Below are 57,671 nucleotides of genomic sequence, written 5' to 3' on the forward strand. Positions count from 1 at the left end.
TGCCTCGCGCTCCTAGCCACCTTTTGAGTGAGCAAAAGGTGGCCCAAAACTCAGCCCGGACCCGTCGCTCGCGCTTTAAAAAGCGCGACCACTTCGTTCCGGCTGGGCCGTACGGGGCACCCACTACGCTTCGCTCCGTTAAGACCCGCGCCGGCCCGACGCCTCCACTCGTTGCGCCGCGTACGGGCCCCGTAGGGAGACGAAAAGAAGGCTCGCCGATAAGCGGAAGAGAATTGTTGGCTTATCGGCTCGAAGGTAATTTGTTTACAAGTATCAGAAACCGTGTTGGTCGCTTATCGCGAGGCGAAAGGCGAAAAACGATTATGGAATTGTCGGCTTTCGTGCCTCAAGCCGACCTACACGGCTGCTGCGACGTTCGCACATCCTTTAAAACGATAAGGCCCGCAAATGCGGGCCTTATCGTTTTTCTATTGGTGGGCGGAATCCACCCTACGCGACTAAATTGGTTGTCGGTATAACATAATACAATTATTTAGCTGTACAATCTCAGCTTATTTAATATTAGTTCTCTGTGTAAATTTGAATACATAACGCTTGCATTACATGTAAGTATCCCTGTCTGCTGCGCCTTCCTTGATGTCGGCAAATCAGTTGTCTCTTTCTTATATGCAAGATACTGGCGTTTTATTTCATCGGGGGCACAATCATTAGTGGTGATTTTTTTTGATGTGATTGCCTTGTGCAGATAGTCGATATTTCTACTTAAATTTTTAATTTCCATCATTAAATTGATATAGTTGTCGTCGTTTGGCTGCTTCACATAATCATGGTATTTTTGATAAGACCTTTCAAGGCTAGTAGCAGCAAGGTCAAATAAGCTTGATACCATGTCTTTGTTTTTAAAATTATTATTTACAGATGTAACTATAAAAAGAGCGATGTATACCATAAAAAATGTTCTGCTAATTAAATCCAAAATTCCGAATAATTTTATATCATAAAAATTCTGGTACGATGATATCGGAGCCGTAAATATTTGTCCGAAAGCAAAACCAAATATAAAGATTAAAATACTAATTAAACTAGCGTGCATCTTTTATATACTGCGTAATCTCTTCAACTAATAAAGGATCTTCGCTGGACTTGAAAATAAACCTATCCAAACAACGCTTAGCACCGTAATCTCTTGCGATGCCACCAAAGGCTTCTTCCAAAAACGAAGTTGGGAACCCTGCGCACCCATCAAGGTCAATCACTATTTTGGAATTATCGTTTTCGTCTCTAAAAAGAGGTACTAGTATACTAAGCCGGAATTCTTCACCGGAAAACGGGCCATCGTCAACAAAGCGTGCACCAGGTGTCCGCGAAAAATCGGTGGCAATATTTATCCTGTTCATATCAAGATGCCTCTTTAAAATCAGAATAACTAAATTCCCACGCGAGCAGTGTACCCTTAAACCTATGCTTTAATTCGATAGTTTCACCCATCGCACATCGATACATCCCCCTATTAGATATAACTATCAAATCACTAATATTCTTAGTATTGTATGTTTCTTTCATGCTTGGCAACCCCTTACCGCGATGATGCTGCCTAGTGCTTGTCCTAAACTCCCCATCAAGTGCAGATTTAATCAAAGCACCATCTCTCAATTTTTTTAATTTAAGTTTTTTTGCTAGAGCGCCAACCATATCACCAAAATTCTTTGCGACCGTTGTAGGAATGCCCTTACCTGTGTCAAAAAAATAAAATCTGACTCGCTTTTTATCTTTTTCGTTTGATGCAATCATCCACCATTGATTTGTTTTATGCGAACTATCGTAAGCATGATGCCAAGTATTAACCATACACTCTATAATAATGTTATAAATTCTTCTTGATTTTAGATCACGCTCTTGCCCTGTGTGCCTATACACAAAATCCAAGACATCATTGGCTAAAGGAGAATCTGATTTTTCTCCATTTCTGACCGTAAAATAATCTGATGAAGTAATAGTTGCGGATTTAGAAACAACAAAATCATAAAATCCAGACTTTCCAATCGTCTCTTTGCATTTTCTATCAAGCGGCAGGTTTCCGGATATGTTTAGAATATACTTTGCTTTTTTGGCCCTGTCAAGCAACGCAAGAAGGTATAGAACCGCATCAAGCGTTATTGTTTTTATTTTGGTCATATTGAAGAATACTTTTTTATTGTTATAAATTAATTCTTCTACCTTTGCGAAAGTGGAGACCATTTCATTTGGATTATCAACTACGCTAAATGCAGGAGGGCAATTTATGACATAACGATCATGCTGATCTTTTCCATAATATATTATTTTACTTATTCTTACTGACCTGCGAAATTTTCGCCTTATAAATATCAACTGCCTTTTACGTGGCTCGCTGGGGCCAAAAATCTTTTTCATATCATTAAGCCTTGCAGGTCGTATTTAGAAAAACGCCGATCTGACAATTAGACCACATATTTTGTTTCTTTCGGTTTGTCTCTTTCATTATTAAATAACAGAGAATTACAAGTACATTGTTTTTTTGCGTTTCACACAAACCGCCTACAGCTTCTTACGACAACCGTTTCTAATTCTGCCCCTTTTTCTTTTTTCTGGCAACGGGATTGTTGTTTCCGTTTAAAAATGCACCTTCCCCTTTACGTAAAACTACCTTCGAGCCCATAAGCTGGTTACGACCCGCTTATGGGCGAGCCCGGAGCGTAGCGACCCTGCGGCGTCCCCCAAGGGGCCCGTACGCGGCGCAACGAGTGGAGGCGTCGGGCCGGCGCGGGGTCTTAGCGAGCATAGCGAGCGGGTGCCCCGTACGGCCCAGCCGGAACGAAGTGGTCGCTCGTAGAGCGAGCGACGGGTCCGGGCTGAGTTTTGGGTCACCTTTTGCTCACTCAAAAGGTGACTGGGGGCGCGGGGCGAAGCCTCGCAAGGTGTAGAAAAGGTTTTCACGAAATGGTTTTGTCGCCTTTCGCTACGCTCAAAGCGACCTACATAACTGTTGCTGGATTTCCGTTTCACTGGAATGACGAAAGTCTCTGGATTCCCGCAGGCGCGGGAATGACGTAAATTTTCGCGAAATTGCTTTCACCGTTTTTAGTTGCCGCAAACCGGGTTTTCCCGCTATAAGCGCCAAGCGTATAATTATCAGCCAGACCGTGAGGCAACAAGATAGATGAAAACTCCCCTTAACGACGAGATGGTAAAGCAGGGTCACACCCTCTTCCGTTACCGAAGCTTCATTCCCCTGCTTTTTATCCTCCCCGGCTATCTGGCGCTGCGGGAGACTCCCGCCATAGCCGCGAAGATCGGCCTTGCGGCGGCAAACCTCTGGGCGCTTTTCAGCTTTTTCGTCTCCCTCTCGGGGCTAGTCATCCGCGCGGTGACGGTGGGCTACAGCCAGGCGGCCACCTCCGGCAGAAACACCAAAAAACAGCTCGCCAACTCGCTGAACTCCACAGGCATCTACTCTCTGGTGCGAAACCCCCTCTACCTCGGCAATTACCTTATGCTTCTCGGCGTCTCCCTTTCGCTGATGGTCTGGTGGTTCCCCCTCCTCGTCACCCTCTCCTACTGGCTTTACATGGAGAGGATCATCGCCACGGAGGAGCGATTTCTTATCGAAAAGTTCGGCGATTCCTACCGCCGCTGGGCGCTTGAGACCCCCGCCTTTATCCCCCGTCTCTTTGGCTGGCAGACGCCGCGCAATCCCTTTTCGATGAAAAAGGTCCTCCGCCGCGAGTTTTACGGCTTCACCGCCCTCTGCCTCGCCTTTTTCGTCACAAAGCTCACCGCCGACGTGCATTTCGGCAAGATGGAGTTTGGGTCGTGGCTTTGCGCGGCCTGGCCCTGGAGCTACACCTTTTTCGCTTCCCTCCTCCTCTTCGCCGTCCTCTACGCGCTGAAAAAGACCACTCGCCTGCTGCGCTGACCTGCGGGTTTCGCCTGTCTCATAAACGCAAAAACCTCCTCTTGCGAGGACAATATTGTAAATTCCGGGAATAATTATGCCAATTTTGTAGGGCAAAAATTCTTTCGCGCCATGATAAACATTACCGTAAGGTTGCGTACTCATTATCGTTTGGTATTCTTTTAAAACGTTGGCACGGGTCTTGTAATAATCCCGTTCCGATGCCGTTCTTTTAACCGCCGTCTTACGGCTTATCAACGAACCATTTGGAAAGGAATCAAGATGAAAAGAACCGCCAAAGCCCTTTTGACTGCGTTCTCCCTCTTCGCCCTCGCCGCGCCCGCGCTGTCCACCCCCAGCACCCAGATCTGGATACCCTCCACCGACATTCAGGCCTACGGCGTCACTCACCTGACCGTCGACAGCTACATCAGGACCTCGCAGGACGACCCCTACTTTCCCCCTGTCTTCGTCTTCGGGCCGACCATCGGCGTCCTGCCCTACGAGAAGATCCAGATGGAAGTCGGCTTCGACCTCATCTACAACGGCGTTCCCGAATATGATTCCCACCCGATCTACGGCCACCTGAAGATCGGCACCCCGGAAGGCTCCATGTTCGAGTCCTCCCCCGCCCTCGCCGTCGGCGGTTACAATTTCGGCACCGAGAAGGATCTGACCAACCAGAACATAATCTACGGCCTCGTCGCCAAGAACATCCCTGTTCTCGGCCGCCTCTCAGTCGGATACTACCAGGGCAACGAAGACGTCCTCGGCGACGACGACAGCGGCATTCTGGCCTCCTGGGACCGCTCGCTTCCCGAAATCTCCGACAAGCTCTGGGCCGCCATCGACTACCAGGGCGGAGACAACGCCCTCGGCGCGCTCAGCTTCGGCTTTTCCTACGCCTTCGCGCCCAACGCCAGCGTGATCTTCGGCTACGACATGTACAACGACAACGACATCGCCGGTGAAGATACCTACACCGTTCAGGTCGATCTCAACTTCTAAAGAAATCAACAGCGTAAATCCCCCTCCTTGACAGGCTTGACACGGCCTGCACCTTCGGCGGGACCCAAATGGGTCCCGCTTTTTTTTATTTTCATCAAAAAAAGTTTATTTCCCCGTTGACTCTCCGGTCCAACTATTATATTTAACGCTAGCTAAACAACACCACCCGGAGAGTTCCCTTTATGACAGCGAAAACAAGCCAGCCCGAGCAGGACAGGGAGATGCGGCAGAAGATATTGAAGAGCGCAACGAGGCTCTTCGCCGCGAAAGGCTACGCCGCCACCTCCGTGCGCGAGATAGTCTCGGAGGCGGGGGCGACCGCCCCGGTTCTCTACTACTACTTCCAGAGCAAGGAAGGGGTCTATCTCGAAATAATGCGCGAGGCGCTCTCCCAGTTTGAAAGCGCCCTCACCGAATGCGCAAAAAAAGAAGGCTCCGCCGAAGAGAAGCTGAGATATCTGGCGGTGCGGCTCCACAACCTCCATTGCAAGAACCTGGATACGGTTAGCCTCATCCATTCCGTCTACCACGGCCCGCCGCAGGGCGCGCCGGAGTTTGATTTCGACACCTTTCACAAGTGGCTGCTCGCCACAATCGCCTCCCTCGTCGGCGAAGGCATTTCGCGCGGGGATTTCGCGGGGGAAAGCCCGGAGGCGATGACTATGGCGCTGCTCGGAGCGGTGCGCTTCGCCATGGACGCCGAGCTTTGCCACCCGGAGGACTCTCCCGGCGAGGAAGGTCTGTCAAAGGTTCTCGACATTATTTTTCTGGGGATGAGACCCCGGAATAGCTGAATCAGGGGATTGTTCATGAGGAAAATTCGTCTGGCTTTAATTACGTCAACGCTGGCCCTGGCCCTCCTTTCCGGGTGCTCTTCAAAAGACTCCGGCAAGGATTCTCCCGCCAAAACCGAAGGGAAACCGCCGGTGGCCGTGGAGATACTGAAGGTTTCGGGGGAAAACACCTCTTCGGGAATCGACGTTGTCGGAACTCTCGAACAGAAATTCTCCGCCGACGTAAAGTCGGAGGTGCGGGGAAGGATAACCGCCCTGCACGTAACCCAGTGGGTCAACGTCAGGAAGGGCCAGCCCCTCGCCGAGATCGACGCGAGCGAGCCCAGGCTTGCCCTCGAAAGGGCCAAGGCGGCCATCGAGGGCGCAAAGGCGCAGGAGGCGGTAGCCAGGGCGCAGGCCGAGGTTGCGAAGTCTCAGGCCATCGGCTCCAGATCCCTGGAGGAGACCGCCAGAGCGGGACTGATGGGCGCGGAAGTGGACGCCGAAAGGAGTGAGAGGGAATACCAGCGCCTTAAAAACCTCAGGGAATCCGGGCTGGCGACGCAGCAGAGCCTCGACGAGGGGCTTTCCGCCCTCGACGCCGCAAAGGCGCGGGTGAGGGCCGCCAAATCGCAGATAGAATCGACGGTCTCGCAGATAGCTTCCGCGCAGGCGCAGGTGGCCGCCGCTGAGGCTCAGGCCCGCGCCGCCTCCGCGCAGGTCGCGGCTTCCCTGGAAGATATGAAGCAGCTTGAGACCCAGATCGCAAAGGCGACAATCGTCTCCCCCCTTGACGGAACCGTCTCCGAGCGCTTCATGAACGTCGGGGACCTCCCCGGCGACGCCGTGATAATGCGCGTGGTGGACAACTCCCTCCTCAACCTGACGGTAAACGTCCCCTCGCAGGCGATCTCGTCGGTAAAGGCCGGACAAACCCTTTCATTTTCGACCGATTCTCTCCCCGGCGAGACCTTCGAGGGCAAGGTGATGTTCATAAACCCCTCCGCCGACCCCGCCGACCGCTCGCTGCGGGTGACCGCCGAGGTCAGGAACTCCCCGCCCAGGCTTCGCGGTGGCCTCTTCGTCAAGGGAAGGATAGTCACCGGCGCGAAGGAGAACGTGATCCTTCTGCCGCGCGGCGCCCTCGTCTACTGGGACGTTCCCTCCAAAAAGGGCGAGGTTTTCGTGGTCACCGGAACTACGGCTAAAAAACGGTCCGTCACCACCGGGGCCGCCGGCGGCGATACGGTCGAAATCGTCACCGGCCTCTTCGCGGGTGAAGCCGTGGTCCTTCGCGGAGGCTTCAACCTCGTCGACGGCGATGTCGTGAGCGTCTCCGAAGCCAGGGGAGCGAAGTAAAATGTTTTTATCCGACCTTTCAATAAAACGGCCCGTCTTCGCGGCGGTGATGATGCTGGCTCTGGTCACCCTCGGCGTCTTCTCCTACCGGCGGCTGGCTCTCGACCTCTACCCGAACGTAGACGTGCCGGTTCTCATCGTCACGACGCAGTACCCCGGTGGTTCGCCGGAATCGGTCGAGCGCGAGGTGACGAAGAAGATCGAGGAGGCGATAAACCCCATCGCCGGAGTCAAGCACGTCGTCTCCAACTCCCTTGAGGGCGTCTCGATTGTCGTCGTCCAGTTCCAGCTGGAGATAAAGATAAACGAGGCCCTGCAGGAAGCCCAGGCCAAGGTGCAGGCTATCCGCGGCAGCCTTCCGCTTACCATCGAAGAGCCGGTGATACAGAAATTCGACTTCTCCGCCATGCCCGTCGTCTCGATGGCGGTTAAATCGGAAACCCTCTCCCCCCGCGAGCTTTCGACCGTGGTGGAAAAGCTGGTCAAGCCGAGGCTGGAGAACATCTCCGGCGTAGGCAAGGTCGATCTGGTCGGTCTTTCCAAGCGGGAGGTCAACGTAAACGTGGACCCGCTACGCCTCGACTCCTTCTCAATGGGAGTTGACGAACTTATCGGCGGTCTTCGGTCCGAGAACGTCAACACCCCCCTCGGCAGGATAAAGAGCGGCCTCACCGAGGCCCCCCTGCGCGTCTCCGGCAAACCCGGCCTGGTCGCCGGGTTCAACCGAATCGCCATAGCGGGCAGAAACGGGCGGACAGTCGAGCTGGGGCAGGTTGCGGATATAGTGGACGGCATCGAGGAGCAGCGCACCCTCGCCTTCGTCAACGGCGTTCCCGCGATTGGCATAGACATCCAGAAGCAGTCGGGGGCGAACACCGTGGAGGTGGTCGACGCCGCGATGAAGTCTCTCGCGAAACTGAAGGGGGAACTGCCCCCCGGAACCAGCATAGAGGTGGTGCGCGACGCCTCCGTCTTTATTCGCGAATCGGTGGAGGACGTTGAAAACTCCCTCGTCCTCGGCGGCCTTCTGACGATACTGATCGTCTTTTGCTTCCTGAACTCGTGGCGCTCGACGGTAATCACCGGCCTTACCCTCCCCATCTCCGTCGTCGCCTCCTTCATCGTCATGAATTTCATGGGGATGACGCTGAACATGATGACCCTGATGGCGCTTTCCCTCGCCATCGGCCTTCTCATCGACGACGCCATAGTCGTGCGCGAAAACATCGTCCGCCACCTCGAAATGGGCAAAGACCACTTTACCGCCGCCAGGGAGGGCACCGCCGAGATAGGTCTCGCCGTGCTCGCGACCAGCTTTTCGATTATCGCCGTCTTCGTGCCGGTCGCCTTCATGAAGGGCATCGTCGGCCGCTTCTTCTTCTCCTTCGGCATAACGGTAGCCTTCGCGGTGCTTGTCTCCCTCTTCGTCTCCTTCACTCTCGACCCGATGCTCTCCTCGCGCTGGCACGACCCGGACATCGAGCGGAAGGGTAAGCGCCACCTCGTCGCCCGCCTCCTCGATTCCTTCAACGACTGGTTCGACCGGGCGGCGGACCGCTACAAGGTCCTCATCGGCTGGGCTCTCGACCACCGTAAGACTACGATGGCCGCCGCGCTCGCAGCCTTTGTGGGCGGAATAATGATCTTCGGCTCGCTCGAATCCAGCTTCATGGTCGGCTTCGACAAGGGGGAGTTCTCCGTCGGCCTCAAATCCTCCCCCGACGCCTCGATTAACGAGACCGAGAACAGGCTTGAGGCGGTGCTGGGCGAGATACGGTCGCTGCCCGAGGTGCAGCACACCTACGCCACCATCGGCGCTAACAACTCAACCGTTCGCGACGCCCTCATCTACGTGAAACTGAAGGATAAAAATGAGCGCGTCCGCTCGCAGGACGAGGTACAGCGCGACCTCCGCTCACGGCTGGTGAAGGTTCCCGGCATAGTAAGCTCGATCATGGAAGCCGACAGCTTTCAGGGCCAGAAGGCCCTTCAGGTAAACCTCCGTGGCGAAGACCTTGGACTTCTGAAGAAGTACGGACAGCAACTGAAAGCCGAGATATACAAGATTCCCGGCATAGTCGATCTCGAAGTGACCCTCGAACACGATGTGCCGGAATTCCAGCTCACCGTGGACAGGGAGCGCGCCGCCGACGCCGGCCTCTCCACGGGCAGCATCGCCGGCACCCTCGGGGCGCTGGTGGGCGGGCAGGCGGTCACCACCTACGAGGACGAGGACGGAGACGCCGTTGACGTGCGGGTGCGGTTGCCGGAAAACCTCCGGGGCGACATGGAGACAATAGGCAGGCTGCGGATCGCGGCTCCGGGGCAGGGGACCGGCGGCTCTACCGCTCTCGTTCCCCTCGGCGGCCTGATCAGCTACAACATGGAAAAGACCCCCTCGCAGATCGACAGGCAGGATCTCTCCCGCCAGGTGGTCATCTCCGCCAACCTCGACGGCCTCCCCATCGGCACCGCCGTCCAGAAGGTCGCCGAGGCCGCCAAAAACGTCCCGATGGAGCCCGGCTACAGGGTGGTCTTCTCCGGCGAGGCGGAGGACATGGCCGAATCCTTCGGCTACATGGCGGAAGCCCTCCTCATGGCGATAATCTTCGTCTACCTGATACTCGCCGCGCAGTTTGAATCCTTCATCGACCCCCTCTCCATCATGCTCTCTTTGCCCCTCTCCCTCGTGGGCATGGCGGGGATGCTGAAGATGACCGGCGATACCATCAGCATAATGAGCCTCATCGGCCTCATAATGCTGATGGGGCTCGTCACCAAAAACGCGATTCTGCTTGTCGATTACGCGAAGATTCTGGGGAAGGGCGGTATGGAGAAGCGCGAGGCGCTGATTACGGCGGGCCGCACCAGGCTTCGCCCGATAATGATGACCACCCTTGCGATGATCTTCGGCATGCTTCCCCTCGCGCTCGCCCTGGGAGCGGGCGCGGAGATGAGAGCCCCGATGGCGAGGGCGGTCATAGGCGGCCTCATAACCTCCACCATCCTCACCCTCCTCGTCGTCCCCGTCGTCTACTCCGTCCTCGACGATTTCGGCGGCTGGATAAAGAGGAAGTGGAGAAGCGGCATACCCGTGGACGAAACGACTCCTGAGAGCGGAGTAAAGAAACTGCTGGTTTCTCTCCTCATCGGCCTTTTCCTCACCGCCGCCGGAGCCCCCCTCGCTTACACGGAAGAAGGCGGAAAGACAAGTATGACCGTCCTCACCCTCGAAGAGGCGCTGAAACTCTCCTCGGAGCAGAGCAAGGACATAAAAAAGGCCCGGGAGCTTAAAAACCAGTATTACGGCATTTACGTGCAGGAGAGGGCTTCCGTCTACCCGCAGGTAACCGCAACCGCCAACCTTCTCCGGCAGGAGGACGACAGCCAGTCGAGGCTCGGCGTTCCCGGAACCGCGACTAATATAGCGGGAGCAGGCGTCAACGTCTCTCAGGTGCTCTACACCTGGGGGCAGCTCGACGCAGCGGTCCGCGCCGCCGAGATCGGAATGCAGACGGCGGACGACGAACTTAGGGTTGCCCGGCAGGAAGCGGCGCTTACCGTAACTTCAACCTTTTACGACCTTCTCCTCGTCAAGGAGCTAAACGCGCTCGCGGTCCAGAACCTCCAGCAGCGGGAAAAGCACCTCGAAGAAGCGAAAAAGAAGCTGGCTGCGGGGGTTGCGACCGATTACGACCTCCTCTCCGCCGAAGTGGCCGTCAAAAACGCGAAACCCGAAGTCTCGAAGACCCAAAACCAGATACGGCTCCTCCGCGACAGACTGCGCTTCCAGCTCGGGATAGAGGAGGGGGAGGTAGACGTAAAGGGCTCCCTAGAAGTCGTCCCCTCGCCCGCCCCCGGCTACGAAGTCGCCCTGAAGTCCGCGAAGGAGAACCGGCCCGAACTGGCGGCGCTCCAAAAGAGGCTCGAAGTCTACGGCGAACTGGTCACCATAGCAAAGGCGGGAGACAAGCCGCGCCTCGACTTCCGGGGCTCCTACGGCTACTCCTCAATAAATCCCGACGGCAGCGCCGAAAGCGACGGAACCAATTGGAGCGCGGGTATTTTCGCCACTTGGCCGATCTTCGACGGGAAGAGGACACAGGGCAGGACAGCCCAGCTCGCGAGCGAAGCCGCGGGGCTCCGTATCGACGAGCAAAAGCTCCTCGACGGGCTGGCCCTCGGGGTGCGCGACGCCCAAAACAACGTCCGCGAGGCCGAAGAGGTGTTGGCCGGGCTTGAGGGAACGGTGGCGCAGGCCGAAAAGCTCCTCTCAATGGCGCAGAAGGGTTACGAATTCGGCGTGAAGACCAAGCTCGACGTGGACGACGCCCTCCTGAACCTCACACTGGCAAAGAGCAACCTCGCTGGCGCGAGGCGCAACTACCTCGTCGCCCGCGCCACGCTCGAATTCGCGATGGGAGTGCTGGGAGATAAAATTTAACAAAACTGCTGCGAGCCTGCCCCGCCTTCGTCGTCGCGATTCGCTTCCGGGCTCACCGTAGCGCTGCCGTTGCCTCGCCTTTCGCTACGCGGCTCCTTGAATCCGGGGCTCTCGCGACGTTTTTGGACAGTCCTCAAAACTACAAAGGCCCGCATTTTGCGGGCCTCGTTCATGAATAAAGTTATTTTTTCTTTTGAACTTTAAGGATTATCGGGCCGGTCGAAGGCGAGTCCTGCGGCGCCTCTCCGTCAACGTAGACTTCATTCTCATAAAGAGGCCCGCCGAGGGTCGCGCGCCCCCGAAGATATCTGGCGTTGGGCGGCAAATTGAAAAAAACCTCCCCGTTTTGGTCGGTCAGGGCCGAGGTCGCGGCGGGAGGGCCGTTTCTGTCGGGATTCGGGTAGGCCAGCACATAGTAGGAGGCCAGCGGCTTCCCGGTCGGGTCGAGCAATTTTATTTTCTGGCCCTTGCCGGCGCTTTCATCCTCTTCCAGAGAACTCAGCCGCTCGGCCATCGCAATTTCCAGATTCACCTCTTCTCCTTCGCGGATGACGACCGGGTTTCCCGCGTAGAAGTTGAGCCTGTCTCCCAGTTCTATGGGGCCGTAGGCTCCGCCCTTGACCCGCTTTCGCGCGACCAGGTAGTAGGTTCCCGCCGGAACCGACACCGTGAAGTCGCCCCTGGCCACGGGCTGCAGAAAGTCGGCGGGGCCGTGAAAATATCCGGCGACGGACTTGTAGCCGTAGAGATAGGCCTTCTCAAGCGGTTCGCCCTTGAAGGTAAGTCTGCCCTTTATTCTGGTGGCTTCCGACGGGCCGCGCTTTTCGGCTGAAACCGGCGTGAGATAGAGCCCGACGGTCGTCCACCGGTTTTTGGCTACGGTGACGGGAGAACCCGAGTACACGCAGTAGATGTCTCCGGCCTCGGGCTTTTCACCCTTGTTTTTAGGCCCTTTTTTTATCGCCTCGACTACGTATCTGCCTTCCGGAAGGTCTACGGAATATCTCCCGTCTATCGCGGTCTTCGTCCTGGCGGCGGGCGCGTCCCCCGTGAAGGGGCCGAACCCTCCAGCTCTAAGTGCGTAGATATTTATGTCCACGGATTCGACCAGAGTCCCGCCCAGAGACGCCCTCCCTTTTATTCCTTCCGCGCAATATGCCCCGGAACAGGAAAGGAGCAGCATTACAAACGAAATAAAATGAATCTTTCTCACCAGACTTCCTCCACGAGTACCCGAAGGCCGGTGACCTTCTGGCCCGCCTTGACGTTTATCCCCGATCCCTTTTCGCCCCTGTGCTGGCCGACCTTTTCGCCGGGAGAGGAAGGGCCGCCGATTTTCGAGCGCGCCCCCAGATAATAATTGCCGTCCTCCCGGGACAAGGGCAATACGAACTTGCCGTCCTTGCCCGAGGGAGGGCTGACGAAGGCTGGCTTGCCCGTCATCCTGCCGTCCCGGAAAGCCAGAATCCGCACTCCCTCGACGGGCTTCGAGCCGGAATCCACCACGACGCCCTCTATGGAGGTGGTCGAACTCCCCATCGTTGCGGTTACCTTGCTCCACTGCTTTTCGTCGATCTGCGCGAGAGCTATCTCTCCTGTGTCCGCGTAAGAGCCTTCCGAAACCTCCAGACGGCGGACGGCGACGAGGTCAGAGCTTTCCGGGGGGCCGTAGTCTTTGCCGCTCTTCCTTTGCCGCACGGCCAGAGTGTAAGCGCCGTGAAGAAGGCTTATCCGGAACTCCCTGTTGTCCGCGACCTCCACCGCAACGAGAAATCCCGGACCTATGGGTTTTTCCACCATCCCCTTGTAAACGTATATCGTCGCGCCGTCCCTGCTTTCGGGCAAAACTACTCTTCCCCTGATCCCGGTTCCCTCCGGCCCCGTGGAAGCGGAAAAACCGCTTGGATCGGCCAGCTCGATATTGACGAAAACCTTCTCCCCCGGCTTGGGCTCCACGGGATTGGGCACGGCTTCCCCGATAAGCCTGATCTCCCTGCTGCCTTCGGTCAGGGTGGCTTTCGCCCACACCCAGTAGCGGCCGGGGCCGATGTCGAGGGTGAACGAACCGTCCGCCGCGCTGGGAACTTCCGCTACGGGAGGAGTCGAACGGTCCTGATCGGCCCTGGGGTAGAACTGCACCATCGCCATCGGCACGCCCTGACCGTGCCGAAGAACCTTTCCCGCTACATGCGCCGGTTCCTTCGGTTTCTGGGCGCAGGAGGCGGCAAGAAAAAGGGCGAGGCAAAGTAACGGGAGGGTCTTTGCTGAAATTTTCAATCCGTCATACCCTCATCGGAAGAAAGACCCGTTCCCAGGCCCGCGAGGCTGACAAACGCCAGAAGGTAACAGGCCGCGCCCATGTCCAGAGTGGCGGAATAACCGAAATTCATCGCCAGCAGCAAGACTCCGAGCGAGGCGCAAACGCTGGCGAAGCCGTTGACCGACCAGATCCACGGCAGCAGATTGCCGCTGCTTTCGCCCAATTGGGATATAGCCGCGGGGAAAGGCATGCCCATCGCGAAAGCCAGAGGCAGGGTCACCAGAAGCGCAATCGCGAACCTCGCGGCGAAGGGGTAGTTCATCACCGCCGACAGCAGGTGGGGCGTAAAGTGCGCCTGCACCGCGCCCAGAACGGCAATCACCAGAAGCCACAGGCCGAGTTTTTTGCGGCTCGGCGCCATCCTTTCGGAAAGAAGACACCCCGCGCCGCTTCCAAGCAGGAAGGCCAGCAGCGTAACCGTCACAGCGTACACGGGGTGGCCAAGCACCAGAAGCAGCCTCTTCATGGTGCCGATCTCAAGCACCATGTAGCCGAAACCTATGGCGAAAAAGTAGGAGAGAACCCAGAAGGACTTCCTGCCCACCCTGGGCAGGCCGCGCAGATAAAGCACGGGCAGCAGCAGCGAAGCCGTGGAAATTACAATCATGATGATAAAGGAGAGGCGCAGGATTTCCGCCCCGCGGTCGTCAAACCCCGCGCGGCCGGGAATGGAACCGGAGATAAAATCGCCGGGCCGCACCGTGTAATAGAAGAAAGGCCTGTCGTCGGTCGGAGCGGAAACGTCAAAAGGGATGTCCTTTAGCGCCTCTTCCACATTCTTTGAGTCGACGATACGGGAAAGCTGACTCTCGCCCGCGCCCTGATAGGGGTAAAGGAGGTCGAAGCCATAGCGGTCGAGCACCTCTCTGATCTTTTCGTCGTCCTTCGCCTCGAAGGGCTTTTTGGAGACCATCACGTTGGCGAGACCCCGGTCCGATACCACCCTTATATGGCGGCCGGGCTCGGCGATCCCCTTGCGCTCGAGCAGATCCCTCGCGAGGGCGGTGAGGCGCAGCGCCCTTTGTTCGTAGGCGAAGCGGGTCACCGAGAGGATGCCGTCGCCGGTCAACCGGTCCCAGTAATCCTCAAAGGCCTCGGCGGTGTGAAGAAGGTCTTCCGAAAGAGTGAAGGCCCCGGCAGAAGGGGGAAGGCGGCCGAAAACCGCCGAAGCCCCGATTACGTCGTATTTTTCACTGTCCTGACGGGCGTATCTTCTGGCGTCGGCGACGGCCAGCTTCACGCGCCCGTCGCTGTACGGCTTGCCGGTAAAGGCTCCGAAGGTCTCCTCAACCATCTCCACGACCTGGGGATTTATCTCCACAGCCTGAACCGTTACGCCGGGAAAGGAGAGGGCTATCCAGACATCCTTCCCTCCGCCGGGCCCGAAAAGAAGTGCTTTCGCACCGGGGCGGAGGTGATACGGCATCGCGACGAGATTGGCCCGGAAAAATTCGGGGTTCGCGGCGGACTGCGCCCCGTCGTAAAGGTTGGTGTACCCGGAATCGTCCACCACCAGACCGATCTGGCGGGGCTGCTCTCCCTTGTACTTCACCGACTGGCCCTGAGGACGGAGCATGTCGTCCGGCGGCAGGGAAAAAGCGGCCACCCTGCTCATCGAATTCCACCTGACCGCGAGGATGTCGGGATCGTACCTTCCTCTGGCGAAGGGAATTTCAGCCGAACCCGAGACCTCGGCCCAGACGCAAAGCGCAACGAAACAAGCCGCTACGGCCGTTCCGGTCCACTTCATGGATTTTGAACGGTTCCACAGCGGCGCGGAAAGAGCGGCGAAAGCGCCTGCCACACCCAGCGCGGCGGGAGCTGAAACGTAGGAGAGCAGAAGCGGGAACAAGGCGCAGCCCAGGGCGGACCCCAGAAAGGTGGCCGCGTAATGCTTCTTTATGTCGGGCGCCCGCTCGCGCAAAACCCCCGCCGTAACGACTCCGGTGAAGAAAAAAGGCCACCCAACTCCCACGGACAGCACTGTGAGGCGCACCGCAAGCTCAACGTCAAGGTCCGTTGTCTGCGCTCTTTCAAAGGGTTTGTAGAAAGGCTGGTGAAAGGGTGCGAGCGTAAGGCGCGAAAGCTCGGGAAGGCTGTGCATCAGGGCGAGGTACAGAAGGACCGAAACCACTCCGAAGGCGAAGACAAGCGTAAAGCGCGCGCGGTATGCGGCCGATCCGAGCGAGGGTTTGAGGCCGACGGCCAGCCCTCCTGCGCCCAGCCCCAGCAAGGCCAGGCCGATTGAGAGGGACGCGAAGTGATACCACATCAGAACCGAAAAAATCCTGATAAGGACAAGCTCGTAAAGCAGCATCCCCGCGCTGAGCAGGGCAAGGGCAAGAAGTTCGCCCCTTCTGACCTCGCCCGCCGTCATACGGATTTTTCTTCGTCTTTAAAGCCGCGTTGCCGAAATGACACTTTGAAACTCCGCAAAACCTGCTAAGTTCGTGAATTATCAATCATACTATACCGGCTTTCGAGCCAGCAAGGGAATGGAGCTTTTACGAACCCCGCGCGGGCAAGTTACCACGGTCGAGAGAGAAATTCGCCTCGCAGGAATGAAAAACAAAAAGGGACTTAACCGGTTAAGGCTAAGTCCCTGAATTTGCTGGTAGCGGGGGCCGGACTTGAACCGACAACCTTCGGGTTATGAGCCCGACGAGCTACCAAGTTGCTCCACCCCGCGACGCGAAGCGCGGATTATCGCCTCACCCCCGATTGCTGTCAAGGGTATTCTTGACTATTGCCGGTCCCCCCTGTAAATTCTCTCTTCCCCCTGGAAGGATATATTTTCATGAGCAGCGAAGAAAACATACAAAAACAGATAAGGCTTCTCGCCCGAGAGCGAAACGCCGTGATTTTGGCCCACAATTACCAGCGCGGCGAGGTGCAGGACGTGGCCGACCACACCGGCGACAGCCTCGGCCTCTCCATAATCGCCTCGAAGACAGACGCGAAAGTCATCGTCTTTTGCGGCGTCCACTTCATGGCGGAGAGCGCCTCCATCCTCTCGCCGGAAAAGACGGTCCTCCTCCCCCGGCTCGACGCGGGGTGCCCTATGGCCGACATGATAACCGCCGAAGACCTCATAAAAGTGCGCGAGGAGCACCCCGGCGTTCCGATAGTGACCTACGTCAACTCCTCCGCGAAAGTGAAGGCGGTCAGCGACATCTGCTGCACCTCGGCCAACGCGGTGAAGGTGACCAATTCCCTCCCGGAGAAGACCGTCTACCTCGCGCCGGACAGAAACCTCGCGCGGTGGGTGGCGCGCAACACCGACAAGAACGTCCTCTACTGGAACGGCTGCTGCCCCTCCCACGAGCGGCTCACGGCCAGGGACGTGCTGGCGGCGAAAGCCGAGAACCCCGGCGCTCCCTTCATCGCCCACCCCGAGTGCAGGCCCGAGGTGATAGACCTCGCCGACGCGGTCCGTTCTACCTCCGGCATGCTGGAGTGGTGCAAGAATTCCTCCGCGAAGACGATAATAGTCGGCACGGAGACGGGTCTCTTCCACCAGCTCAGGAAAAACAGCCCCGACAAAACCTTCGTCGCGCCGACGGAAAAGCTCTTTTGCCCCAACATGAAGCTGACCTCCCTCGAAGACCTCCTCGTCTCCCTCGAAAAGATGGAAAACGTGATCGAGGTCGAGGAGAGCGTCCGCATTCCGGCGGCGAGGGCGCTGCAGAGGATGGTTGATGCCGGGCGAGACTAAGAGGATGCTGAAAAACTGTTGTGAGCCCCGTTTTCGGCGTCGCGTGCTCGCTCGAATCTCGCCTAACACCCGGTTATGTCTCGCTTCTCGCTGTGCGTCTCCTTGAAACCGGGGCTTCTCACGACGTTTTTCAGCAACCTCTTAACTCTTAACTCCGGTCTTTTGAAATGGGCGCTGACAAGCTGATTGAACTGCTCGAATCCCTCGACGGAAAGGGAAGGCGCATCCGCGCCCAAGGGCTCCGCTCGTCCAGCAGGGCCTATCTCCTCGCGCGGGTGGTGGGGAAGCTCAAAAAGCCCATCCTCGTCCTTACCGCTACCGTGCCGGAGGCTAAAGCCTTCGCCGACGAGCTTAAGTTCTTCCTCGGGGCGGATTCGGAAAAGCACCCCCTGCCCTGGGACCCCCCGGTTGTCTACCTTCCCCCGTGGGACACCCTCACCTTCGAGAACCTGCCCCCTCACCCGGAGATTTCGGCCCAGAGGATAGCGGCGCTCTTTCGGGCGACCAACGGCGGCCCCTTCATACTGGTCGCCCCGGTGGAATCAGTCCTCCAGCGCCTGCCCGCGCCCAGGACCGTAGAGAACGGCTCGATACCTATATCGGTGGGCGAGGAGTTCTCCCGCGAGCGCTTTTTGCTTAAGCTGGCGCAGTCGGGGTACCAGCGGGTCGGGCAGGTGGAGGAGCGCGGCGAGGTGAGCGTGCGCGGCGGCCTCGTGGACCTCTTCGCCCCCCATTACGAGCGCCCTCTGCGCCTGGAGTTCTTCGGCGACGACCTCGAATCCATCAGAACCTTCGACCCCTCCACCCAGCGCTCTCTGGACAAGATCGAGGAGGCGGTGATTCTACCGGCGAGGGAGGTCGTCGCGAGCGAGGAGGCGGCCGAGGCGGCTTTCACAACCCTTCGGCTGCGCTGCCACAAGCTGGGGATGAACCGCTCCGAGACAGCGGAAGCCCTGGAAGCCTTCAAGACGGACCCCTTCGGCCCCCACCGCGAGCCCTTCCTCCCCTACTTCGGCGACACCGCGACCCTCTGGGACTATATCCCCGAAAGCGCCGCCGTCGCGGTGGACATGCCGGGGGATTTCGCCGAAAAGGTGGCGGAGTTCTCAAGGGAGATCGGCGAGGGGAGCCAGAGGGCGGAAAAATCCGGGAGGCTCTTTCCCGCGCTTGAAGAGTCCTATATCTCTCCCGAGGAGTGGAACGCGCATCTGGGGAGTCGCCAGGTAATCGAGCTTGAATCCCTCGACATGGAGGTTCCCGGCGCCGTCTCCTTCGACACCCGCGACAACTCCGATCTCGTAACCGCCCTTCGCAACAACAGGGGCACGGAACGCCTCCTTACCCCGCTGGTGGACGAGATTAAAAAGGCGAAGGACAGGGGCCACCACACCTGCATCGTCGCCCGCACCGCTCCGATGGCCCTGAAACTCCGGGAGTTCCTCCGGGAGTACTCTATTACCGTAGAGCCGGAGAAGTCCTTCACCCTCTCGACACCCGAAAACCGGGCGAGCGTCAGCCTCTGCATCGGAGGCCTCGCGAGGGGGTTTCGCTTCCCCGGCGAGAAGCTGACCCTCATCACGCAGGCCGAAATCTTCGGCATGAAGGGGAAGCGCCCTCCTCCGAGGCGCGGCCTTACCCGGACCTCGCTGGCGGAACTTAAAGACAACGACCTTATCGTCCACGCCGATTTCGGCATCGGGCGCTACAGGGGCATGGCCCGCATAGCTGTAGAGGGAATCGAGGGGGATTATCTCCACCTCGAATACGCGGACGGCGACAAACTCTACCTCCCCGTCACCCGCCTGGCCATAATCCAGCGCTACACCGCTCCCGGCGGGGGCGAAAACGTCTCCCTCGACAAGATAGGCGGCAAGCGCTGGGAGAAGGCGTGCAAGAAGGCCCGCGAAGGCATCGAGGAGATGGCGCACGAGCTTCTGGATCTCTACGCCAAGAGGACGCTGGCCGAAAGGCCGCCCTACAACGTCCCCGACCTCGCCTACCGCGAGTTCGCCGCCACCTTCCCCTACGAGGAGACAAGGGACCAGTTCGCCGCCATAGACGACGTCCTCGGGGACATGACCGGGAAGAGGCCGATGGACCGCCTGATCTGCGGCGACGTGGGTTACGGAAAGACCGAGGTCGCCATCCGCGCGGCCTTCCAGTCCGTCCACGGAGGAAAGCAGGTCGCGGTGCTTACTCCCACCACCGTACTCGCCGCCCAGCACTTCCAGAATTTCAAGAAACGCTTCGAGGGGTACCCGATAACGGTCGAAATGCTCTCCCGCTTCGTCTCGAAAGAGGAACAGGACGCGGTGTCCAGGCGGCTGGCTGAGGGGAAGACCGATATAGTCGTCGGAACCCACCGGCTGATACAGTCCGACGTAAAGTTCAAGAACCTCGGGCTGGTGGTCATCGACGAGGAGCACCGTTTCGGCGTCGCCCAGAAGGAAAAGCTGAAGAAGATGCGCGGCGAGGTGGACATGCTCTGCCTCTCGGCCACGCCGATACCGCGCACCCTTCAGATGTCCTTCACCGGCATCCGCGACCTCTCCGTCATTGAGACTCCTCCCGCCGACCGCCTCTCGGTGCGCACGAAGGTGGCGCGCTTCGACGACGACGTAATAAAAGAGGCGATCAAGAGGGAACTGGGGCGCGGCGGTCAGGTATACTTTGTCCACAACCGGGTGCAATCCATCGAGGAAGTAGCCCACCACCTGCGGGAGCTTTTCCCCGGAGTGAGGTTCGCCGTCGGTCACGGCCAGATGAAGGAGAACTCGCTCCAGGAGGTGATGGAGCAGTTCACCACCGGCGAGGTCCAGGTTCTGGTCTGCACGGCGATAATCGAATCCGGGCTGGATATCCCGAGGGCCAACACCATACTCATAAACCGCGCCGACCTTTTCGGCCTCGCCGACCTCTACCAGCTTCGGGGAAGGGTCGGCCGGTCGAACGTTCAGGCTTACTGCTATCTCCTCCTCCCCGCCGAGGAACAGGGGGTGACCGCCGACGCCCAGAAGCGCCTTCAGGCGATGCAGCAGTACTCCGATCTCGGGGCCGGGTTCAAGGTCGCCCTCCACGATCTGGAGATACGCGGGGCCGGCGAGCTTCTCGGCAAGAACCAGTCGGGGCAGATAGCCGCCATAGGCTTCGACCTTTACGCCGAGCTGCTGGAGGAAGCGGTCCACCGGCTTAAGGGCGAGCCGTACAGGAAAGCGCCGGAGCCGGAGATTCGGCTTAGAGTTCCCGCTCACTTCCCCGAGGCCTACGTACCCGACCCGCGCCAGAGGCTCGCCCTTTACGAGAGGCTCGCGAGGATCGAGGCGGAGGAAGAGGCCGAGGATCTGCGCTACGAGTTCATCGACAGGTTCGGCCCGCTGCCGAAGCCGGTAGAGAATCTCCTCGAAGTGATGAAGCTTCGCCACCATCTCATAATGCTGCGCATACTCGCCCTCGACTACACAGGGGAGGAATTGGTCCTCTCCTTCGGGGAAGACCCCGGGGTCGATACCGCGAGGATCGTGGAGCTGGCGGGCAAGGAGCCGAACCTCTTTCGCCTCACCCCGGACAGCCGCCTGAAGTGGAAGATCGGGAAGGGGCGGGAGGCGGGCGAGATATTTTCCTTGGCCAGGGAACTTCTCGACAGGTTAAGATGATATGAGGTTGCTGAAAAACTGCTGCGAGCCCCTTTTACGGCGTCGCGTGCTCGCTCGCCGCTCGCCGTATTGACGCACACTGTCTCGCGACTCGCTGTGCGGCTCCTTGTAAACGTGGCTCTCGCGACGTTTTTAAGCAACCTCGGCTATACTGGTTTTGCTGAAAACCACTTAAACGCTGCCCGGTCAGCCGGGAGAAAACCCCCTATGCGCAAGAATTCTTTTATTTTAGCCCTCTTCCTCTCGGTTTCGGCGCTGCTGGCCGTCTGCCTCGCCTCGCCGCGCGTTTACTGCGCCGAGATAGTGGACGAGATCGAAGCGGTGGTGGACGGCAAGCCCATAGCCCGCTCCGAGGTCGATTCGATAGCGAGGCAGGCCGGGAACCCCGAGGACCCGGCGATACGCGAGGCCGCTTTCGGTATCGTCGTCAACCAGACCCTCATCCTCCTGGAAGCGCAGAAGAGAAAGATCTCCGTGACCGGCGATGAGGTCGATTCCGCCATAGAATCCTTCCGCCGGAGAACCGGGCTGGACATCCTTTCCCTCCGGGGGGAGGTGGAGGCCAGCGGCAAGAACTGGCGCGATTTTCGCGAAGAGTTCCGGACGCAGATTACCGTCTCCCGCCTCGGCATGGACATCATCCGCCAGGAATACAAGAGCGAAGAGGCGGCCCAGAGGGAATATTTCATCCGGCATTACGACGAGTTCAAAAAGGGGGATTGGGTTCGCCTCCTGCACCTCTCCCTTCCGGGCGAAAGCGCCGAAACGGCTGAGAAGGTGCGCGCCGCCGCGCTCGCCGGCGGCGATTTCGCCAAAGAGGCCGTTTCCCTCTCCGGGTGGGAGGCGGTGGACACCGGCAAGCTGGAGGTGAAGGACCTTACTCCCGCGCTGAAAGACGCCGTGGCCCAGCTTGCAGCCGGAGGAGTGACCCCGGTTCTGACGCTCGGCGGCGAGGCGCATCTTTTTTATCTGGCGGAAAAAGAGAACGGCAAGGTCGCTTTCGAGGACGTGAAGGAAGAGGTCGCCGCGAAGTTCCGCGAAAGGGGCCTCGAAGAAGTGATAAACAACTGGCTCATGATCCGCAGGGACGATGCGCGGATCGTCAGGATGCGCTAGGAGCGGCATGAACGGGCATCCGAGGGTCGCAATAACCTGCGGCGAACCTACCGGGGTGGGGCCGGAGGTGACGCTGGGGGCGCTTTCGTCCATGGACCTCGAAGGAGCCGGGGTTATTCTCGTCGGCCCCGCCGGGGTATGGCGCAAAGCGGGCGAAACGCAAGGCAAGGTTCAACCGGACTTCCGCCGTATCGTCGAGCCGGAGGGAGTCCCTTTTTCGGACTACACCTTCGGCAAAATGACCGCCAAAACGGCGAAGATGGCCACCCTCTCCCTCGAAAAGGCCATCGGGATGGTTCTTTCGGGGGAAGCGGACGCGCTCGTCACCGCGCCGCTCTCGAAGGAGGGGCTGAAACTCTCCGGGAGGGAGTTCCCCGGCCACACCGAGCTTCTCGGCGCGGCCTGCGGCGTGAAGAGCCCCACCATGCTGTTCGCGGGTGGTTCTTTTTTCGTCTCCCTGGTCACAACGCACTTTCCCCTTCGCGAGGTTCCGGGGCATATCACCGCTGAAAACATTCTTTCGACGGTCAGAAACACTTACGGCTTTCTCGCGGGGCTGGGCATGGAAAGACCGCGAATCGCCGTCTGCGGCCTCAACCCCCACGCGGGAGAGAACGGCCTTCTGGGGGACGAGGAGCTGCGGGTAATCGGACCCGCCGTCGAAGCTGCGAGAGGCGAGGGAATGGACGTTACCGGCCCCTTTCCCGCCGACGCCCTCTTTTACAGGGCCTCGAAGGGGGGGTGCGACGCGGTGGTCGCGATGTATCACGATCAGGGGCTCGCGCCCTTCAAGCTTCTGCACTTTCACGACGGGGTCAACGTCACCCTGGGCCTGCCCATCATCCGGACGAGCCCGGACCACGGCACCGCCCCCGACATCGCTGGAAAGGGTATCGCCGACCCTTCCTCGATGCGCGAAGCGATTAAACTGGCGATAAGAATGGCTCAATCAAGGAACAGGCAACAGGCTAAATGAAGATAAAATTCGGAACCGAAGGGTGGCGGGGCGTCATCTCCCGCGATTTCACCTTCGACGGCGTGAGAAGGGTCTCGGGGGCTCTCGCCGACTGCCTCGTTGAAGAAAATTCCGCCGGGAAGGGCGTGGCGATCGGCTACGACCGGCGCTTCTTGTCCGCCGAGTACGCGGCGGAGTGCGCGGGCGTCCTCGCCGCGCGGTCCATACCCGTGCGCCTCGCCGAAGAATACCTGCCCACCCCCGTCCTCTCCTTCGCCATACGCGACGAAAACCTCGCCGCCGGGCTGATGATAACCGCCTCCCACAACCCGCCGGAGTGGAACGGGATAAAGATTAAGGGCCCTCACGGCGGACCCGCCTCGACGGAACTGGTGAGCAGGGTGGAGAAGATTCTCGGCGATTCCTTCGGGCCGGAGCGGGATGTCGAGTGCCTTTCCCTCGAAGAGGGCAAAAGCCGAGAGCTTATTACGTCGCTGGACCCGAGGAAGAGCTATCTCGAAGCGGTCTCAAGGATAATCGACTTCGAGGCCATTAAAAAAGCCCGCCTCCGGGTCGCGGTGGACGCGATGCACGGGTGCGGAGCCGGTTGGACCGCAGATATCCTCCGGGACCTCGGCTGCGAGGTGACGGAGCTTAACGGTTCCGGCGACCCCCTTTTCGGAGGCATCCCCCCCGAGCCCACCGAAGAGCGAGTGACGGCTCTTCTGTCTCTCGTGAAGAGGGACGGATTCCACTTCGGCGTGGCGAACGACGGCGACGCCGACAGGCTCTCGGCGGTGGACGAGCGGGGCGATTACTTTTCGCCCCAGAGGATAATCGCCATCTTCGCGAAATACCTCAAAACCGTGCGGAAGATGGAGGGCGGGGCGGTAAAGGCCGTCTCGGCAACCTCGATGCTCGACCGGCTCGGGGAAAGATACGGCTTCGAGGTGCTGACGACCCCGGTAGGATTCAAGCACATGAGCCCCTACCTGCTCCCCGGCAGCGGCTACTTCATGGCCGGCGAGGAGAGCGGTGCGATAGGCGTCACCAGCCACCTTCCCGAGCGCGACGGGGTCTTCAACTCCCTTCTGCTGGCGGAAATAGCCGCCGTGACGGGACTTGGCCCGAGGGGATATCTGGAAGAGATTTTCAGGGAGATAGGCCCTTTCGACTACGGAAGGCTCGATCTGCGCTTTCCCCGCGAGGAGATGAAAGTTGTCCGTGAAAGGGTGTCTTCGATAAAGCCGGAGGGGACTCTCGCCGGAAAGAAAATAGCCTCCATCGACAACCTCGACGGCCGAAAGATATTCCGCGAGGACAATTCCTGGCTCCTGATAAGGGTCTCCGGGACCGAGCCGCTCCTTAGAATCTACGCCGAGGCGGGCGACAGGGACGAAGTTAATAATCTCCTCCGGGCGGGCAAAGAACTTGCGGGGATTCGATGAACCAGGAATTCATCGAGATTCGCGGCGCGCGCGAGCACAACCTCAAGAACCTGAGCCTTAGCATCCCGCGGGGGAAGATCGTCGTAATCACCGGTCTTTCCGGCTCCGGCAAATCCAGCCTCGCCTTCGACACCCTCTACGCCGAAGGACAGCGCCGCTACGTGGAATCACTTTCCGCCTACGCCCGCCAGTTTCTGGAATTGATGGACAAGCCCGACGTGGATTCGATCGAGGGGCTTTCACCCGCCATCTCCATCGAACAGAAGACCACCAGCAAAAACCCCCGCTCCACCGTCGGCACCGTCACCGAGATCTACGACTACCTGCGCGTGCTCTACGCGAGGGCGGGAACCCCGCACTGCACCTCCTGCGCCAAGGAGATTACGACGCAGACGGTAACCCAGATGACCGACAGGCTGCTGGCGCTCCCCGAGGGGACGAGGGTCGAGATTCTTTCCCCCGTGGTGCGGGGCCGCAAGGGCCACTACAAAAAGCTCTTCGAGGACCTGCGCAAGGCGGGTTTCGTAAGGGTGGTGGTGGACGGCGAGCCGCTCGAACTGGAAACGGAGATCGAGCTGGACAAGAACCGCGCCCACGACATCGACGTGGTGGTTGACAGAATCGCGGTGAAGGCGGAAGCCCGCCCGAGGATTGCGGAAGGGCTGGAGCTCGCCCTCGCCAAGGCCGAGGGACTCGCGGCCGTCAAAATTCACGGCGGAGAAAAGCTCCTCTTCTCCGAGCGCTTCGCCTGCCCCGAGTGCGGAATCTCCCTCCCGGAGATGAGCCCGAGGGCTTTTTCCTTCAATTCCCCCCACGGCGCGTGCCCGGAGTGCGACGGCCTCGGCTCCCGGGTCGCGATAGACCCGGAGCGGGTAATCCCCGACCCTGGGAAATCAATCCGCGAGGGCGCGGTCGCCCCCTGGCACAGCCCCACCGGCATGTACTACCAGCAGCTTCTCGAAGCGGTGCTGCGCACCTTCGGGGAATCCCCCTCGACTCCGTGGAAGGACCTTCCGCAGGAGGTGCGGGACGCGATTCTCTTCGGCACGAAGCGCAAGGTAGAGTTCGTCTTCCAGTCCAAGAGGATGACCCACCGTTCCTTCAAGCCCTTCGAGGGGGTGGTCAAGCGCCTCGAAAAAAAGATAAAGGAATCGAGCGGCGACGACCTCGAAGATCTCGCCCCCTACCTCGAAACCCGCCCCTGCCCCGCCTGCAGGGGCGCGCGCCTTCGCCCGGAATCCCTGGCGGTGACGATAGCGGGTAAATCCATCAGCGACATAACCGCGATACCGGTGGACGCGCTCGGGAAGTTCTTTTTGTCCCTCGAACTCGACCCGAGGCGGGCCTCGATAGCGGAGCGGATTTTAAAGGAGATTCGCGACCGGCTGGGGTTTCTCTTCGACGTGGGGCTGGGCTACCTCACCCTCGACCGCTCCTCGGGAACCCTCTCCGGCGGCGAGAGCCAACGCATACGGCTGGCGACGCAGGTCGGCTCGCGGCTCACCGGCGTACTCTACATCCTAGACGAGCCGACGATAGGTCTCCACCCGAGAGACAACCTAAAGCTCCTCGAAACCCTGAAAGAGCTTCGGGAGCTCGGCAACTCGGTGATCCTCGTCGAGCACGACGAGGAGACTATACGGATGGCCGATTACGTCATCGACATGGGTCCCGGAGCGGGGGAAAACGGCGGGAGAATCGTCGCCGAGGGAACCCCCGAAGAGATAATGAAAAACCCCGAGAGCGTCACCGGGGCCTACCTTTCCGGCGCAAGGACGATAGAGCCGCCGCTCTTTCGGCGCACCGGGAGCGGCAAGGTACTCTCCCTCAGGGGGGCGACCGGCCACAATCTGAAGGGGATAAACCTCGAAATACCGCTCGGGCGCTTCACCTGCGTCACCGGCGTTTCCGGCTCGGGCAAATCTTCCCTCATAGTTGACACCCTCTTCCCGGCGCTGATGGGCGAGCTTCACAACGCTTCCGAACGCCCTCTCCCCTTCGCTTCCCTGAGGGGCATCGAGCACATCGACAAGGTGGTGGACGTAAACCAGGCCCCCATCGGCAGGACGCCGCGCTCGAACCCCGCCACCTACACCGGGCTTTTCGCGCACATCCGCGATATCTTCGCCCGGGTGCCCGATTCGCAGGTGCGCGGGTACCAGAAGGGGCGCTTTTCCTTCAACGTGAAGGGCGGGCGGTGCGAGGCGTGCAAGGGCGACGGCCTTATGAAGATCGAGATGCACTTTTTGCCCGACGTCTACGTCACCTGCGACGAATGTCACGGCAAGAGGTACAACCGGGAAACCCTTGAAGTCCACTACAAGGGGGTCTCGATCGCCGAAGCTCTGGACATGACCGTCTCTCAGGGGCTGGAGTTCTTCAAAAACGTCCCCTCGATACGGAACACCCTCGAAGTGCTCAACATGGTCGGCCTCGGCTACATCCGCCTCGGCCAACCCTCGACGACCCTCTCGGGCGGCGAGGCGCAGCGCATCAAGCTCGCCAAGGAGCTCTCGCGCAGGGCCACGGGAAGAACCCTTTACATCCTCGACGAACCCACCACCGGCCTTCACTTCGAGGACATCAGAAAACTCCTCGAAGTCCTCGGCAAGCTGGCCGACACCGGCAACACCGTCCTCGTCATAGAGCACAACGTAGACGTGATAAAGACCGCCGACCACGTTATCGACCTGGGGCCTGAGGGCGGCGGGGGCGGCGGAAGGATTGTCGCCGAGGGCACTCCCGAGGAGATCATGGCGGTGAAATCCTCCTACACCGGGGAGGCCCTGCGCCACCACATGCGCTACGGCGGAAAAGCCGATGGCTGACGTTTACTGCGAGCTCTGCCGCAAGGTGCTGGCCGCCGGAGCCCTAAAGTTTCTCGTTACGATTAACGTGGCCGCCGATTTCGACGGCGCCCTCCCCGCGGACTGCGGGATAGAGGATCTCGAAGCCTTCATGCGGTCCATCGACAGGGCCGACCCGCGAAAACTCGAACATGACGTTTACCAGTCGAAAGGATACCTCCTTTGTCCCGAGTGCAAGAAGAAGTTCATGGATAACCCCCTCGGCGTCGCCGCGAAAAAGAGTTCAACCGAGCCGGAGGGAAGGGTTCACTGATGCGATACGGACTCGAACTTCTGGACGTTGAAAAACCGGGCAGGTACGAGGGCATAGAGGCCGGGGTGGAGATCCGCGACTGGGACGCGGCCCGCCTCCGCGTGGCCCTTCTCTTTCCCGACGTCTACGAGATCGGCATGAGCCATCTCGGGATTCCCATCCTCTACCGCATACTGAATTCGCTGGAGGGAGTGCTCGCCGAGCGCGCCTACGCGCCCTGGATGGACATGGAAGCGTTTCTTCGCCGGGAAAAGCTGCCTCTCATAACGAGGGAGTCGGGGCGTCCTCTGAGCGATTTCGACCTTCTGGGGTTCACCCTCCAGTACGAGCTTTCGATCACCAACGTCCTGGCCATGCTGGAGCTCGGCGGAGTGCCCCTAACGGCGGCCGAGAGAGGCGAGGACGACCCCATCGTCATAGGCGGCGGCCCGGTGGCGGCGAACCCCGAGGTCTTCGCGGATTTCTTCGACGCCCTCTTCATCGGCGACGGCGAGGAGGGAGTCAGGGAGATCGCGTCAGCGCTCGTAAAGGCTAAGGAGGCGGGCCTCGACCGCGCGGGGAAGCTGGAGGCGCTCGGAAAGGTTGAGGGGGTCTACCTCCCCTCGAAAGCTACTCCAATTTTCGACGGCGAGAAGTTCGCGGGTTTTTCCTCCGGCAAAAAGGTGAAGCGAAGGATCGTCGCCGACCTCGAAAAGAGCGCCCCGGTCCCGAAACCCATAGTGCCCTTCGGCTCCTCCGTCCACGACAGGATGGCGCTGGAGGTGGCGCGCGGCTGCACGAGGGGGTGCCGGTTCTGCCAGGCGGGCTTTCTCTACCGCCCGGTGCGCGAGAGGGAGGCGTCGTCGATTCTCGGGGCGGCCTGCGAGGGGCTCGCAGCCACGGGTTTCGAGGAGGTCAGCCTTCTTTCCCTTTCCACCGGCGATTACTCCTCCATCGGGCCGCTTCTGGTGAACCTCATGGAAAACCACTCGAAGGAGAGGGTCTCGGTGAGCCTTCCGAGCCTTCGGGTGGACAGCTTCGACGAAAGGCTCCTCACCGAGGTCTCGCGGGTGAGGAAGACCGGCTTCACCCTCGCCCCCGAAGCTGGTTCCCAGACCCTTCGCGACAGGATAAACAAGCACTTCACCGACGAGGAGATTATCGCCTCGGTGGAAAAAATCTTCCGCGCCGGGTGGAAGGGAGTGAAGCTCTACTTTATGATCGGGCTCCCCTTCGAGACGGAAGAAGACCGGCTGGCGATAGTCACCCTAGCTGAGAAAATCGCCCGGTTCGCCCCTCCCGGCAAGTCCAGGGTGACCATCTCGGTCTCCAATTTCGTCCCCAAGCCCCACACTCCCTTCCAGTGGGCCGGGCAGATGGACAAAGAGGAAACCGAGAGGATTCACCGCGAGCTTTCCAAAGCCCTTTCGCGGAACAAGAAGATCGACTTCAAGCGCCACGACGCCGCGACGAGCGCTCTTGAGGGCGTAATAGCCAGGGGTGACCGCAGGGTGGGCAAGGCGATACTAGGAGCTTACCGTCTCGGGTGCCGGATGGACGGCTGGTCCAGCGAAGTCCGCCCCGCCCTCTGGGAGCAGGCTTTCCGGGAGGCGGGAGTGGAACCCGCGTGGTATCTTCGCGAGCGTTCCACCGGCGAGCATCTGCCCTGGGAGCTTGTGGACACCGGCGTAACTTCCGATTTTCTGCTTGGAGAGCTCGAAAAGGCCAAGAGCGGGGAGCGCACCCCCGACTGCCGGAAGGAAGAATGCTCCCTCTGCGGCGTCTGCGACCACAAGATGCTGCGCCCCAGGGATTCGGCTCCCCTACCCTACCCGGAGAAATCCGCGGAGCCCCTCATCCCTGCCGAGGAGTCCGACCAGTCGAACGCCCCGAAAATCCGCTTTCGCTACTCTAAGACCGGCCCGGCGGCGCTGCTCTCCCATCTGGACGCGAGTTCCTCCCTCCAGCGGGCTTTCCGCGCCGCGGGGGTCGATATACTCTACTCGCAGGGGTTCAACCCCCAGCCGAAGCTGCGCCTCGGGCCCGCGCTCTCTCTGGGCACCGAGAGCTTCTGCGAGCTTGGAGAATTGAAGGTAGGCGAGGTGCCGGAGCTGGAGGAAGCGCAGGAAAAGGTCAACTCCCGCCTTCCCGAAGGGCTGCGGATCGAGATAATGTGGGTCATGGAGCCCTTGAGCGCGGGTCTCCCCTCCGGCTCGACCCTTGAGGAATACCTGCTGGAGCCTTCCGCCAGGGCCCAAAGCGCCGCCGGGGCGGTGGGCGGCTGGGAAGAGATTTTCAGAAGGTTCTGGGAGAAAGACTCGTTTTTGGTTATAAAAAGGAGAGTGGGGAAACCGGACAGGGTCATGGAGTCAAAAGACTACGTACGCGGACTCTGGGTGAGGCCCGACGGCGCTCTTGGCTTTTTGATGAGGCGCTCCGGCGACGGGGGGCTGGTGGCCCCGGAACTCCTTTTTCACGCCCTCGCGGATCTTCCCGAGGGAGACAGGGCCCTGAAAAGGGTTTTGAAGATACGGATGGAAATTCCGAGGGAAGAGTAATGGGCTCCGATCAAAGCCAGCCACTTATCGAAAAAGAGATAATCATAAGCGCCACCCGGCAGGAAACCCGCGTCGCGCTGATGGAGAACAAGCTCCTCTCGGAGTTCTACCACGAGAGCGTGCGCGACAGAAGAATAGCCGGGTCGGTCTACAAGGGCAGGGTCAGCCGCGTCCTTCCGGGGATGCAGGCCGCCTTCGTCGATATCGGCCTTGAAAAGGCCGCCTTCCTCTACGTCTCCGACGTGGAGGGGCAGGGCAGGGAGTACTCGGAGATAGAATTCGAGGACGAGAGGGAACCCGAAACGGAGGTTCCCTTTAAAAAGCGCGCCTCGGCCCCCATCGAGACCCTCCTCACCGAGAGCCAGCTCATCACGGCGCAGGTCGCCAAGGAGCCCCTGGGGAGGAAGGGGGCGCGCATCACCCAGCACATCAGCCTCCCCGGCAGGAACATCGTCTACCTGCCCAACGTCGATCACGTCGGCGTATCGAGGAGGATAGAGGACGAAAAGGAGCGCCAGCGGCTCAAGGAGCTGGTGGAAAAGCTCAAGGGCGAAAACCCCGGCGGCTACATAGTCCGCACCGTCTCGGCGGGATGCAAGGAGGAAGAGCTTCGCCCGGAGATGGACTTCCTCCGGAGGCTCTGGGAAGAGATATCCAAAAAATCCGCCTTTCAGGCCGCCCCCTCGCTCCTCCACAGCGACCTCGATCTCATCTCCCGCTCCATCCGCGACCTTTACACCCCTTCCGTCAGGAGGATAGTTGTCGATTCCCCCGACGAGTACCGGGAGATTCTCGATTTCGTCAACACCTTCGTTCCGCAGGCGGCCTCCGCCGTCGAGCTTTACACGCGCCCCGAGCCGATCTTCGACTTCTACGGGATAGAGATAGAGCTTTCGAGGGCGATGGAAAAGCGGGTGTGGCTAAAGAGCGGCGGTTACATAGTAATCGAGATGACCGAGGCGCTTACCGCGATAGACGTGAACACCGGCTCCTTCGTCGGCAAGCGAAACCTCGAAGAGACCATTCTCAAGACCAACCTCGAAGCCGCGAAAGAGATAGCCTACCAGCTTCGGCTCCGCAACATCGGCGGCATCATCATCATCGACTTCATCGACATGGAGCACGAGGAGAACAGGCTGAAAGTCTTCGAGACCTTCCGCACCGAGTTCGAGAAGGACAGGGCCAAAACCAACCTTCTCCAGATTTCGAGCCTCGGCCTCGTTGAAATGACGCGAAAGAGGGTGGGCGAGAACCTTGGCAGGTCTCTCTCGGAAGCCTGCCCCTATTGCGACGGCACAGGGATGGTGCGCTCCAAGTCCACGGTGGCTGCGGAGATCTTCCGCGACCTTCGGCGCAAGCGCAACCTCATCACCGGCGAAGACGTGGTGGTCGAAGCGAACAAGGACGTGGTCCAGTTCATCTTCGAGGAGGAGCGGGCCGATCTGGAAATGCTGGAGCAGGCCCTCGGCGTGCACATAACCCTGAAAGCCAGGAAAGACTTCCACCGCGAGGAGTACGAGATAGCGGGGGTCTGAGGCTGGTTGCAGAGAACTTCCGGGTTCTTGCAGAGTTGTTCAAAAATTTAGCAAAGCGGCGAGAAAGATTCTCTTTCAACTTCCGGCAAACTATTTCGGCGAAGGGCAAGGAGTCCGCAGGGCGCGCGGTCGCAGGCAGTATCAGGAATACGCCAAGACCCGCGCCCGAGAAACGACGCAGACCTTCGCCGAAAGAGGAAGCCGGACGCCCAGCGTTTATTCGGTCGTGATCCCCGTTTCCTGCATCCTCGCCCGTATCTCGTCGGCCATCCTCGAAGCTTCCCCCGCCGCTTTTGAATCGTGGTAGTCGCGAAGTACGTTCGTAACCCTGCCCAGCGCCGCCTTGTACTCTTCCTTCCGGAGGTAAAACCGGGCTACGTAGAGCTCGTGGCCCGCGAGCAGCTCCTTCCCCTCCTTTGTCTTCTCACCGGCGTCCGCGGCGTATTCCGAAGAGGGATAGGCCGAAATTAATCTCGTGAAGAGCTCCACCATCGTCTTGGCGGGCGTCTGGTCGCGGCCTTCCGTCTCAAGCTGGCCGTAGTAGGAAAGTCCCCTCTTGTAAATCGCGTAGGGAACCCTGGCGTGTGCGGGGTGGTTTTCCTCGAAGGCGCGGTAGGAGGCCGCCGACTCGGCGAAATTCTCCCGGAGATAAAGCACGTCCGCCGAAAGCAGCTCGGCCTCGATGGCGAGGGGCGAAAAGGGATATTCCTCCCTCATCGTCATGATCAGCTCGTCCGCCTCCTCGAAGTTCTCATGTTCCACGGCGTTTTTCGCCTGATTGAAGAGCGCCTCGGCGGGGGGAACGTCGCGCTTCTCGGCCCCGGCGCACCCCCAGAGGAGGGAAACCGCGAAAAGAAGCGCAAGCGTGTATATTAAGGATTTCATTACAAACCTTTCTTTAGAACTTTACTTCATCTTCCGGCAAACTATTCAGGAAGCCGATCCTTTACGAGGGATTTTAAGGATTCCGTAAAGGGCGGGCGGGCGACTCCTTTTTCGGTGATTATCGCGGCGATATACTCCGCAGGGGTCACGTCGAAGGCGGGATTCCAGACCTTCACGCCTCCCGGAGCCACCTGTCTGCCGCCGAGGCAGGTAACCTCGACCGGCGAGCGCTCCTCTATCGGTATCTTGTCTCCGGTGTCCAGCGAAAGGTCCACCGTGGATAGCGGGGCGGCTATGTACATCGGGATACCGTGCTCTTTGGCGAGTATCGAGACGGAGTAGGTGCCGATCTTGTTGGCGGTGTCGCCGTTGGCGGCTATCCTGTCCGCGCCCACTATGACCGCGTCCACCTTGCGGGTCTTCATGAGATATCCGGCCATGTTGTCGCAGATGAGGGTGACGGGGATGTCGTCCTTCATCAGCTCCCACGCGGTGAGCCTCGCTCCCTGCAGGAAGGGGCGGGTCTCGTCGGCGTAGACGCTGACCTTCTTTCCCGCCTCCACCGCGCCGCGTATCACGCCGAGGGCGGTCCCGTAGTCGGCGGTGGCGAGCGCACCGGCGTTGCAGTGGGTGAGGACGACGCACTCGTCGGGCAGAAGGGCAGCGCCGAAGCGCCCCATCGCGCGGTTCGCCTCGACGTCTTCCTCGTGTATCAGGATCGCTTCCTTCACGAGCCCTTCGGCGATTTCGGAGGGAGAAAGAGCCTTCGGCTCCGCTTCCTTCCCCTTCATCCGCTCGATCGCCCAGAAGAGGTTCACCGCCGTCGGGCGCGTCGCCGCGAAGACCCTGTAGGCCTCTTCCATATAGCCGCTAAAATCCGCGCCTTTGGCCCCCTCGCGGGCGGCCAGCGCCAGACCGTAGGCGGCGGTGACGCCGATTGCGGGCGCTCCCCGGACTATCATGTCCGTTATCGCCTTCGCCACCTCCCGCCAGTCGGAGTACTCGATATAGACTTCCTCGCAGGGAAGTTTCGTCTGGTCTATGAGGAGGAGGGTTTCGCCCGTCCACTTAAGAGTATAGAAACTCATCTAGCTATCCATCTTCTTTTTGAGTAGTTCGTTGACGAGGCCGGGGTTCGCCTTGCCCTTCGATTCGCGCATTATCTGGCCGACGAAAAAGCCGGTCAGCTTTGCGTCGCCGCCTTTCAGCCTCTCGAACTCGGAGGGGTTTTTGGCGATTATGGCGTCCACTATCGCCTCTATCTCGGAGGTGTCGGAGATCTGGGTCAGCCCCTTCTCCTTCACTATCGCTTCGGCGGACTTTTTGCTCGTCCACATCTCCTCGAAAACCTCCTTAGCGATCTTGGAGGAGATTGCCCCGTTTTTTACCAGATCCAGCATCCCCGCGAGCATCGCCGGGGTGACGGGTGAGAAGGCGACCGAGTCGAAGCCGTCGCGGTTGAGGTTCTTGAGGACAGAGCCCATCACCCAGTTGGAGACGGCTTTGGCGTCGGAGTGGAGCTTTACCGCCTCCTCGAAGAAATCCGCCAGTTCCCGCGCGGAGCAGAGCACGTCGGCGTCGAGAGCCGGGAGACCGTAGCTTGTCCTGAACCGCTCGCGCTTGGGGTCGGGAAGTTCGGGAAGCAGTTCTTTCGCCTTCTCGACCTCTTCGGAACTTATGACTATCGGCAAAAGGTCGGGGTCGGGGAAGTAGCGGTAGTCGTGGGCCTCTTCCTTGGAGCGCATGCCGAGGGTTACCCCCTTCGCCGCGTCGAAGAGGCGGGTCTCCTGAATCACCGTGCCGCCCTCCTCTATAAGCTCAATCTGCCGCTCGCGCTCGTAATTTATCGCCTGTTCGAGGAACTTGAAGGAGTTGACGTTCTTTATCTCGGCGCGGGTGCCGAATTTTTCGCGCCCCCTCGGGCGCACGGAGACGTTGGCGTCCACCCGGAGGCTCCCCTCGTTCATGTTCCCGTCGCAGACGCCGAGGTAGACGAGTATCTCCCGCAGCTTCTTGACGTAGCGCACCGCCTCCCCCGCCGAGCGAATGTCCGGCTCGCTGACGATCTCCAGCAGCGGCACGCAGGCGCGGTTGAGGTCCACGAGGCTGTAGTCCGCGCCGGGAACGTCGGGGTGGAGGAGCTTTCCGGCGTCCTCCTCCATGTGGATTCTGGTTATGCCGATGCGCTTGGGGGCTCCCTTGTCGTCCTCGATGTCCAGATGGCCGAATTCGAGAATCGGAAGCTCGTACTGGCTTATCTGATAGCCCTTGGGCAGGTCGGGGTAGAAGTAGTTCTTGCGGGCGAAGCGGCTTACCGGGGCCACCGTGCAGCCCGTCGCCAGCCCCACCTTTATCGCGAACTCGACCACCCTCTTGTTCAGCACCGGAAGGGCTCCGGGAAGGCCGAGGCAGACAGGGCAGACCTGGGTATTGGGGCTCGCGCCGAACCGGGTCGAGCAGCCGCAGAATATCTTTGTCTTCGTGAGAAGCTGCGAGTGGACCTCTAGGCCCACGACCATTTCCCAATCCATCACTTCACCTCCCCGAGCGCCGGAATCCTGCGCCAGTCGTTCGCCTGCTCGTAGGCGTAAGCCGCCCGAAAGAGCGTCTCTTCCTGTAGAAAACCGGCCATCATCTGGAGGCCGATCGGCATCCCCTCCTTCGTGAAACCGCAGGGGAGGGAAAGCCCCGGAAGCCCGGCGAGATTCAGGGGTATGGTGAAGATGTCGGAAAGGTACATCTGCAGGGGGTCGGCTATCTTCTCTCCATGCCTGAAAGCTACCGAAGGAACGACCGGCGTGCAGATGACGTCAACTTCCCTGAAAGCCTCCGCGAAATCGCGGGCGATGAGGGTGCGCACGCGCTGGGCCTTGCGGTAGTAGGCGTCGTAATAACCCGCCGAAAGGGCGTAGGTGCCCAGCATGATGCGCCGCTTGACCTCCATGCCGAACCCCGCCGCGCGGGTCTCCCGGTAAGTGTCTATCAGGTCTTTGCCGTCTACGCGCATGCCGAAGCGCACCGAATCGAAGCGGGCGAGGTTGGAGGAGGCTTCGGCGGTGGCGATGATGTAGTAGACAGCCACGGCGTACTCGGTGTGGGGAAGGGAGACCTCCTTTACCTCCGCCCCCATCTCTTTGAGCTGTGCTATCGCCTTTCTGACGGCGCTTTCGACTTCCGGGTCCATGCCCTCTACGAAATATTCCTTCGGCACTCCGATGCGGAGTCCCTTTACGTCGGGATTAAGGGCCTTCTTGAGGTCGAAAGCGGGCGGGTTCAGCGAGGTCGAGTCCCTCGGGTCGAAACCCGAGATGGCCTTAAAAAGGATCGCGGCGTCCTCGACGTCCCGCGCCATCGGTCCGATCTGGTCGAGGCTCGAAGCGAAGGCGATAAGGCCGTAGCGGCTGACCCTGCCGTAGGAGGGCTTCATGCCGACGATGCCGCAGAAGGCGGCGGGCTCGCGGATGGAGCCGCCGGTATCGCTGCCGAGCGACATGGGGACTTCGCAGGCCGCCACGGAGGCGGCGCTGCCGCCGCTGGAGCCGCCGGGTACGCGGGTGAGGTCCCAGGGGTTCTTTACCGGCCCGAAGGCGGAGTTCTCGTTGGAGGAGCCCATCGCGAACTCGTCCATGTTGAGCTTTCCGGGGAAGATCGCCCCCGCCTCGCGGAGTTTCGCAACCGCCGTCCCGTCGTAAGGGGGGATGAAGTTTTCGAGTATCTTCGAGGCGCAGGTCGTCCGAACGCCCTTCGTCACGAGAAGGTCTTTCAGCCCCACCGGGATGCCGGTGAGCGGCCCCGCCTTGCCGGAAGTTATCCGTTCGTCCGCCGCCTTCGCCTGTTCGAGGGCGAGGTCCGCGGTGACGGTCAAAAAGCAGTTAAGCTCGCCGTCGATCTCTTCAATGCGCCCGAGAAAGGCCTTGGCGACCTCGACGCTGGTGACCTCTTTTTTATCGAGAAGCCCGCGCAGCTCGTGGCCGGTCTTTTTTACAAGTTCCTTCATGCGCCCGCCCCCTCGTCGATGACCTTGGCCACGCGGTAGCAGCCCTCCTCCGGGTAGGGCGCGTTGGAGAGCGCCTCGTCGTTGGAGAGTCCGGGGCGGACCTCGTCCTCCCTCTCCCTTCGGGTTTCCATGACACCGAAAACGTGGGACATCGGCTCGACCCCTTCGAGGTCGAGTTCCCCGAGCTTCTCCACGTAATCGAGGATGTTCGACATCTCGGAGGCAAGCGTCTCGAGCTCTTCGGGGGAGAATTTCAATCTTCCCAGCTCGGCGACGCGGCCTGCTTCTTTGGCGGTTATCTTCATCTTTTGCTCCACGGGGTTTGCTGCATTCCCCTTGCGACTTTAACGGAAAGAGCGAAAAGTAGCATACACTATCCGGAGGTTCAAGGTGATGTGGACTTGCTTTCCATATAGATACGTTCTAACGTCTTTGCAAGGCTGTTGAAAAACTGTTGCGAGCCGCGTTTTTAAGTGTCGCCGTGCTCGCTCAGGGGCTCTCCGTAGCGCTGCTACTGTCTCGCCCCATCGCTACGCGGCTCCTTGAAACCGCGGCTTCTCCCGACGTTTTTCAGCAGCCTTTGAAAGCGTTTCCTTCTCATTCATCCAGAAAGCAGGGCCGGATTGCTGAATATTCGCCACATCGCGGTAACGGAGGGGGTGAACGGGCCGGGAGCGCGCCTGACCGTCTGGGCGCAGGGCTGCCCCTTCGTCTGCGAGGGGTGCTTCAACCCCGAGCTTCGCCCCTTTGAGAACAAGCGGCTTCTTTCGCCTGAAAAACTGCTGGAGGAAGCGCTGAGCCTCGATTTTTCAGGGGTCACTCTCTCCGGGGGAGAGCCCTTCGCGCAGGCGGACGAGCTGGCCGATTTTCTCCGGCTGCTGAAGGCGAAGCGACCCAAAACCGGCGTCATCGCCTTCACCGGTTACACCCTCGCCGAGCTTAAAAACGGTCCCTGGGAACTCAAAAAGCTCCTTTGCGAAATCGACCTTCTGATCGACGGCAGATACGAGGTTCAAAGCCCTTCCGCCGGAAGCCTTCGGGGCTCCTCGAACCAGAGACTCGTTCCCCTTACCGAGACCGGCCTCGACCTTCTCGAAGAGATCGTCATGAACAGCCGCGCCGAGACCGCGCTGACGATAACCGGAGAGGGAGAGGTCATAGTCTCCGGCTTCCCCACGGCTGAATTCGTCCGCAACCTGCGAAACAAGCTCTCGGGATGAGTTTTTTTAGCTGTAAACAAAAAACCTTCGAGCCGATAAGTTCATATAATTTACTTATCGGCGAGCCTTCTTTTCGTCCTACTCGTGGCCCGTACGCGGCGCAACGAGTGGAGGCGTCGGGCCGGCGCGGGGTCTTAGCGAAGCGATAGCGGAGCGAGTGCCCCGTACGGCCCAGCCGGAACGAAGTGGTCGCGCTTTTTTAAAGCGCGAGCGACGGGTCCGGGCCGATTTTTTGGGCACTTTTTTCTAAAAAAAGTGCCATGGGTGCGGGGCGAAGCCCGGCAAGTTGTAAATTCCCGAGTTCGTCCAATGCCTTCGCCGAAAACTCTCGGGGTAAGCGTGGTTACTTAACCGCTCTCAGAACCCCCTTCCCCAAGGGCATGAACCTCTCGACGATCTCGACTTCGGCCTCCCGGAAACCGGCCCCGAGACACAGTGCTTCCCATTCCCCCGGCGAAACCGCGCCACCTACGCAAAACGCCCACGCCTCCGGGTCTTTTCTCAGCTCTTCCCCAAGCTCGCCCAGCGCCATTACGTCGGCGAGGAGCCACCTCCCGCCGGGTTTCAGTATCCTGAAGACCTCTTTCGCCAGCAATTGCTTGTCGAAGACGAGATTGGCCGCCCCGTTGGTCAGGACGTGGGTGAAAGAATCGCTCTTGAGGGGGATATCGGGGAGGAACCCCTCCACCGCCTCGCACTCCCCCGAAGCCGCGGCAAGGTTCCGCAGCATCCCCCGGCTCGCGTCGAGGGAGACGACCCTCGCGCCCGCTCCAGCGAGCCAGAGGGTGTCGAGCCCTGAGCCGCAGCCTAGATCGGCGACGGTCAACTCTCCTCCCTCTTTCATAATTTCCCCCGCGAGGGGAAAAGCCCCGACGAAGCCGTCCAGAGTCTCCCTTCCGGCCTTCGCGACGATGTCCGGAGGATACCCGAGCGAAAGCGCGAGCGCCTCGCCGGTGGGAAAAGCCAGTCCTCCGGGAGCGCGCGAGCCCTCGGCGGCTATCCGCTCGTAAGCGGCTTCCACGGCCTTTTTTATCGCTTCCTTTTCCATTCAGGAAAAATCCCTATAATTAACTTAATCGAAACCGGCAAACTTTCAGGGGTAACAATGGCGGCAGAAGAAAAAACTCTCTATGTATCGAGCGAAACAATACATCCCTTGCACTGGGAGCGCCTTACGGCGCAAAATCCCGAGGAAGTGGCGGAAAGGTCTCTCGCCCGGTGGGACGGCGAAAAATTCACCCTCTCCCTTCTCGGCAAAGAACTGGTCATCTCGCCCGCCGACAGAAGAATTTTCTTCACGGCCGCGCCCAACGTTCCGGCGGGGTTTCATCAGGGGCTTACGGCTATTTCCTACCTCTGGGGGGCGACCGGCTCGCAGCCCTCCGGTGAGTTCGTCTCCCTGCTGGAGCTTCCGGGCGGCGCGACCTTCTTTCACGGCCACCACGCCCCCGCAACCCGGAAAATCTCGGAGCGCTTCGGCGCTTCACCCGCAGAGTTCAGGAAAAGGACGCTTGAGCGCGGGTGGAGCGAGGTGGCTATCGGCGACGGTTCCGCCAGCATCCTTGCGCTGCCGAAGATTCCCCTCCAACTCGTCCTCTGGGCGGCGGACGAGGGGTTCGCCTCCTCCGCTATCTTCCTCATAGATTCCCGCGCGGGACAATATATGCAACTGGATGCGATCTGGGCGCTTACGAACTGCGCCGTGGAACAATTGCTTAGGGATTGATCAGGATATCTTCCGTAACAAAAGTGCGCTCCACGGCCCCATATCCTGTCTGTCCATCGTTTCAAACCCCAGCCCCTCGAAGTAGCTCCTTGCGCCCTCGCACTCCTCGACCAGAAAACCTGAGATGATGAGCCTGCCGCCGGGGGCGGTGTGCTTCGCCAGCAGCGGGGCGAGGCCGAGGACTATCTGGTAGAGGATGTTTGCGACGACCAGCGGCCACTCCCCCTTTATCGCCCGCAGTTCCCCGCAGTAGACCTCGATACCCTCCTCGACGCGGTTCAGCAGGGCGTTGTCGCGGGTGGCTTTGGCGGCGAGGATGTCCATGTCGAGCGCGCCGACCTTTTTCACCCCGAGAAGCCGCGCCGCGATGGACAAAATCCCCGAGCCGCAGCCGACGTCGAGCATCGCGACCACCGGCTCGGCCAGGAGGCACTCGTCTATCATGTCGAGGCAAAGGCGCGTTGTCTCGTGGCCCCCGGTGCCGAAGGCGCGGCCCGGATCGATGAGCAAGGTCGCCATGCCCTCTTCGGGCGGCGGAACGTTTTCCCAGGTAGGGCAGATCCAGAGCCTTTTGGAGGCCTTGAGGGGATGGAAATACTTCTTCCACGACTCCCACCAGTCCTCGGAGGCGATCTCCTCCCACCGAATCTTTACAACTTCGGCTTCGTGGAGGGCCGCGAAGCGTCCGAGAGCGGCCTCTACCTTCTCTTTGTCGCCGGGTTTGTAGTAGGCTGCCAGTTCCTCGCCGGATTCCTCTATCCCGCCCGCGCCCAGCTCCATCAGTTCGAGAGCGGCCAACTCGCGAAGGGCCTCCGGCGCGTTTACCATGCATTTAAGCCATACGGCTGCTTCTTCCATTTCTCACTCCGGTATTATTTTTGGTTATCTTATCACAGGCGGCTTGAGTAAATCCGCTTTGTCGCCTATTTTTGTCCGGTCAAAACCTAACACTGGGAATTTAAATGGCCTACAAAGTTCTCGACATTTTAAAAGACCTGCCCGGCACCAACTGCGGGGAGTGCAAGAAGAGCGGCTGCTACCCCTTCTCCATCTCGGTCTACCTCGAAGGGTGGGACCTCGCGAGCTGCCCCCACCTCCCAGCCGGAGAGGTTGAGAGGATGAAAACTCTCATCGCCGAGGACAGGGCCAGGGGGGGCGGCAAGAAAGACCCCACCCACGACCAGGCGGTAGTGAGTCTCAGCAAAAAATTCCGCGCCGCCGATTTGCAGGTCATGGCGGCAAACTCCGGCTGCGTCCAGGCGGGGGATTCCCTCGTCTGCCCCTTCCTCGACGGCTCCTACGAGATCGGCCTCGAAGACGTGAAGGCGCTCAAGGGAGAGCCGCCGAGCGTCTGGGTAAAGGTCTTCCTCTACATCTACCTCACCCGCGCCAGCGGCGCAAAACCGGCCGGGAAGTGGGTCTCCTTCAGGGAGCTTCCCAACTCCACCAGCAAATCGGCCAACTTCGAGAGCTGCGGCGAGAAGATAGCCAGGCATTACTCCGGCCACGGGGAGAAGCTCGACGAGGCCGTCCGCGAACTCGGGGGAGTGCGTGACGAGCTGGGCTCGGCGGACAGGGTCTGGCGACTGACCCCGCTGCCGAGAATTTCGCTGCTGCTGCTCTACTGGGAGGCGACCGAGGAGTTTCCCGCAAGGGCGACAATCCTCGTAGACAAAAACATACTTGAATATCTCGATCAGGAGGCCACGGTCTTCCTCGCCGAGGCGATCTCCAACCGTCTTTGCGGCAAATCCGTAAACGAGGTGATAACATGATGTTCCGCCACCTGGAGGCCTTCGTCGAAACCGCCCGCACGGGCAGCGTGACTCTGGCCGCCGAAACCCTTCTCGTCACCCAGCCCACCGTCAGCGGCCAGCTCCGGGAGCTTGAGGAAGAGCTCGGCGTCGCCCTCTTCAACCGGCTGCCGCGAGGGGTCGAGCTGAGCGAGGCGGGGAAAAGGTTTCTCCCGAGGGCGAAGGAGATACTCTCGGCGCGCAAAAAACTCCTCGAAGAGGCCTCCGACTACAAGGGGCTGCTTTCCGGGACCCTCGAACTGCACGCCTCCAACGTCCCCGGCGAATACCTCCTCCCGGTGTGCATCGCCCACTTCAAGAAAGCCCACCCCAGCCTTCGCATAGTGATGAAAATTCACGACAGCCGCGAGACCATCGAGGCGATCCAGCGCGGAGACGCCTACCTCGGCCTCGTCGGCGGCAGCGTCGAAGACCCCGACCTCGAATTCTTCCCCATCTGGGACGACAGGATATGCCTCTACGCCTCCGCGAAAGCCGAATTTCCCGAAACCGTCACCTTGCAGGAGCTTGCCGCCCTACCCCTCGTCATGCGCGAGGAGGGCTCGGCCTCGCGGCTCACCGTGCAAAACGCCCTCAAGGCGGCGGGGCTGGAGATGAATTCCATGGAAGTGGTCGCGGAACTCGGCTCCACCACCGCCGTCAAAAAGGCGGTGGCCGCAGGGATAGGCGCATCTTTTCTGTCGGGGATTTCGGCTTTGGAGGAACTTGAAGCGGGGCTGTTCAGGAAGATCGAAGTAACGGGGCTTGCGCCCATCGAACGCAGATTCTACCTCGTCCGCCACAGAAGGCGCGAACTCCCACCCTCGGCGCGGGCCTTTTGCGAGTATGCGCTACAGAAAGCAGCGAGTTGTTTTAATTAGGGAATCGTGTGGCGCGTTACGGCTTGCGCCTAACGCATCCAACACGGCTTAAACACAACGTATCATATAACAAGGATTTATATGAATTATACACAATGCTCATCATAAAATTTTCTGTCGCATAACATTAAAAATATATCAAAATCATCTGAACTAATATTATTGTGTTTGCTAATCTCGATAGCAGATTTAAGACTTTTATTTTTGACGAAATGTGGATTTTTTAAACAATACCAGCACTGAAACACCAGTCCCTCATGAAATAACCTACTTTCAATATCTGCAAACAACCCTATTGTTAAATATAAAAACTGAGGAATAAAATCGGGGTTAAACTCTAAAACGCCATCATGGTCGCTATCGGCATGCTTGCAAAAATTAGCAGGCCTATTTATGCTGCGAGCTATTTCTTTAATATATTCTTCCTTAACATAATTATTAAATGAATGCTGTAATGTTAAGCCTCTTTTACCCGCTATGTCATTAATCACCGCATAAGAAGATTGAATTAGCAAATATATAGAAACAGGGTCTTCTCTTCTAAAAAAAAGTCTCACAGCGGTTTTAAGATTTCTTTCAGCGGCTGCAACCTTGCCTATTTTTTCTTTGGTCATATTATATAAATCCTATGCATGCCTCAAGCCATGTAGCCGCGCAGGTGGGTTCGGCCCACCAACTACGCCAAAACATTAATGTGATTATATAGTTGCGGGGCTGTTCGCCCCTGCGCCCCAACACCGCTTCTTTTGAGCGCCCAAAAGAAGCGGTGGGAAGAAAAGGCGCGCCCCCTTTGCGCCAAAGCGCTCGTTCATCGCTCGGCGAGCGCGCAAATCGCCACGGGCTCATGGCGCGCTCGGAACACCCTCGCTCTCTCACTCGCTGGCGCCGGAGGGCGTGGGGAACGAAAATAAGGCTCGAACAAAAGCGAATCTTTTTGAGCTTTTGTTCTCGAAGGTAGATTTTCTGCACATATCTCAAATAGCTATAAACAAATTACCTTCGAGCACACGAGAGCAAATAATCCTTCTCGTGTGCGAGCCATCCTTTCGTCCTCTTCGTGGCCCGTAGGTGACGCAGGGAGCGGAGGCGGAAAGGGCGGCGGGGGGGTCTTAGTGAGCGTAGCGAACGGGTGCCCCCTCACGCCCCCGCCGTAGCGACCGGTCGCTCGAAGAGCGAGCGTCTCCTTCCGGGCCGATTTCTTGGGTACTTCTTTCTAAAAGAAGTACCAAGGGGAGTGGGGCAGAGCCCCACAGACGTAGACCGATGGGCTAAAGCCCATCCTACATAAATAGCTAAAACAATTAAGGTATTGTCGGCTTTCGTTCCTCAAGCACGACCTACACGCTAAAAGAAGTACCCAGGGTGCGGGGCGCGCCAAGCCCCGCTAGCCGTAAACGTGCGCAGCACACAAAAGTCACTGGTTTCCCGCATTCGCGGGAATGACGAAATCTACCCCCTTCCCCCTACATTCCCATCCGCCGAGAGCATCACGGCGACGGGACGGGTCTTGGGAAACTCCGCGAAGATTATCATCAGGATGACGGTGAGCGGGACGCAGAGGAACATTCCGGTTATCCCCCAGAGCTTCCCCCAGACGGCGAGGGAGAGCAGCACGACGAGAGGGCTTATGTTGAGCGAGGCCCCGAGTAGCTTGGGCTCCAGCAGATTTCCGGTCAGGAACTGTATCACTACGAGTCCGATTACCACGGCCAGGAAGGGGCCGGGGGAAGCGAACTGCACGAGGGCGAGGAGGGAGGGTAGCCCCACTCCGGCGAGAGCGCCGACGGTGGGGATGTAGTTGAAGAGGAAGATGAGGAAGGACCAGAAGAAGGGGAAATCCACCCCGACGAAGAAGAGGACGCCGTAGGAAAGGACGCCCACGAGGATGCTGGCGAAGGTCTTTATGAGGACGTATTTTCGTATGCGGTCGTTGATGGACGCCATCACCCCGGTGGAGCGCTCCCTGCCCGGTCCTTCCGGGACCAGCGACTTTAGTTTGGCTTCAAAGGCGGGCCGCTCCACGATCATGAAGATTACGTAGACGACTATCAGCCCGAGGTCTCCGGCGATCTCGGCGACCAGCCCCGCCATGCTCCCCACCATACCCTCCACGTTCAGCCCCGCGAGGATTTTGTCCAGGCTCGGGGCTTCCTTCATGCCGAACCACCCGGCGCCGGATTTTATGATGGCGTAGATGTTTTCCTGATAAATGGGGGCGGCCTCGGTGACGGAGGAGAGGCTTATCGTCATGGCGTTTATGATCTCCAGCGTCGCCACGGCGGCCAGCGCCAGCGAGGCGAGGAGAAAGACCCACCGGGGCACCCTTTGACCTCGCGGCAGCGCGCTGCGCAGGGCGTCGGCCATTGCTTCGAGCAGATACCCCACGACTATGGCGACCGCCAGCGGTATGAGGATCGACTTCGCCGTGAAAAGCCCCCAGAAAGCCCCTCCGACGATGAACATAACCGCCGCAATCTTTACCGCCCGGTCCTGCATCTTACTTCTCCTTTTTATTTAGGATTTGCCCGTAAAGAGCATCGGCACTACCCGAAAACTTGTCAAGCCCGTCCTTTATTTTTCTTTGCAGGTTGAGGTTTCGCCCCCGTTGCGGCTATATTTGCGGGATGAAAAACACCCTCGAAACGTGGATCGCCTTTCGCTACCTGCGAACAAAGCGCACGGAGAAGTTCATCTCCCTCATCACCTGGCTTTCGACCGGCGGCGTGGCGCTCGGCGTCGCGGCGCTCATCGTGGTTTACGCGGTGATGACGGGCTATTCCGGCAAGCTGCGTGACAAGCTGGTGGGGATGAACGCCCACGTCTCGGTCTACGCCCTCTCCGGGCCAATTCCCGACGGCGGCAGCGAGGTTATCGGGCGCATCCGGGAGATTCCCGGAATCAAAAGGGTGGTGCCGATACTCCTCGGGCAGGCGCTCCTCGCTTCGGGCGGATCCAATTCCGGCGCGGCGATTCGCGGCGTCGACCCGGCGGACCCGGACTTTCTGGAGGTCGTCGGCAAGGGAATGGTCGAGGGCTCGGCCAGTTCCCTCGGCGGCGAGGCCCCGGCGGTGCTTATCGGAAGGGAGCTGGCGACCGAACTCGGGGTCAAGGCGGGAGACAGGGTGCGGCTGACCATCCCCATCGGGGAGACCCCCCGTTCACGCCTCTTTCTGGTGGGCGGAGTCTTCAATTCGGGTATGTACGATTTCGATTCTACCTTCGCCTTCCTCTCCCTCAAAAACGCCGACGATCTTCTGGGGATGAACGGCGCGGTCTCGGCCCTCGACATACGGGTGGACGACATCGACAAGGCCCCGGAGGTGGCGGAGACGCTCCGCAACGTTCTCGGGCAGCGCTGGTGGGTGGGCGACTGGAAGAGGATGAACCGCAACATCTTCAGCGCGCTGGCCCTCCAGAAGGCGGTGCTCTCGCTGATACTGGGCCTCATAGTCATCGTCGCGGCCTTCAACGTCGCCGCCACTCTCATCATGGTGGTAATCGAGAAGACGCGGGAGATAGGGATACTTAAGGCGATGGGCGCGAAAAACACCACGATACGGCGCATTTTTGCGATTCAGGGGCTGATAATAGGCTCCGCCGGGGCGCTCTTCGGGGCCGCGCTGGGAATATTTGTCTGCTACATGCAGAACACCTTCCAGTTCGTGAAGATTCCCAGCGACATCTACCTCTTCGACAGTTTGCCGATGGAGCCCGAGGTAATCTCCACCGCCGTATTTTCGATCGCCGCGATAGCCCTCTGCTGGCTGGCGACCCTCTATCCCTCCTGGCAGGCCTCGCGCATGGACCCGGTGAGAGCGATACGAACGGAATAGACGCCTTGAATATGTTATCCGGCTGAATATACTCGTTGTGAGGTTTCGGATAAACGTTGCTAAAAGTGCTTCCGGCAACGAAAATCGCGAAAGATTTTTATTGACGGCAAAGGATTTTGACGCCGGGCGAGGAGCCCGCAGGGAGCGCGACGAAGACAGTAGCGTGACTACGTCGAGGAGCGCTACCGAGTAGCGACGACGACCCGCGTCAAAAGCCGAAGCCGTAGACTGTTTAAGGCAATCACTTAATTTAAAATAAAGGAGTCACAAAATGCGTATAGGAATACTAACCGGCGGCGGAGACGTTCCGGGTCTAAATCCCGCGATAAGAGCCGTAGTAACCCGCGCGATGGCGGAGGGCCACACCGTTCTTGGGTTTCGCCGGGGCTGGATGGGGCTACTCCACCTCAATCCCGACGACCCGGAGAGCGTCAGGGAATTCACCCTTGAGCTGAACCTCGACAATACGCGCACGGTGGAGCGCAACGGCGGAACCTTTCTCCACACCGCCCGCGTAAACCCCTGGGGCGTCGCACCCAAGAGCGTTCCCGCCTTCATATCGCAAGACCTGCTGCGCCCCGGCGAGGGGGGGAAGATCGACTGCACCCTCCACGTCAAAAAGGTGCTCGAAAGGATGGGGATAGACGTTCTGGTCCCGATCGGCGGCGAAGATACCCTCGGCTACGCCTCCCGCCTCCACCGCGAAGGCTATCCGATGGTCTCCATACCCAAGACGATGGACAACGACGTCTTCGGCACCGACTACTGCATCGGTTTTTCCACCTCGATAAGCCTCTCCGTGAAATACATCCACCAGCTTCGCACCTGCACCGGCTCCCACGAGCGCATCGGCGTGGTGGAGCTTTTCGGCCGCTATTCCGGCGAGACTTCCCTCATCGCGGGCTACCTCGCCGCCGCCGACCGGGTGCTCATTCCCGAGGTTCCCTTCAATCCCGAGAAGGTGGCGGAGCTGATACTGCGCGACAAGAAGGCCTGCCCCTCGCACTACTCGATGCTCACCATCTCCGAGGGCGCTCTTCCCGAGGGCGGGGACATTCACCAGACGGGCGAGGCCGACGCCTTCGGCCACAAGAAGCTGGGCGGCATCGGCCAGCAGCTCTCAAAGAAGATAGAAGAGGTCACCGGCGAAAAGACTATGTTCCAGACGCTCGGCTACCTCATGCGCTCCGGCCCGCCCGACGCGCTTGACCTGATGGTTGCGAAGAACTACGGCAATTCGGCGATGGACCTGATCTCCAGAAAGGAATTCGGCCGGATGGTCGCTCTGCAGGGCGGCAAGTACACCCACGTACAGGCCGACATGCCCCTGATGGGCTCCAAGACCGTCGATGTCGATACCCTCTACGACAGGGAAAACTACCTGCCCCGGATAAGGACCGCCGTCGGGCTCCCGATGTTCCTCTACTAGGGAAGCGGCTGTGAGCCCCGTTTTCTGTGTCGCGTGCTCGCTCGAAGCTCGCCTAACACCCGGTTATGTCTCGCTTCTCGCTGCGCGTCTCCTTGAAACCGGGGCTTCTCGCAACGCTTCCCCTGCCACAGGGGTGCGCCTTTTCTTTCCCCCATTTCTTCTGGGCGCTCAAAAGAAATGGGGCCGGGGTCAAGGGGTGAAACCCCTTGAAGGCAAGGGTCGGCAAACTGGTTATAACTACGGGTTTTCAGTTTTTTCATTGATGTTTCTTCTCCTTCTGACTCTGCCCCTCCCGGCAGCCGCCGGGGCGATTCCAGGAATCGGCGAACCCGAAGAGTTGCTGCAGTCAGTCCGTGACGGCAATAAAAGCGGCGATTACTGCGCGGCGCTCGCGGACGCCGAAAAACTCTTTTCCGGCCACGCCGACACCGCGCTCTTTCACGTAAACGAAGAACTCGTCGCCAGCGCTTGGTACTCCTGCGCTCTTAAAAAGAAAGACCCCCCACTCAAGGGCGGAAGGCTGGAAAAAGAACTTAAACTTTTGAGGCAAATTCATTCGGAACTGAAGGCGAAAGAAGACAAGACCCCCTTCGAGCTTTTCGTCCTCTCCACGGCCCCCTCGGCGGAAGGCGAACCTTACGAAAAAAGCGCGCTCACAGCGCTGCTTGAAAAATTTCCGGGAACCCCTCCCGCCGTCTGGGCGGATTTCATCCTCACGGCGGGGATCCGGGGAGAACCGGCGAAAATCGAAGAGTTCCTTTCCCGCCACAAGGATTCGAGGCTCGTCCCCACCGCCAGGATTCTCGTCGGCAACTGGCTCTGGCTCTCGCCCGAGACCGTCGCCGAAGCCGTCGATATCTGGAAAAACGTCCGGCGCGCTCACCCGGCTTCCCTTCTCGACTATTACACTGCGGGCGAGCGTCTCTCGCAAGCCGGGGAAGCGCTCCCGCCTGAAGAGCTTAAGCTGCGCCCCCTCGTTCTGGGCTTTTACATGGGAACGGAGACGAATCTGAAAACCTTGAGAAACGCCCTGGAGAACGGAGGTAAAAGATGATCTGCGAGCGCTGCAACAACACGATAGCCCCCGGAGAAGAACTTTCGCACGGCGCTCTTCGGGTCTGCGAAGACTGCGCGATGGACCTCCTCTCTCCGGCCAAGGCCTGCGACCCCTGGGCGGTCAAGCTGGCCAAAGGCTCTTTCACCTCGAAAGCCGACGCCGCAAGCACCCTCCGGGGACCGGAGAAGGAGCTTTACGAGCTCGTTAAAAAGCGCCGGAGGGTTTCCGTCGAGGAAGCAAAAGAGTCCCTTTCGCTGGGTCAAAACGAGATTCAGAAAGTGTTCAGCGTCCTTCGCCACATGGAGCTTCTCCGGGGCTCGAAGAGAGCGGACGGAGGCGTTGACCTGCTGCTCTTCGACGACGACGGGAAAACCGGCGGCAAGTAGCTTTCATAATCGAGGATAAAACAGCGGCCTCCCCGGCGGGAGCGCCGCTTTTTTTCATTTCCCACCTTTTATTTTTTCCGCTCAACTCCCCGGAAAGACGGAATAATATCCCCTTGCCTCGAAATATTAAGGGGCGGGGAATTTTCCGCTCCCAGATGCACCCTAGTACCCGGTGAAATATTGTTTTACAATGCAAAATGGAGAGACTTTTTCCGGTATTCTTTTCGCCGCAAAAGCGAAAACCGCGCTTTACCCGGTAGAGTCGCGGTTAAGCTTCGGAGGGTATGAGATGAAAAGTCGCATGAAGAGATTTCTTCCCGTCGTTCTCGCTCTGCCGGTTTTCGGCCTCGTCTTTCTGCCCGTCCCGGCTTTTGCCGCGACCTTCGGGAACATTACCGAGGATTTTTCAGGTGTGCTGGGCAAGGCCGGGGCTACGGCGAACTGGAACACCGGCTCCGGCGCTCTTTCGCTCGGGAGCGCGAGGAGGGTGTTCAACCCTTTCAGCTATGATTCGGTTCCGGCCCTTCTCGGCGCGCCCTCGACCAATTTCGGCAGAGACGCGGTCTTTTCCGACCTTGACGGCGACGGCGACCTCGATCTGGCCGTGGCCAATCAGGGCTTTCCCCCGGTCATGTACAGGTACGGCGGCTCCTACTCCACTGAGACCCCGATAAGCTCCGACGTTTACATGAGCATGTCGATCTCGGCGGGGGACGTGGACGGCGACGGGGACAACGACCTCGTTGTGGCCAACTACGACACCGGAGGCAAGAACCGCCTCTACCTTAACGACGGAACCGGGGTTTTCACCGCCATACCGATAGCCGTCGATTTAACCTCGGAGAGCAACGATACCCTCCTTTCCGACTTCGACGGCGACGGGAAACTCGACCTCGTGATTTCCTCCTACGCCAGCGGAACCTGGATATATCTCAACGACGGCTCCGCCGCGCCCTTCACCGGCGTCGGAGCTTTGATAAGCGCCATGCCCGAAATAAACGCAATCGCGTCCGGCGACCTCGACGGCGACGGAGACCCCGACATCGCCACCGCCGCCTATACCCTCAACGGCAGCTACAACGAAGTATATGTAAACAACGGCGGCGGCTCTTTCGCGGTCTTGCCGATGCTCACCGCCCCGCTTGGAAACTATTCGGTCGTCGGAATGGGCGACATCGACGGCGACGGCAACCTCGATCTCGTCTACGGTGTCTTCAGCGGTTCCCCAATTATCTTTTTCAATACCGGCTCCCTGCCGGACTTTACGACCCTCAACATAGATGAAGGCGGCCCTTTCGCGGCCGGGGTGGCCCTCGGCGACGTTGACAACGACGGAGACATCGACCTCGTCTTTTCCGACGTCAACGGCTACGGCCCGCGCCTCTATACAAACGAAAGCCGAGGCCAGTCCTTTTATGGAATGCAAATCGGCTCAAACTTCGGAACGCCGCAATACGCCGTCGCGATGGCCGACCCCGACAACGACGGCCTCCTCGAACTTTTCGCGGGGAGCTTTTCCGGCGAGCACAACTATTTCGACAACTCCGGAACCCCCAATCCCTTTGACGGCTATCTCAGCCCCACTTCTGTCTTTGCGGCGGAAGTACAGGGACTGGCGAAGGCCGACTTCAACGGCGACGGAAAGAAGGATTACGTCGAGGCCAGCGTCGACGGCGCTTACAAGGTATGGCTCAATACGGGCTTTGGCTACTTCAACCCCGCCTCTCCCGCTCCGGCTCCCGGAACGGGGCTGGCGAGGGTCGCCGTGGCCGATTTCAACGGCGACGGCAGGCCGGACGTGGTCGGCGCGCGCCCCGGCACACCCTTCACGGTCGCTCTCAACAACGCCTCTTCCGATCCCTTCTACGTGGCGACGCTGTGGTTTAGCGACCAGCCGATGCCGGCGGCGCTTACCGGAATCGGAGCGGGAGATTTCGACGGCGACGGCGACAACGACGTTGTGACTGTGGGTATGGGTGATTCGGCAAAGCTCTGGCTGAACAACGGCCTCGGCTCCTTTGTTCTCTCCGACACCGGCATAACCGTAAATTCCAGCGCTCTCGCGGTCTTCGACTACCAGAACGACGGCGACCCCGATCTTGTTTTTGCCGACACGGGCAGCACTTTCATCCTGCAAAACAACGGCGGCCTCGCGTTTTCCGCCATGTCGGTGGGAGCGGCCGGCACAACCGCCGTAGCCGCCAAAGACCTTCCTACCGGCTTCGACCTGATAGTTTTCGGGTTCAACGGAGCCATCCCCGTTTACTATATCGCCGACCCGTCCGGCGTTTTGACCGGCCCGTCAAATATCGGCTCGACGCCGTTACAGGCAACCGCCATCGCATTAGCCAATTTCAATCTGGACAAACGCCAGGATGTGGTTGTCGGCACCCAGGGGGGGGAGTTAAAGGTATTCTTCGGCCAATCCGGCGGAAGCTATTTCCTCGACACCACCCCCTACTATATCGCGGGCACCGGACTTTCGGCAGTCAACGCGCTTCTCGCGGACGATTTCACCGGGGACGCCTACCCGGATATTCTTGCCGCTTTCCCTACCGAGGCGACTTCTCTGGCCAGGAATCAGTCGGGGATTTACGGCGTGCCCAACTACTCTCCGGTAGCCATAGGCTCGCTTGAAAGAAACACATGGTCTCTTGCGGTGGGAGACGTTGACGGCGACGGCGACCTCGATTTCGTAGAGGGAAACAGTGACGAGGTCGCTCTTCTTTTTATAAACAACGGAAGCGAAACCCCCTTCGCCAGCGCTTCGGGTTTTTTCTTCGGCGGAGGAGATTTCAATCCCGTGCCCGCGCTCGCGGATTTCGATGGCGACGGCGATCTCGATCTGGTAACCGGCAGTACCGTTGGGCCGCTTGACTCGGCTCCCGGAGCGGCAAAAAAGCTATATCTGAACGGCGGACAGGCAACCGGTTTTTTCAGCCTGTCGGAGCAGGTAGGCGACCTGAACGATTCGACAAACGACATAGCCGCGGGCGACCTCAACGGCGACGGCTATCCCGATCTCGTAACCGCCAACGGCAAGGCACAGCTGGATACGGTCACCTTCACCATGACCTACACCGGCCAGCAGAACAAGGTCTACATAAACAACGGCACCTCTGCGCCCTTCGCCTCGGTGACGGCGCTTAACGTCGGGGCGGAGCCGTATTTTTACACCAGCGTGGCCCTCGGCGACATGAACGGCGACGGCCTTATGGACGTTGTCGCCGCCGGACGCGCTCCCACCGCAGGCACCCCCGTTCCCGTAAGCCTTTACCTCAATCAGGGCGGGGCCGACCCCTTCGGCGCAGCTTCTCCTCTCTATATAGGAACCGATACAGCCTCAGTAGTGGACCTGGCGGTCGGAGACGTGGACAGGGACGGCGATCTGGACGTCGTCGCCGGCAAAAGGTCCAGCCAGGCTCTTCTGTACCTGAACAACGGCACCTCCGATCCCTTTTACATGGTTACCGGGACCCCCGTTTCCATCTCCACGGACCCGCAGGGAGGCATGATCGAGCTTGCGGACGTAAACAACGACGGTTATCCCGACCTTGTGGTGTCTTCCTTCGACAACGTGCTCCTTGTCTACCTGAACAACGGCTCTTACGATCCCTTCTACGGCCTCTACGGGGGCACGCAGGGCGTTGAGGTGTCAACCTCGCCGGAAGCGTTTACGAGAACCGCAACCCATGACTTCAATTCCGACGGCATAAAGGAAATTCTGGCGGCCAACACCTCCGCCACTCCCACAAAGCTCTTCGGCCCGGCCTTCGTCTCGCCGGCCTACGCTGAATCCTCGCCGGTAGATGCCGGTCTCAGCGTCGCGGCGGCCACCCTGAACTTCTCGGGGTCCGTGCTCGCGGGAAGCGAAGTGGAATTTTACCTCTCCAACGACGGGAGCAAGCTGTACAGGGTCGTGCCGGGTCACGAGTTTGTCTTTCCGGCCGAAAACAGCACCATCAAATGGCTGGCGAGGCTCTCAAGCGGCGTGCCGGTCTATTCGCCTCTTATCGACTCGGTTTCCATCGACTACCGCACCGCTTACGCCGTTCCCTCCGCGAACGCCGGGGCGGATCGAAACGTAAACGAAAGCTCTACCGTCGATCTGACCGGCGGTTATACCGATCCCGACAACGACGTGACGACTTTTCTCTGGGAGCAGACCGGGGGGCCCCTCGTCGCGACAATAAACGGCGCCGACACCGCCAACGCCTCCTTTACCGCCCCCTCGACGGTCTACCTTGAGAACCTCGTGTTAACCTTCAGCTTTACCGTCACCGACGCTCAGGGCTTTACCAGCTCCGACGAAGTTGTCCTCACGGTCGTCAACGTAAACCAGCCGCCGGTGGCGATCATCGAGGACGGCGCAGCCTCGATAACCTTCACCGAAGGGGACCTTGCCTGCCTCTACGGCGTCAATTCCGCCGACCCGGAGTTTGGATCCCTCACTTACGCCTGGGAACTGCTGAGCGGAATCACCCCCGTCTACGTCGGCGGCATGGACCAGCCTATGGTGTGCTTCACCGCTCCCGAGGTAGCCGCTGGCGGCGCTACCCTTACTTACCGGCTTACCGTCGCCGATCCCGAAGGAGCTACCGGCGCCTCTACCATCGCGGTCATCGTGCAGAACATTGCCTCAGGGAACCTCCCGCCGGTGGCGAACGCCGGGGCCGACAGGTCAGTCCAGGAGGGCGCTTCGGTGACTCTCAGCGGAGCGGGTTCCTCCGACCCCGACGGGACCATCGTTTCCTGGCTGTGGGTACAGGACTCCGGGCCTACGGTGACGATGACGGGAGCAAACACCTCGTCCATGACCTTCACCGCGCCGCAGGCAGCGACGGCACCCGTTGTCCTCACCTTCGCCCTCACGGTTTACGACAACGGCGGCCTCTACACCTTCGACCTCGTCACCGTCACCGTCGAAAACCTCAACCACGCCCCGGCTCCTCCGGCCAAATCCATAACCACCAATCAGGACCTGGCCGCGACCTTTACCATCGATCCGGGCGACGCCGACGCGGAAGACACCCACACTTTCGCCCTCTCCGGGAGCCCTGAAAACGGCACTGTTTCGGTCGCGGACGGCGGCGAAGTCACTTACATACCCAACGCGGGCTTCCGGGGAAGCGACCAGTTCTCGATAACTGTGACCGACTCGCACGGGGCAAGCGGGGTCGCCGTTGTCAGCGTCACCGTGGAGGCAGTGGAAACCCCCACCGACGAGCTTGTCCTGAATGCGGACGATCCGATCTCCCTCGACCCTGACAACCCCCTTTTGAAGGCGCTTGCCGCCCTCATCGGCGATTTCAACGGCGACGGCATCCCCGACCTTGTCGCGGTGGACGGCGAAAGCGACCAGGTGTACATGTTCGTCGGCGACGGCCTCGGAGGCTTCGTCGCTTCTCCTGTGACTTACAGCGCAGGCGGCATTGCGGTCACCCTGTCCGCAGGCGATCTGAACAACGACGGCAGACTTGACCTGATAATCGTCGTGGACACCGGCGGGGTTTCTCCCAGAAGCGGAAGGGCGGCGGGAGCGGTCGATCCCGGGGGTTCCTATCAGCTCTCCTCCCTGCTGGGCGGTGCGACCGGTTTTGAAGACCCGGTGGTCGATGCCTCCAGCGACGTCGCCCCCCTCCCCCCGGCGGTCGGAGACATCGACGGCGACGGCGACGACGACGTGGCCGCCGCCGGAGCCGGTCCGGCTGACGTGGAGGTCTACGAATCATCCAGCGACGGGTCCGGCTACCAGCTATCGAACCTGCTCACGATCCCGGCCGAAAATCCCGGTCCGCCGGTTATCGCCGACGTAAACGGCGACGGCGACGCGGACATCGTTGTCGCGAACACCGCAGCCGATACCGTTACCGCGAACATCAACGCCGGCGACACTACTTTCGCCGAGACCATAACGGTCGAGGCGGCTACCGGCAGCAGCGGCTATCTGGCCACCGGAGATTTCAACAACGACCAGAAGATGGACGTGGCGACCACCGGCGGAGCGACCGGCGAGATAAACATACTCCTCTGGGACAACGGTTCCAGCACTCTGGAGCTGGCCGCGACCTACATCTCCGAGGGCACCCCCTCCGAGGTCATCGCCGACGACTTCAACAACGACACCTATATGGACCTGGCGGTTCTGGAAGAAACCGAATCGATGGTGAGAGTCCTTCTGGGCACAGGGACGGGCGGTTTCGACGCCGTGCTTGTCAAGAACGTCGGGGGAGACCCCTCATCCCTTTCGGCGGGCGACGTAGACAACGACAACTACCTCGATATAGCCGTCGTTGACAGGGTAACGGGAGAGGTCAAAATCTTCAGGACCGACGTAAAGACCGTGAAACCCAAAAGCTCCGGAGGAGGAGGAGGAGGCGGCTGCTTCCTCAAAGCCCTCGGCTTCTAAAAGTTAAGGGGAACTGAAAGAAAAGGGCTGCGGTTTTCCGCAGCCCTTTTTTATTTTCATGAATTTTTTAGCTGGGAAAATACCCTGATTGAAGGGTCTAACATACGGCGCAGGATTTTGCCGCCGGGCGAGGAGCCCGCAGCGAGCGCGACGAAGACAGTAGCGTGGCTACGGCAAGGAGCGCGAGCGAGTAGCGACGAAGCCCCGCGGCAAAAGCCGAAGCCGTCGGGCGGCAAGCCCGTCAGGAAGGGCAGACCTGCATCCGCAGAGGTTTCTCCAGTCCGCTTCTTTCAAGCAGTTCCTCATCCGCGAAAATATCCTTCGTCGGGCCGTCGGCCAGCACCTCGCCCCCGTGAAGGACGATGGTGCGCTCGCAAAGGTCGAGGACCAGGTCGAGGTCGTGGGTGGCTATTATCTTGGTGTGGTGGAAGGAGCCGAGAAGCGTTATCAGGCGTCGGCGCGCACGCGGGTCAAGGTTAGAGCTGGGCTCGTCCATGACCAGCACGTCAGGCCGCATCGCCAGCACCGAGGCGATGGCGACGGCCCTCTTCTCGCCGCCGGAAAGGCGGTGCGGCGGGCGGTCCCGGAGGGCCAGCGCGCCCACCCGTTCGAGGGCGTCCACCACCCTCTTTTCCACTTCCTCCGGCGGAAGCCCGAGATTCAGCGGACCGAAAGAAACGTCCTCGTCCACCGTGGGCATGAAGAGCTGATCGTCAGGGTCCTGAAAGACCATGCCGACAGTCCTTCGCACCGACTCCAGAGTCTTTGGCGTAATCGGGACGTGTCCTATGCGGACCGCCCCCTCAACCGGGGCCAGAAAACCGTTCAGGTGGAGAAGGAGAGTCGATTTGCCCGCCCCGTTGGCCCCCACGAGGGCTACCGATTCGCCGTGAGTGAGGGTGAAGCTCACCCCTCGAAGGGCCTTGGTTGAATCCGGGTAGGTATATTTGAGGTCGACGACCTCAATTATATGGTGGCTCATTTTCAGCTTCCGGTTATCAGGGTTCCGATGAGTCTGGGAAGGTTGACGAAGCGCAGCGCAATAAAAAGCGCGGTCCATCCGACAGTGAAGACGGCTTCCGCCGCTCCGAAGGTAATTTCTCTTTTTATCCGTATCTCGCCGTCGAAGCCGCGCGCCAGCATCGCCTGATAGACTCGCTGCGCCCGGTCGAGGGTACGCATGAGGAGGTGGCCGACGATGTGGGAAAAGACCCGAAGGCCCATCCCCCGCCCGCCGAAGGTGCGAAGGGCGCGCGCCCGCGCCATCCGCATCGCCTCGCCGCCGAGGACAAAGAGGTAGCGGTACAAAAAGAGAAGCTGCACAGTCATGACCTTCGGCACCCCGAGCCGCTGGAGCCCCAGGCAAAGTCCCTGAAAGCTGGTGACAGCTATGAGAATGAAGGCCGTGCCCACCGTAAGCGCGAAGCGGGCCATTATAGAGAGGAAGGAAAGCCACCCCCCGGTGACTCCAACCTCTCCGAGGTGCATAAGTATCTTCTTGTCCAGAAAGGGGTTCCAGATTCCGACCAGAAAGGCGAAGGGGGCTACTGCGATGAGTTTTTTCAGCACGAAGCCCAGCGGGATACGCCCGATTCCGGCGAGCCAGAGCGGATAGAGGACGAAGGGCAAAAGGGCGGAAAGCTCGTACTTCGGAAAGGAGACGACGCAGATTATGAAGACCGCCGAAGTGATTATCTTGGCGCGCGGGTCCAGCCGGTGGACTCCGGTGTCCTGGGAGGCCAGCCGGTCAAGACGGCCCAAATCTAAAAAGGCGGCTTCGATGTTCGCCAAGTGAGCGCTACTCCAAGTGTTCGCCGGTGGTGGTCGTCACCAGCTTCCCGTGCTTTACGCCCTTGGTCCCGATGAGCGCGTCGGCCAGCTTCCTCACCTCGCCGCTCTTTCCCCGCACCACAAGCACTTCGAGGCAGTTGTGGGCGTCCAGATGGACGTGGAGCACGGATATTATTTTGTCGTGCCAGCTGTGCTGGTGCTCGGTAAGCTTGTCCGAGAGATCGCGGGTGTGGTGGTCGTACACCAAAGTAACGGTGCCGACGGTCTCCTCATCGCTTCTGGTCCACTGATCCTCGACGAGGGTGTTGCGGATGAGGTCGCGCACGGCTTCGGAGCGGTTGACGTAGCCCTTTCGCTCAATGAGCTCGTCGAAGCGCTCCAGAAGGCCCGCCTCGATGGAGACGCCG

Annotated in this window: 41 protein-coding genes and 1 tRNA gene (1 of these 42 running past the window's edge); 23 read left to right on the forward strand and 19 right to left on the reverse strand. The window is 59.6% G+C overall.

Annotation, left to right across the window (positions count from 1 at the left end):
• Positions 1–493: 493 nt before the first annotated feature.
• The 3 genes from EPN96_12315 to EPN96_12325 form a co-directional block, all read right to left on the reverse strand.
• Positions 494–910 (reverse strand): hypothetical protein, encoded by a 417-nt coding sequence (locus EPN96_12315; protein ID TAL15542.1) that lies wholly within the window; start codon positions 908–910, stop codon positions 494–496.
• Between the two features lie 133 nt (positions 911–1,043).
• Positions 1,044–1,358: a DUF4325 domain-containing protein gene (locus tag EPN96_12320; GenBank protein ID TAL15543.1), complete on the reverse strand. Its 315-nt coding sequence runs from the start codon at positions 1,356–1,358 to the stop codon at positions 1,044–1,046.
• Between the two features lies 1 nt (position 1,359).
• Complete coding sequence (locus EPN96_12325; protein ID TAL15544.1) at positions 1,360–2,373, reverse strand: hypothetical protein; 1,014 nt, start codon at positions 2,371–2,373, stop codon at positions 1,360–1,362.
• Between the two features lie 766 nt (positions 2,374–3,139).
• Between EPN96_12325 and EPN96_12330 the strand changes: the two genes are divergently transcribed.
• From EPN96_12330 to EPN96_12350, 5 genes are all read left to right on the forward strand, one after another.
• A complete protein-coding gene (locus EPN96_12330) occupies positions 3,140–3,895 on the forward strand; it encodes a lipid A phosphate methyltransferase (protein ID TAL15545.1) in 756 nt (251 codons plus the stop codon).
• A 261-nt stretch (positions 3,896–4,156) separates the two neighbouring features.
• Positions 4,157–4,882 (forward strand): hypothetical protein, encoded by a 726-nt coding sequence (locus tag EPN96_12335; protein TAL15546.1) that lies wholly within the window; start codon positions 4,157–4,159, stop codon positions 4,880–4,882.
• 182 nt (positions 4,883–5,064) lie between these two features.
• A complete protein-coding gene (locus EPN96_12340; protein ID TAL15547.1) occupies positions 5,065–5,676 on the forward strand; it encodes a TetR/AcrR family transcriptional regulator in 612 nt (203 codons plus the stop codon).
• A 15-nt stretch (positions 5,677–5,691) separates the two neighbouring features.
• On the forward strand, positions 5,692–7,014 hold the full coding sequence (locus tag EPN96_12345) for an efflux RND transporter periplasmic adaptor subunit (protein ID TAL15548.1): 1,323 nt from the start codon (positions 5,692–5,694) through the stop codon (positions 7,012–7,014).
• 1 nt (position 7,015) lies between these two features.
• Positions 7,016–11,458, forward strand: coding sequence for an RND transporter (locus EPN96_12350; protein ID TAL15549.1), 4,443 nt, complete (start codon positions 7,016–7,018; stop codon positions 11,456–11,458).
• A gap of 181 nt (positions 11,459–11,639) precedes the next feature.
• Here the strand turns inward: EPN96_12350 and EPN96_12355 are convergent, their stop codons facing one another.
• From EPN96_12355 to EPN96_12370, 4 genes are all read right to left on the reverse strand, one after another.
• Positions 11,640–12,671, reverse strand: coding sequence for a hypothetical protein (locus EPN96_12355; protein TAL15550.1), 1,032 nt, complete (start codon positions 12,669–12,671; stop codon positions 11,640–11,642).
• A complete protein-coding gene (locus tag EPN96_12360) occupies positions 12,668–13,735 on the reverse strand; it encodes a hypothetical protein (protein ID TAL15551.1) in 1,068 nt (355 codons plus the stop codon). The genes EPN96_12355 and EPN96_12360 overlap by 4 nt, the downstream gene beginning before the upstream one ends.
• On the reverse strand, positions 13,732–16,155 hold the full coding sequence (locus EPN96_12365) for a hypothetical protein (protein ID TAL15552.1): 2,424 nt from the start codon (positions 16,153–16,155) through the stop codon (positions 13,732–13,734). Before EPN96_12365 ends, EPN96_12360 begins: the two co-directional genes overlap by 4 nt.
• Positions 16,156–16,390: 235 nt before the next feature.
• A tRNA-Met gene (locus EPN96_12370) sits at positions 16,391–16,467 on the reverse strand.
• 108 nt (positions 16,468–16,575) lie between these two features.
• Here EPN96_12370 and nadA point away from each other — a divergent pair.
• From nadA to EPN96_12415, 9 genes are all read left to right on the forward strand, one after another.
• A complete protein-coding gene (gene nadA / locus EPN96_12375; GenBank protein TAL15553.1) occupies positions 16,576–17,493 on the forward strand; it encodes a quinolinate synthase NadA in 918 nt (305 codons plus the stop codon).
• Between the two features lie 167 nt (positions 17,494–17,660).
• A complete protein-coding gene (mfd, locus tag EPN96_12380; GenBank protein TAL15554.1) occupies positions 17,661–21,146 on the forward strand; it encodes a transcription-repair coupling factor in 3,486 nt (1,161 codons plus the stop codon).
• Between the two features lie 207 nt (positions 21,147–21,353).
• Positions 21,354–22,262 carry a peptidyl-prolyl cis-trans isomerase gene (locus EPN96_12385; GenBank protein TAL15555.1) on the forward strand — a complete coding sequence of 303 codons (909 nt, stop codon included), beginning with the start codon at positions 21,354–21,356 and terminating at the stop codon, positions 22,260–22,262.
• Positions 22,237–23,238 carry a 4-hydroxythreonine-4-phosphate dehydrogenase PdxA gene (pdxA, locus tag EPN96_12390; protein TAL15556.1) on the forward strand — a complete coding sequence of 334 codons (1,002 nt, stop codon included), beginning with the start codon at positions 22,237–22,239 and terminating at the stop codon, positions 23,236–23,238. Before EPN96_12385 ends, pdxA begins: the two co-directional genes overlap by 26 nt.
• Positions 23,235–24,665, forward strand: a complete 1,431-nt coding sequence (locus EPN96_12395) for a phosphoglucomutase/phosphomannomutase family protein (GenBank protein TAL15557.1) — start codon at positions 23,235–23,237, stop codon at positions 24,663–24,665. Before pdxA ends, EPN96_12395 begins: the two co-directional genes overlap by 4 nt.
• On the forward strand, positions 24,662–27,493 hold the full coding sequence (uvrA, locus tag EPN96_12400; protein TAL15558.1) for an excinuclease ABC subunit UvrA: 2,832 nt from the start codon (positions 24,662–24,664) through the stop codon (positions 27,491–27,493). The genes EPN96_12395 and uvrA overlap by 4 nt, the downstream gene beginning before the upstream one ends.
• Positions 27,486–27,785 (forward strand): hypothetical protein, encoded by a 300-nt coding sequence (locus tag EPN96_12405; protein ID TAL15559.1) that lies wholly within the window; start codon positions 27,486–27,488, stop codon positions 27,783–27,785. The genes uvrA and EPN96_12405 overlap by 8 nt, the downstream gene beginning before the upstream one ends.
• Positions 27,785–30,322, forward strand: coding sequence for a TIGR03960 family B12-binding radical SAM protein (locus tag EPN96_12410; protein ID TAL15560.1), 2,538 nt, complete (start codon positions 27,785–27,787; stop codon positions 30,320–30,322). The genes EPN96_12405 and EPN96_12410 overlap by 1 nt, the downstream gene beginning before the upstream one ends.
• A 26-nt stretch (positions 30,323–30,348) precedes the next feature.
• Complete coding sequence (locus EPN96_12415) at positions 30,349–31,857, forward strand: Rne/Rng family ribonuclease (GenBank protein ID TAL15610.1); 1,509 nt, start codon at positions 30,349–30,351, stop codon at positions 31,855–31,857.
• A 216-nt stretch (positions 31,858–32,073) separates the two neighbouring features.
• Here the strand turns inward: EPN96_12415 and EPN96_12420 are convergent, their stop codons facing one another.
• Genes EPN96_12420 through gatC form a run of 5 tightly spaced genes read right to left on the reverse strand, consistent with a single transcriptional unit; the run spans position 32,074 to position 37,044 of the window.
• Entirely contained in the window at positions 32,074–32,742 is a 669-nt protein-coding gene (locus tag EPN96_12420; GenBank protein TAL15561.1) for an outer membrane protein assembly factor BamD, read from the reverse strand.
• A 41-nt stretch (positions 32,743–32,783) separates the two neighbouring features.
• Positions 32,784–33,830, reverse strand: coding sequence for an S-methyl-5-thioribose-1-phosphate isomerase (mtnA, locus tag EPN96_12425; GenBank protein ID TAL15562.1), 1,047 nt, complete (start codon positions 33,828–33,830; stop codon positions 32,784–32,786).
• Complete coding sequence (gatB, locus tag EPN96_12430) at positions 33,831–35,273, reverse strand: Asp-tRNA(Asn)/Glu-tRNA(Gln) amidotransferase subunit GatB (GenBank protein TAL15563.1); 1,443 nt, start codon at positions 35,271–35,273, stop codon at positions 33,831–33,833.
• Positions 35,273–36,739 (reverse strand): Asp-tRNA(Asn)/Glu-tRNA(Gln) amidotransferase subunit GatA, encoded by a 1,467-nt coding sequence (gene gatA, locus EPN96_12435; GenBank protein TAL15564.1) that lies wholly within the window; start codon positions 36,737–36,739, stop codon positions 35,273–35,275. Before gatA ends, gatB begins: the two co-directional genes overlap by 1 nt.
• A complete protein-coding gene (gene gatC, locus EPN96_12440; protein TAL15565.1) occupies positions 36,736–37,044 on the reverse strand; it encodes an Asp-tRNA(Asn)/Glu-tRNA(Gln) amidotransferase subunit GatC in 309 nt (102 codons plus the stop codon). Before gatC ends, gatA begins: the two co-directional genes overlap by 4 nt.
• 294 nt (positions 37,045–37,338) lie before the next feature.
• On the opposite strand from gatC, the gene EPN96_12445 reads away from it, so the two are divergent.
• Positions 37,339–37,959: a radical SAM protein gene (locus EPN96_12445; GenBank protein ID TAL15566.1), complete on the forward strand. Its 621-nt coding sequence runs from the start codon at positions 37,339–37,341 to the stop codon at positions 37,957–37,959.
• A gap of 343 nt (positions 37,960–38,302) precedes the next feature.
• Here EPN96_12445 and EPN96_12450 read toward each other — a convergent pair whose 3' ends face one another.
• Complete coding sequence (locus EPN96_12450; GenBank protein TAL15567.1) at positions 38,303–39,007, reverse strand: methyltransferase domain-containing protein; 705 nt, start codon at positions 39,005–39,007, stop codon at positions 38,303–38,305.
• A gap of 57 nt (positions 39,008–39,064) precedes the next feature.
• Between EPN96_12450 and EPN96_12455 the strand changes: the two genes are divergently transcribed.
• A complete protein-coding gene (locus EPN96_12455; GenBank protein TAL15568.1) occupies positions 39,065–39,685 on the forward strand; it encodes a DUF3786 domain-containing protein in 621 nt (206 codons plus the stop codon).
• Here the strand turns inward: EPN96_12455 and prmA are convergent, their stop codons facing one another.
• Entirely contained in the window at positions 39,686–40,543 is an 858-nt protein-coding gene (gene prmA / locus EPN96_12460) for a 50S ribosomal protein L11 methyltransferase (protein ID TAL15569.1), read from the reverse strand.
• Between the two features lie 104 nt (positions 40,544–40,647).
• Here prmA and EPN96_12465 point away from each other — a divergent pair, with 104 nt between their 5' ends.
• Positions 40,648–41,460 carry a DUF3786 domain-containing protein gene (locus EPN96_12465; GenBank protein ID TAL15570.1) on the forward strand — a complete coding sequence of 271 codons (813 nt, stop codon included), beginning with the start codon at positions 40,648–40,650 and terminating at the stop codon, positions 41,458–41,460.
• Entirely contained in the window at positions 41,457–42,359 is a 903-nt protein-coding gene (locus EPN96_12470) for a LysR family transcriptional regulator (protein ID TAL15571.1), read from the forward strand. The genes EPN96_12465 and EPN96_12470 overlap by 4 nt, the downstream gene beginning before the upstream one ends.
• Positions 42,360–42,445: 86 nt before the next feature.
• Here EPN96_12470 and EPN96_12475 read toward each other — a convergent pair whose 3' ends face one another.
• Positions 42,446–42,973 carry a hypothetical protein gene (locus EPN96_12475; GenBank protein ID TAL15572.1) on the reverse strand — a complete coding sequence of 176 codons (528 nt, stop codon included), beginning with the start codon at positions 42,971–42,973 and terminating at the stop codon, positions 42,446–42,448.
• 835 nt (positions 42,974–43,808) lie between these two features.
• Positions 43,809–44,855: an AI-2E family transporter gene (locus EPN96_12480; protein TAL15573.1), complete on the reverse strand. Its 1,047-nt coding sequence runs from the start codon at positions 44,853–44,855 to the stop codon at positions 43,809–43,811.
• Between the two features lie 128 nt (positions 44,856–44,983).
• Between EPN96_12480 and EPN96_12485 the strand changes: the two genes are divergently transcribed.
• From EPN96_12485 to EPN96_12505, 5 genes are all read left to right on the forward strand, one after another.
• Entirely contained in the window at positions 44,984–46,192 is a 1,209-nt protein-coding gene (locus EPN96_12485) for an FtsX-like permease family protein (protein TAL15574.1), read from the forward strand.
• A gap of 271 nt (positions 46,193–46,463) precedes the next feature.
• Positions 46,464–47,621, forward strand: a complete 1,158-nt coding sequence (locus EPN96_12490) for an ATP-dependent 6-phosphofructokinase (GenBank protein ID TAL15575.1) — start codon at positions 46,464–46,466, stop codon at positions 47,619–47,621.
• Positions 47,622–47,883: 262 nt separating this feature from the next.
• Positions 47,884–48,675, forward strand: coding sequence for a hypothetical protein (locus EPN96_12495; protein TAL15576.1), 792 nt, complete (start codon positions 47,884–47,886; stop codon positions 48,673–48,675).
• A complete protein-coding gene (locus EPN96_12500; GenBank protein TAL15577.1) occupies positions 48,672–49,064 on the forward strand; it encodes a hypothetical protein in 393 nt (130 codons plus the stop codon). Before EPN96_12495 ends, EPN96_12500 begins: the two co-directional genes overlap by 4 nt.
• Before the next feature lie 190 nt (positions 49,065–49,254).
• Positions 49,255–55,473: a VCBS repeat-containing protein gene (locus EPN96_12505; protein TAL15578.1), complete on the forward strand. Its 6,219-nt coding sequence runs from the start codon at positions 49,255–49,257 to the stop codon at positions 55,471–55,473.
• Between the two features lie 241 nt (positions 55,474–55,714).
• On the opposite strand, the gene EPN96_12510 is transcribed toward EPN96_12505, so the two are convergent.
• The 3 genes in view from EPN96_12510 to nikR are tightly spaced (at most 7 nt apart) and all read right to left on the reverse strand, a layout consistent with a single transcriptional unit that may run on beyond the window.
• Positions 55,715–56,455 carry an ABC transporter ATP-binding protein gene (locus EPN96_12510; protein ID TAL15579.1) on the reverse strand — a complete coding sequence of 247 codons (741 nt, stop codon included), beginning with the start codon at positions 56,453–56,455 and terminating at the stop codon, positions 55,715–55,717.
• A 2-nt stretch (positions 56,456–56,457) separates the two neighbouring features.
• Positions 56,458–57,264, reverse strand: coding sequence for a cobalt ECF transporter T component CbiQ (gene cbiQ, locus EPN96_12515; GenBank protein TAL15580.1), 807 nt, complete (start codon positions 57,262–57,264; stop codon positions 56,458–56,460).
• Between the two features lie 7 nt (positions 57,265–57,271).
• Positions 57,272–57,671: the 3' portion of a nickel-responsive transcriptional regulator NikR gene (gene nikR, locus EPN96_12520; protein TAL15581.1), read on the reverse strand. The gene runs 20 nt beyond the window's last position; 400 of the gene's 420 nt are visible here — the last part of the coding sequence; its start codon lies beyond the right edge, outside the window; the stop codon is at positions 57,272–57,274.

It is taken from the genome of bacterium (assembly GCA_004322275.1).
Lineage (GTDB): Bacteria > Desulfobacterota > Deferrisomatia > Deferrisomatales > BM512 > SCTA01.

Bases quoted from the DNA above. Each gene is read 5' to 3' on its own strand.
- EPN96_12315 (TAL15542.1), bottom strand. From the start codon at position 910: ATGGTATACATCGCTCTTTTTATAGTTACATCTGTAAATAATAATTTT.
- EPN96_12320 (TAL15543.1), bottom strand. From the start codon at position 1,358: ATGAACAGGATAAATATTGCCACCGATTTTTCGCGGACACCTGGTGCA.
- EPN96_12325 (TAL15544.1), bottom strand. From the start codon at position 2,373: ATGAAAAAGATTTTTGGCCCCAGCGAGCCACGTAAAAGGCAGTTGATA.
- EPN96_12330 (TAL15545.1), top strand. From the start codon at position 3,140: ATGAAAACTCCCCTTAACGACGAGATGGTAAAGCAGGGTCACACCCTC.
- EPN96_12335 (TAL15546.1), top strand. From the start codon at position 4,157: ATGAAAAGAACCGCCAAAGCCCTTTTGACTGCGTTCTCCCTCTTCGCC.
- EPN96_12340 (TAL15547.1), top strand. From the start codon at position 5,065: ATGACAGCGAAAACAAGCCAGCCCGAGCAGGACAGGGAGATGCGGCAG.
- EPN96_12345 (TAL15548.1), top strand. From the start codon at position 5,692: ATGAGGAAAATTCGTCTGGCTTTAATTACGTCAACGCTGGCCCTGGCC.
- EPN96_12350 (TAL15549.1), top strand. From the start codon at position 7,016: ATGTTTTTATCCGACCTTTCAATAAAACGGCCCGTCTTCGCGGCGGTG.
- EPN96_12365 (TAL15552.1), bottom strand. From the start codon at position 16,155: ATGACGGCGGGCGAGGTCAGAAGGGGCGAACTTCTTGCCCTTGCCCTG.
- nadA (TAL15553.1), top strand. From the start codon at position 16,576: ATGAGCAGCGAAGAAAACATACAAAAACAGATAAGGCTTCTCGCCCGA.
- mfd (TAL15554.1), top strand. From the start codon at position 17,661: ATGGGCGCTGACAAGCTGATTGAACTGCTCGAATCCCTCGACGGAAAG.
- EPN96_12385 (TAL15555.1), top strand. From the start codon at position 21,354: ATGCGCAAGAATTCTTTTATTTTAGCCCTCTTCCTCTCGGTTTCGGCG.
- pdxA (TAL15556.1), top strand. From the start codon at position 22,237: ATGCGCGGATCGTCAGGATGCGCTAGGAGCGGCATGAACGGGCATCCG.
- EPN96_12395 (TAL15557.1), top strand. From the start codon at position 23,235: ATGAAGATAAAATTCGGAACCGAAGGGTGGCGGGGCGTCATCTCCCGC.
- uvrA (TAL15558.1), top strand. From the start codon at position 24,662: ATGAACCAGGAATTCATCGAGATTCGCGGCGCGCGCGAGCACAACCTC.
- EPN96_12405 (TAL15559.1), top strand. From the start codon at position 27,486: ATGGCTGACGTTTACTGCGAGCTCTGCCGCAAGGTGCTGGCCGCCGGA.
- EPN96_12410 (TAL15560.1), top strand. From the start codon at position 27,785: ATGCGATACGGACTCGAACTTCTGGACGTTGAAAAACCGGGCAGGTAC.
- EPN96_12420 (TAL15561.1), bottom strand. From the start codon at position 32,742: ATGAAATCCTTAATATACACGCTTGCGCTTCTTTTCGCGGTTTCCCTC.
- mtnA (TAL15562.1), bottom strand. From the start codon at position 33,830: ATGAGTTTCTATACTCTTAAGTGGACGGGCGAAACCCTCCTCCTCATA.
- gatB (TAL15563.1), bottom strand. From the start codon at position 35,273: ATGGATTGGGAAATGGTCGTGGGCCTAGAGGTCCACTCGCAGCTTCTC.
- gatA (TAL15564.1), bottom strand. From the start codon at position 36,739: ATGAAGGAACTTGTAAAAAAGACCGGCCACGAGCTGCGCGGGCTTCTC.
- gatC (TAL15565.1), bottom strand. From the start codon at position 37,044: ATGAAGATAACCGCCAAAGAAGCAGGCCGCGTCGCCGAGCTGGGAAGA.
- EPN96_12450 (TAL15567.1), bottom strand. From the start codon at position 39,007: ATGGAAAAGGAAGCGATAAAAAAGGCCGTGGAAGCCGCTTACGAGCGG.
- EPN96_12455 (TAL15568.1), top strand. From the start codon at position 39,065: ATGGCGGCAGAAGAAAAAACTCTCTATGTATCGAGCGAAACAATACAT.
- prmA (TAL15569.1), bottom strand. From the start codon at position 40,543: ATGGAAGAAGCAGCCGTATGGCTTAAATGCATGGTAAACGCGCCGGAG.
- EPN96_12465 (TAL15570.1), top strand. From the start codon at position 40,648: ATGGCCTACAAAGTTCTCGACATTTTAAAAGACCTGCCCGGCACCAAC.
- EPN96_12470 (TAL15571.1), top strand. From the start codon at position 41,457: ATGATGTTCCGCCACCTGGAGGCCTTCGTCGAAACCGCCCGCACGGGC.
- EPN96_12475 (TAL15572.1), bottom strand. From the start codon at position 42,973: ATGACCAAAGAAAAAATAGGCAAGGTTGCAGCCGCTGAAAGAAATCTT.
- EPN96_12480 (TAL15573.1), bottom strand. From the start codon at position 44,855: ATGCAGGACCGGGCGGTAAAGATTGCGGCGGTTATGTTCATCGTCGGA.
- EPN96_12485 (TAL15574.1), top strand. From the start codon at position 44,984: ATGAAAAACACCCTCGAAACGTGGATCGCCTTTCGCTACCTGCGAACA.
- EPN96_12490 (TAL15575.1), top strand. From the start codon at position 46,464: ATGCGTATAGGAATACTAACCGGCGGCGGAGACGTTCCGGGTCTAAAT.
- EPN96_12495 (TAL15576.1), top strand. From the start codon at position 47,884: ATGTTTCTTCTCCTTCTGACTCTGCCCCTCCCGGCAGCCGCCGGGGCG.
- EPN96_12500 (TAL15577.1), top strand. From the start codon at position 48,672: ATGATCTGCGAGCGCTGCAACAACACGATAGCCCCCGGAGAAGAACTT.
- EPN96_12505 (TAL15578.1), top strand. From the start codon at position 49,255: ATGCAAAATGGAGAGACTTTTTCCGGTATTCTTTTCGCCGCAAAAGCG.
- EPN96_12510 (TAL15579.1), bottom strand. From the start codon at position 56,455: ATGAGCCACCATATAATTGAGGTCGTCGACCTCAAATATACCTACCCG.